This window comes from Microbacterium sp. Nx66 (genome assembly GCF_904066215.1).
Classification (GTDB): Bacteria; Actinomycetota; Actinomycetes; order Actinomycetales; family Microbacteriaceae; genus Microbacterium; species Microbacterium meiriae.
In genome coordinates this window covers 3,089,387-3,144,516 of record NZ_LR880474.1, presented here as the reverse complement: position 1 = coordinate 3,144,516, position 55,130 = coordinate 3,089,387, and the positions used below count along the sequence as shown (strand labels likewise).

Sequence of the window (55,130 nt, the reverse complement as noted above, 5' to 3'; positions counted from 1 at the left end):
CTGGCCGCTGTGGGTGCCTGGCTCGCGGGCACGGGGCTCGCGCAGGTCGTGCCGGACGCTGCGGAGGAGGCGGACCGCCTGCGCCGCGCTCTCCTCTGGGACTGAGCGTCCGCCGAGCACGCGCGAGTGCGCTCGATGCCTCCGTGTCAACCCTCTGATCGATTGATGCCGAAATCGGCATACGGCGTTACGCTGGGTACCTGATCGCGGTGGAGACGCGGGCGATCGGCGTCCCCCGGGACGGACCACAGCCGGAACAACGTGAGGAGACCCCATGAAGGGGAAGATCGGACTCGTCGTCGGACTCGGCGTCGGCTATGTGCTCGGCACCCGCGCAGGACGCGAGCGCTACGAGCAGATCAAGACGCAGTGGCTGAAGGTCTGGAACACCGACCCCGTGCAGGAGCGCGTCGACAAGGTCAAGGGCTTCGTCGGCGACAAGGCCGCCGCGGTCCCGGGCGCCGTCTGGACCGGCGCCGTGAAGATCGTCAAGTCGGTCACCGGCGACGGCACGCCAGGGCAGAAGCTCGATGCGGTCATCGCCTCCGGCAAGGACGCCGCCGAGGAGATCTCGGACGCCGCGGAGGACGCGGTCGACGAGGTCAAGGAGCGCGCCGCCGAAGCCCAGAAGCCGGCTGCCTCGAAGCCGGCCGCGAAGAAGCCCGCCCCGCGGAAGTCCGACGACTGACATGCCCCGCGGATATCGGGATCGTGCCGACGACAGCCTGCTGACGCTGCTCGGCGACCTGCCGGAGCTCGTCACGAATCTGGTCAAGGCCGAGATCGACGCGGCCAAGGCGTGGGTGTCGCGCACGGCGAAGGATGCGGGCGTCGGCTCCGTCTGGTTCCTCGTCGCGCTGTTCTTCCTGTTCTGGGCCGTGCCCGTGATCCTCGTGTTCGCGATCGCGGGGCTGTCGTCGTGGTGGCCGGTATGGCTGTCCGCGCTGGCGGTGTTCGGCATCCTCATCGTCGCCGTGCTGCTGTTCGCGCTGCTCGGCATCCTGAAGTTCCGCAAGGTGCTCCGTCGCCAGAACCCGGCACAGGCCGTGGCCGAGGACATCCGAATCGTGAAGGAGGCCGGCGATGAGCACCCCTGAGTCTCTGCCGCGCACCGCGGTCCCCGCGGGAATCGTCGATCCCGTCGCCTCGGCGCGGGCGGAGTTGAAGGCGGCCCTGGCCGCCATCGAGGTCAAGGGGAACATCCCCCGGCGCGTGGAGAAGGCGTCGGCGCGGGCGGCCGTGAAGGCGCGCGCGTTCGCCGACCGCAACCCCGCCGCAGCGATCGCCGCGACCGTGGGCATCGCCGCCGTCGTCGGCGGGGCGGTGTGGGCCATCGCCCGCGCCATCGCCCGCTGATCGACCCCCGTACCGCCCTCGCGTGGGGGCAGTATTCCCCTGATTAGCGGCTCCTCCGCAAAGGGGGCAGACTGGGATCATGTCCGACCTGCGTGAAGAGAACCCGTCCGGTTACACCCTCTGGGCCGTCTGGCGACGCAATCCCGATGCTCCCGTCACCGAGAACGACGCGACCGAGGTCGAGTCGATCGTCTCGCACATCGAGGACTCGGGCGTCACCGTCCGCGGCTTCTACGACGTCTCCGGGCTCAAGGCCGACGCCGACCTCATGGTGTGGCTGCACGGTGCCACGGCCGAGGAGCTGCAGCGGGCGCTCCGTCGCCTGCGCCGCACCGAGATGCTGCGTTCGCTCCTGCCGGTGTGGAACGCCATGGGTGTCCACCGCGACGCCGAGTTCAACCGCGCGCACGTCCCCGGGTTCCTCCGTGGCATCGAGCCCAAGGACTGGCTCGTCCTCTACCCGTTCGTCCGCACCCCGGAGTGGTACCTCGCGCCGGAGGGGGAGCGCCGCACGATGCTCGCCGACCACGGTCGCAAGGGCGCCGCGTTCACCGGTGTCATCGCGAACACCGTCGCAGCCTTCGCGCTGGGCGACTACGAGTGGCTGCTCCCGATGGAGGCGGATGAACTCACGGATCTCGTCGACATGATGCGCGACCTCCGCTACACCGACGCCCGCATGTTCGTGAAGGAGGAGGTGCCCTTCTACACGGGGCGCCGCCTGCGCTTCGACGAGATCGCGGACGTGCTGCAGTAAGCGCCATGAGCACCCCCATCCGTCTCGGCACCCGTCGCAGCGCGCTCGCGCAGGCGCAGTCGGGCCACGTCGCCGCAGCGCTCGAGAAGGTCACCGGCCGGCGCGTCGAGCTCGTCCCGATCACCAGCGAGGGCGACACCAATCGCGCCTCGTTGTCGGAGATCGGCGGCCTCGGCATCTTCGCCACCCGTCTCCGTGAGGCCCTCCTCGCCGGCGAGTGCGACTTCCTCGTGCACTCCCTCAAGGATCTCCCGACCGCGGTGCCGGAGTCGCTCGTCATCGCCGCGACGCCCCGACGGGAGGATGCCCGCGACGTGGTGCTCACCCGACACGGCATCCCGCTGCATGAGCTGCCGGCCGGGAGCGCGGTGGGCACCGGGTCGCCCCGCCGCATCGCGCAGGTCCACCGTCGTGCGCCCCGCGCTCACGTCGTGGACATCCGCGGCAACGTCGACTCCCGGCTCTCCCGCGTCGCGTCCGGCGAGTTGGACGCCGTGATCCTCGCCGCCGCCGGGCTCTCGCGGCTGGGCACCGATTCGCCCCTGCATCGCGAGGAGCTCGGTCTCGCGGAATGGCCGACGGCGCCGGGCCAGGGGTCGCTGGCAGTCGAGACGCGGGCGGATGCCCCGGAGGAGCTGCGCGCGGCGCTGTCGGCGCTGGACCACCGCGAGACGCGGCTCGCGATCACGGTCGAGCGGGCCATCCTGGAGGGCCTGGACGCCGGTTGTCAAGCCCCCATGGCGGCGCACGCCGTCGTCCAGGGGGCAGAGATCCGCGTCAGGACAGTGGTCTACGCCCCGGACGGGGGTCGCCGGATCGGTCTGGACGTCACGGAAGCCCTGAACGGGGAGTATATTCATCGGAACGGCAGTGGCAATGGTGCGGATGCTGCCGATGGTGCAGACCCGATGCACGCAGCGCGTGAGTTCGGGCTCGCTGTTGCCCGTCGGCTGCTCGATCAAGGGGCGGCCGACCTCGTCCCTCAAGAGCAATCCGAATTGTCATGACCACTTCTGAAAGCAAGCAGGACCGACCGCTGGACGGCTGGCGCATCCTCGTGCCCCGTGGCGGACCCTGGGGCGACAGCGTCGCCGCGAGTCTCCGGAACCTCGGGGCCGTTCCCGTCGTCGCCCCGCTCATCAACTTCGCGCCCACGACGGACCAGGCGACGCTCGACCGGGCGCTGGAGCAGCTCGCGGCCGGTGAGTTCGATTGGCTGACCGTCACGAGCGCGACCACGGTGGACGTGCTGTTCGCCCACCGCGCCGTCGTGCCGAAGACCACGAAGATCGCGGCCGTCGGCGAGACGACGGCCACGGCGCTGCAGGCCGTGGGCTACGAGGTCGCCCTGGTGCCGGAACAGGACAACTCCGCGCAGGGCATGGCGCAGCAGCTCATCGCCCTGGAGCACGAGCCGCGCCGCATCCTGGCGCTGCGCAGCGAGATCGCCAAGCCCGTCCTCAGCCTCCTCCTTTCCGACGCGGGGCACGACGTGCACGGCGTCGTCGCCTATCGCACGGTCGGCGTCCCGGTGACGGAGCGCATCCGCCGCGATGTCGAGAACGGCCGGATCAACGCGATCCTCATCACCAGCGGTTCGGTGGCCGAGCAGGTGCGGGAACAGTTCCCCGAGATCCCGGACGAGACGCTGCTCGCGGCGATCGGTCCCCGCACGGCGAAGGACGCCGAGCGTGCCGGTCTCCCCGTCTCGGTGGTCGCCGACCGGCAGACCATCGATGCGCTGATCGAAGCCGTCTCGCAGTTCACCCTTCCGCACGCGGCAGACGAGTTCGCGCCGTGAGCTTCCCCGACATCCGCCTGCGCCGACTTCGCCAGTCGCGCGCCGTCCGCGACCTCGTGCGCGAGACCTCTCTCGAGCCCCGGCAGCTCGTGCTCCCGCTCTTCGTCCGCGAGGGCCTGAGCGAACCGGTCGCCATCGGGTCGATGCCCGGTGTCGCCCAGCACTCGATCGACTCGCTGCGCGCTGCGGCCGTGGAGGCCGCGGAGGCCGGGGTCGGCGGCGTCATGCTGTTCGGCGTTCCCGCGGTGCGCGACGCCCGGGGCTCCGGCGCGGACGACCCGCAGGGCATCCTGAACGTCGCCACCGAAGCGCTGGCGGCCGAGGTCGGCGACGCCCTCGTCGTGCAGACCGACCTCTGTCTCGACGAGTTCACCGACCACGGTCACTGCGGCGTCCTCGCCGCCGACGGCTCCGTGGACAACGACGCGACCCTGGAGCGGTACGCCTCGATGGCCCTGGCCCAGGCGCGCGCAGGGTCCCAGCTGCTCGGGCTGTCCGGGATGATGGACGGCCAGGTCGCCGTGATCCGTCAGGCGCTCGACGCCGAGGGGTTCACGGACACGCTGATCCTGGCGTATGCCGCGAAGTACGCGAGCGCGTTCTACGGCCCGTTCCGCGAAGCCGTCGACTCGCAGCTCCAGGGCGACCGCCGTACGTACCAGCTCGACCCCGGCAACCGTCGCGAGGGTGTGCGGGAGGCGCTGGTCGACGAGGACGAGGGCGCGGACATCGTCATGGTGAAGCCGGCGATGGCCTTCCTCGACGTGCTCCGCGAGGTCCGCGACGCGGTGACCGTCCCGGTCTGGGCGTACCAGGTGTCGGGCGAGTACGCGATGATCGAGGCCGCCGCCACGAACGGCTGGATCGATCGGCGCGCCGCGGTCCTCGAGTCGCTGCTGTCGATCCGCCGCGCGGGTGCCGATGCCGTGCTCACGTACTGGGCCACCGAAGCGGCCCGTTGGCTGCGCGGCTGAGCCGTCCTGCTGCCTGCCGGCGGCCTCCGGGGGAGACGCGGCGGGTTAGCCTGGAAGGGATGCCGGGAGAGTTCAGTGCATCACGGAGGAGCCTCGATGACCGACCGCAATGACGACCTTTTCTCTGCCGCCCGAGCGGTGATCCCCGGTGGGGTGAACTCTCCGGTGCGCGCCTACGGGTCGGTCGGCGGGACGCCCCGGTTCCTCGCCTCGGCGCGTGGTGCCACCGTGACCGACGCCGCGGGCCGCGAGTACGTCGACCTCGTCGCGTCCTGGGGCCCCGCGCTGCTCGGTCACGCGCATCCGGAGGTCGTCGCCGCGGTACAGGAGGCCGCGACCCGCGGGCTCTCCTTCGGCGCGCCGACCGAGGGGGAGGTCGAGCTCGCCGCGCTCATCGCCGACCGCGTGCGCTTCGGCGAGATCCGTCCCGTGGAGCGCGTCCGTCTCGTCTCGACGGGCACCGAGGCCACCATGACCGCGATCCGTCTCGCCCGCGGCGCGACCGGCCGCGATCTGCTCGTGAAGTTCGCCGGTCACTATCACGGCCACTCCGACGGCCTGCTCGCGGAAGCCGGATCCGGGGTCGCCACGCTGGCGCTTCCCGGTTCGGCCGGCGTGCCCGCGCCGATCGCCGCGCAGACGCTCGTGATCCGCTACAACGACCCGGAGGCGCTCGCCGCCGTCTTCGCCGAGCACGGCCCGCGGATCGCGGCCGTCATCGTCGAGGCCTCGGCGGCGAACATGGGCGTCGTCCCTCCGCTGCCGGGCTTCAACCGCCTCATCGCGGAGACCGCCCACGCGCACGGCGCCCTCATGATCCTCGACGAGGTCCTCACCGGATTCCGGGTGCACCCGGCGGGCTTCTGGGGACTCCAGGCGGAGGCGGGGGAGAACTACCTGCCCGACATCCTCACCTTCGGGAAGGTCGTCGGCGGCGGTATGCCGCTGGCGGCCCTCGGCGGTCGTGCCGAAGTCATGGACCTTCTGGCGCCGCTCGGCCCGGTCTACCAGGCGGGCACGCTCTCCGGGAACCCGCTGTCGGTGGCCGCGGGCCTGGCCACGCTGCGACTCGCGACGCCCGAGGTCTACGCGACCGTCGACGCCGCAGCCGCTCGGGTGTCGTCGGCGCTGGACCGCGCGCTCGGCGAGGCCGGCGTCACCCACGCTCTGGCGTCCGCCGGCAACCTCTTCAGCGCGTCTTTCCGGGCCTCCGCTCCGCGCGACTACGCCGAGGCGCAGGCGCAGGAGTCTTTCCGGTACGCCGCGTTCTTCCACGCGATGCGCGAGCACGGGGTCGCGCTGCCGCCGAGCGTCTTCGAGGCCTGGTTCCTCACCGCCGCGCACGGCGAGGACGAGCTCCAGCGCATCGAGGAAGCCCTGCCGCACGCCGCCCGGGCCGCCCTCACCGCGCGTCCCTGACTTCCGCCGCCGCTCGCTCGCGCGAAGACAGGCGCCCGCGCGGGAACAGGGGCCCCTGGACCCTGCTGCCTGATGTCGCGCGGATGCCTGCGCAGGGAGCGGCGGTCGCGAGGTCGGCGAGATCAGGCGCTCGCGCGGAGTCAGGCTTGCACTCCCGGTAGCGGCCTGTTCCGGCGTGAGCGCCTGTCCTCGCGGGAGGTGGTTGCTGCGGGTGGGCGTGTGGGTGATTCCGACAAGGGATCGTTGCGTTCCTGTGAGCAACTTCCAGCCAACCGGGAGGGCGGCGCTGGCAGACTGGGGGCATGGTGACGTTGTTGCTGGACCAGACGCAACTCGAGGTCGTGCTCTCGCCCATCGAACGTGCCGCCACCTTCCACCGTGAGAACGTCCGCATCGTGCGCGACACGATCACCAAGGTCCAGCTGACCGATGACGCCTGGACCTGGCTCCGCGGCGTCCCGAACCCGGGCACCCACATCCCGGGCGTGCTGGCGGCGGGGAGCTGGAAGGCCGCGGGCAGCCTCGACTTCGTGCTGATCCGTCGCCGTCGCCCCAGCGTGGTCGTCGATCTCGAGGGCGACCCGCAGTACAACCGGCTGATCCTCACCACCCGGCACGGCCTCGCGCTCACGCAGGCTCTCCGCCTGCCCGTGTCAGAGGAGCCCGCGACGGTCGAGGAGATCGTCGCCACGGCCCCGACTCCCGTCTCGAAGGGCAGTCGTCGGCCCGTCATCCGGCCCCGTCCGGCCTGACCTCAGACGCAGAACGCCCTCCCGATCGGGAGGGCGTTCGTGTGTGCGGTTCAGCCGTGGTTCTCGTCGGAGTGCGCGCCGTGGTCGTCGTCCGCCTGCGCGTCGGGCGCCTGCTCCTGACCCGGAGCGTGCGCACCGGGCTCCTCCGAGGACTCGCCATCCGAGGATGGCTGCTCCTCGGACGGGGTGGCCTCGGTGGGGGCGTCGCCCTCCGCGGACGCGAGCGGGTAGTCCCGGGGCTCGTCCTCGTAGTAAGCGCGGGCGGCGGCGGCGAGCATGGAGCTCACGGCCGCGGATCGCGGGTCCTCGTCGTCGGTCGCGGGATCGGATGCCTCTGCCGGCTGCGTCGTGTCGGCCGTCGCGGTCTCGTCGTTCCACCCGGACGCGGCGTCGAGCTCGGAGAAGAACTCCACGCCCGCGGGCTCCGGTTCGTCGGCCGCGGACTCCGCGTCCTCGGTGCCGGTCGTGTCGTCGGCGGCGTCGATGTCAGACGGAGCCTCGGGGCCCTCGATCTCGGCTCCATCTGCGGGGACGGACGCGGCGGGTGTCGTCTCGTCCGACTCCCCTGGGGCGGGAGCGTCCTGTCCCGCCGACTGCTCGGGCGACGTGCGCGCCTCCGCCGTGTCTTCGTCCGCCATCTCGGCGGAGGATGCCGCGAACAGGGCGGCGAAAGAGCGTCGCGGGGACTCGGTCGCGGGCACCGGCGCGGGAGCGCCGAAGAGGATGTCGTCGAACGAACGCGAGGAGTCGGACTCCGCGTCGGACGCGGTGTCGGGCTCCGCGCCCGTCTCCTCCTCGGCATCGCTCAACGTCAGCGCCGCGGTCTCCTCGACCACGGGGATGACCTGGACGGTCTCGTCGCCCGCAGCGGTCTCGACCACGGTCACGAGCTGGGTGGTCTCGTCGTCGACCGGGCCCTCGGCTCCCGCCGTCTCGTCATCGTCGCCGGACCCGGTGGCCGCGGCATCGCCGGGGATCTCCGTGCTGAGGTCATCGGCGAGAGCCGCGGCACCGCCGGCCGCGAGAGCGGAGGCGGCGGCACCGGCGGCCGCATCGCCTGTCGTGACCGTCTCGGTCCCGGTCGAAGCGTCTTCCGACGGTGCGAGCGCCGGAGCGGTGTCGAACCGGCCGCCGCGCATGAGATCGATGAAGACGTCCTCCAGCGTCGGGCCGCGCTGCACGAGCGTGCTCAGAGCGATACCGGCATCCGCAGCCACGGCACCCACTCGGCTCGCGTCGGTGCCGCGCACGGTCAGGCCGGAGCGGAGCACCTCGATGTCGAACCCGGCGGCGACCAGCGCGGTCGTGAGGCCCGGGCGATCGACGGAGTCGACGACCACCGAGCCGCCGGCCGGATCGGCGAGGGTCTCGATGCCGCTCGACAGCACGAGGCGCCCCTTGGAGAGCACGAGGACGTGGTCGGCGACCTGCTCGATCTCGCTGAGCACGTGGGACGAGACCAGCACCGTGCGGCCTTCGTCGGCGAGGCGACGCATCAGCAGACGCATCCAGCGGATGCCCTCGGGGTCGAGACCGTTCGCCGGCTCGTCGAACACGAGCGCTCCGGGGTCGCCGAGCAGCGCGTGGGCGACGCTGAGGCGCTGGCGCATGCCGAGCGAGAACCCGCCGATGCGCGTGTCCGCTTCGCCCTCCAGGCCGACCAGGGAGATCACCTCGTCGACGCGGGCGAGGCGGATGCCGTTGGCCTTCGCGGCGATGGTGAGCTGACGACTCGCGGTGCGGCGCGGCCGGTAGGCCGTCTCCTCCAGGACCGCGCCGATGGTGCGCAGCGGCTGGCGCAGTTCGGCGTATGCGACGCCGCCGATCGTGGCGGTGCCGGACGTGGGGCGCACCTGGCCGAGCAGGATGCGCAGGGTCGTCGTCTTGCCCGCGCCGTTGGGGCCGAGGAAAGCGGTGACCGCGCCGGGCTCGACCCGTGCGGAGAAGTCCGAGACGGCCGTCACCTCGTTGAAGCGCTTCGTCACATTCGTGAACTCGAGCACCTGTCCTTCGGGCATCCGGGACCTCTCGTTGCGATGAACAGTTCCTCCTATCCTGCCGGAAAACCGCCCCGGAACCCGCATTTCGTGCGGAATCCGGCCGCATGCGACGGGGTAGCCTGGCACGCGTGACCGATACCCCCGCCGCGCCCCGTGTCCTCATCCGCACCGAAGGAGCGCTGGGGCGGCTCACGCTCAACCGCCCTGAGGCGATCAATGCGCTCGACGAGGACATGATCGCGGCCATCACGACGGCGCTCGTCGCGTGGCGCGACGATTCCGACGTGCAGATCGTCCTCATCGACGGCGAGGGTGAGCGCGGCATGTGCGCGGGCGGCGACGTGCGCCGCCTGCACAGCCAGATCACGTCCGGTCATCCGGAGCAGTCCGCAGAGTTCTTCCGCCGGGAGTACGCGATGAACGCCATGATCGCGGAGTACCCGAAGCCCGTGGTCGCGCTCGCCGACGGCATCACCATGGGCGGCGGCATCGGTCTCGCGGGGCACGCCGCGATCCGCGTGGTCACCGAGCGCTCGAAGCTCGCCATGCCGGAAACCCGGATCGGCTTCACGCCCGACGTCGGCGGCACGTGGCTGCTGGGGCGGGCGCCGGGACGGCTCGGCGAATACCTCGGTCTCACCGGGGCCACGATGAACGGTGCCGACGCCGTGTACGCGGGCTTCGCCGACCACTTCGTCCCCTCCGACCGCCTCGACGCGCTGCGCGAGGCTCTGGCGTACCGCGCCGATCCGACGAGCCCGAGCGAGATCGTCCTGCTCTTCGACGAGACGCCGGAGCCGTCCGCGCTCCCCGACGCGCGGGAGTGGATCGACGAGGTCTTCGCCGCCTCGACCGTGCCCGAGATCCTGGAGCGGCTGCGTGCGCTCGGCACCGATGAAGCGGCCGCCGTCGCCGACCTGCTCGACGGACTGGCCCCGACCGGCCTCGTCGTGACCCTCGACGCCGTGCGGGAGGCGCGGGGGATGAGTGGGCTTCGTGCCGCGCTCGAAGGCGAGTACCGCCGGGTGCTGTGGTTCGTGAACGAGCACCCCGACCTGGTGGAGGGCATCCGGGCGCAGGTGGTCGACAAGGACCGCAACCCGAAGTGGCAGCCGGCCTCCCTCGCCGAGCTCGGCCCCGACGCCGGGGCGGCCGCGCGGGACTACGTTCCGCAGCCCGCGCTGTTCTGACGATCACGGCCCCGGTCACGACCGGGAAGTCCTTGATCGCCCGCGTGCAGAAATGGGCGGCGAGACGGGGGAGTGGTTCGCTGTGAGCGAAGGTCCTCCCGGAGGGGGATCCGAATGTCGCCGCTTCGTGGCACCCTGTCCTATGGCCGGTCGTCGGTCGGCATCCGTCTGCCGGGAGACCCGCCGCCTCCTCCTTCCTAGAAAGTCCGCCTGTGCTGGGAAAACTCCTCCTCCGATATCTGTCTCGCTACAAGTGGCTCCTCGTCGCCGTGCTGGTCTTCCAGTTCGCCAGCGCGGCCGCGACCCTCTACCTGCCCCGCCTCAACGCCGACATCATCGACAAGGGCGTCGCCCAGGGCGACACCGCGTACATCTGGCGCACCGGCCTGTTCATGCTGGCCGTGTCGCTCGGCCAGATCGTGGCCTCGGTCATCGCGACCTTCTTCGCCGCCCGCGCCGCGATGGGGGCGGGTCGTGACATCCGTGCCGACGTGTTCGGCAAGGTCAGCGGCTTCTCCGAGCGCGAGGTCTCGCAGTTCGGTGCCGGTTCCCTCATCACCCGCAACACGAACGACGTGCAGCAGGTGCAGATGCTGGCGATGATGGGCGCGACGATGCTCGTCACCGCGCCGCTGCTCGCGATCGGCGGCATCATCTTCGCCGTGCAGACCAACGCCGGGCTGAGCTGGCTGATCGCCGTCTCCGTCCCGGTGCTGCTCCTCCTCGCGGCACTCGTCATCGGCCGCATGGTCCCGCTGTTCCGCAGCTACCAGGGCAAGCTCGACAACGTGAACCGCATCATGCGCGAGCAGCTCACCGGCGTGCGCGTGGTGCGGGCCTTCGTCCGCGAGCGCATCGAGGAAGAGCGCTTCCGCGGCGCGAACACCGACATCATGGTCGTCGGCCGCAAGGTCGGCTCGCTGTTCGTGCTGCTGTTCCCGCTCTTCATGCTCATCCTCAACGTGACCGTGGTCGCCGTCATCTGGTTCGGCGGCATCGAGGTCAACAACGGCACCGTGCAGGTGGGCACGCTGTTCGCCTTCATGCAGTACATCGGTCAGATCATGGGCGGCGTCATCATGGCGAGCTTCATGGCCATGATGATCCCGCGCGCCGCCGTCTCGGCCGAGCGCATCGGCGAGGTTCTGAACACCGAGTCGACGATGACCCGTCCGGCGGACGGCGTCACCGTCTTCCCGACGCCGGGTGCCGTCGCCTTCGACGACGTGTCGTTCACCTACCCCGGTGCCGACGCCCCGGTCCTCACCGGCATCAGCTTCGCCGCGGAGCCGGGCGAGACCGTCGCCGTCGTGGGCTCCACCGGGTCGGGCAAGACCACGCTCGTCTCGCTCATCCCGCGCCTGTTCGACGTGTCCGGCGGCTCCGTGCACGTCGGCGGCACGGACGTGCGGAACGCCGACGTCGAAGCGCTGTGGGACAGCATCGGCCTCGTGCCCCAGCGTCCCTTCCTCTTCACCGGCACCGTGGCCTCCAACCTGCGCTACGGCCGCGAGGACGCGACGGACGAGGAGCTCTGGCACGCTCTCGAGATCGCTCAGGGTCGTGACTTCGTCGAGGAGATGCCGGACGGCCTGAACTCCCGCATCGCCCAGGGCGGAACGAACGTGTCCGGCGGTCAGCGACAGCGCCTCGCGATCGCGCGGGCCATCGTGCACCGGCCGCAGGTACTCGTGTTCGACGACTCCTTCTCCGCACTCGACCTCACGACGGACGCCCGTCTGCGGCAGGCATTGTGGCGGGAGCTTCCGCACGTGACGAAGATCGTGGTCGCGCAGCGCGTCTCCACGATCACCGACGCCGACCGCATCGTGGTGCTCGAGGGCGGCACGATGGTCGGAGTCGGCACCCACGAGGAGCTGCTGGAGACCAGCGAGACCTACCGGGAGATCGTCGAGTCGCAGCTGGGGGTGGACGCATGAGCGAGCAGGACCCTTCGACAAGCTCAGGGACCCAGGGGGCGGGCCCTTCGACAGGCTCAGGGACCCAGGGGGCGGGCCCTTCGACAGGCTCAGGGACCCAGGGTGCGGGGTCAGAGACCCAGGGGGCGGGGTCAGGGACCCAGGGGGCAGCGGCGCGGCGCCGCGGGCGAGGGAAGGCCCCGGCTCCCACGACCGAGCGGGAGCTCACCGCCGAGGAGCAGTACGAGGCGGAGCTCGCCGAGCAGGCTCGGCAGCACTCCGGCGACTGGGACAGCGTCGCACCGGGCAAGGCCGACAACTTCGGCAAGAGCTTCGCCCGGATGATCGGGCTGCTCAAGCCCTCTGCCGTCTGGTTCGTCTTCGTGTCGATCCTCGGAGCGATCGGGGTCGTGCTGACCGTCGCCGCGCCGAAGGTGCTCGCCGAGGCGACGAACATCGTCTACCGCGGCTTCATCTCCATCCAGCTCGGCCAGCCGAGCGGCGACTTCCCCGGATTCCCGGCGGGGACGCCGCAGGACGTGGTGGTCGACGCGCTGCGTGATGCCGGACAGACCGACTTCGCGAACCAGGTGGGAGCGCTCGGCGACTTCCGGGTCGGCGACGGCATCGACTTCGACGCCCTGCGCTGGGTGATCGCGGCGGTCCTCGCGATCTACGTCGTGGCCGCGTTCCTCAGCTGGCTGCAGGGGTACGTCATCAACGTCATCATGGTCCGCACCATGTGGCGCCTGCGTGAGGCCGTCGAGGCGAAGATCAACCGGTTGCCGCTGGCGTACTTCGACAAGGTGCAGCGCGGCGAGCTGATCTCCCGCGTGACGAACGACATCGACAACATCACGCAGACCATGCAGCAGTCGCTGTCTGGTGCCCTGACCGCCGTGCTGACGGTGGTCGGCGTGCTCGTGATGATGTTCTCGATCTCGTGGCAGCTCGCACTCGTGGCCCTCGTGGCGCTTCCGCTCATGGGAGTGATCTTCGGCGTCATCGGTCCGCGGTCGCAGAAGGCCTTCGGCACGCAGTGGCGTAAGGTCGGGCGGCTCAACGCCCGGGTCGAGGAGGCCTTCTCCGGCCACGCCCTGGTCAAGGTGTTCGGCCGCGAGCAGGACGCCCTGGACAAGTTCAAGGCCGAGAACGAGGAGCTGTTCCAGGCGAGCTTCAAGGCGCAGTTCCTCTCGGGCATCATCATGCCCGCGATGACCTTCGTCGGCAGCCTCACCTATGTCGGCATCGCGGTGCTCGGCGGCCTCATGGTCGCGAGCGGGCAGCTGCGCCTCGGCGACGTGCAGGCGTTCATCCAGTACTCGCAGCAGTTCACGCAGCCGCTGTCCGAGCTGGGCGGCATGGCTGCGGTCGTGCAGTCCGGCACGGCGTCGGCGGAGCGGGTGTTCGATCTGCTCGACTCCGACGAGCAGGAGGCCGATGCCCCCGACGCCCCCGCGCTCCGCGAGGGCGAGGGCGTGATCGAGTTCGAGAACGTCTCCTTCTCGTACTCGCCCGAGCGTCCCCTCATCACCGATCTGTCCTTCCGGGTGGAACCGGGGCAGACCGTGGCGATCGTCGGCCCCACGGGTGCGGGTAAGACGACGCTCGTGAACCTCATCATGCGGTTCTACGAGCTCAGTGGCGGACGGATCACGCTCGACGGTCAGGACATCTCGACCATCACGCGCGACGAGCTGCGCTCCCGCACCGGCATGGTGCTCCAGGACCCCTGGCTCTTCGCCGGGAGCATCCGCGAGAACATCCGCTACGGCCGTTCGACCGCGACGGACGAGGAGGTGCTGGCCGCGGCGAAGGCGACCTACGTCGACCGCTTCGTGCACGCGCTTCCGGACGGGTACGACACCGTGCTCGACGAGGACGCGTCGAACGTCTCGGCCGGTGAGCGCCAGCTCATCACGATCGCGCGGGCCTTCGTGGCGCAGCCGTCGATCCTCATCCTGGATGAGGCCACCTCGGCGGTCGACACCCGCACCGAGCTGCTGCTGCAGAACGCGATGGCGGCGCTCCGGCACGGACGGACCTCGTTCGTCATCGCGCACCGTCTGTCGACCATCCGCGACGCCGATCTCATCCTCGTGATGGAGCACGGCGACATCGTGGAGAAGGGCACGCATGACGAGCTCATCGCGGCGCAGGGCGCGTACTGGCGGCTGTACCAGTCGCAGTTCGAGCAGGCGGCGACCGACCTCGATGCGGAAGCGGCTCTCACCGGCTCGTCTCCGGTGGTCGTGACCGGCGAGGCGGACGCGGAAGCCAGTGCCGAGGCGCAGGCGGCGGACGCCGTGGCGGGAGCAGCCGTCGGCGCCCAGGTTCCGGCGGCCGAGTCCGCAGCAGCGCAGGCGCTTCTCGACGACGGCGCGGACGGCTCCACGCCCCGCGCCTGACCCGCTTCACGCACGATGCCCCACTCCGGATCCGGAGTGGGGCATCGTCGTCAGGACTCAGTCGTCCCCGGAGATGCCGAAGAGCTCGAGCGGGTGGGTGAGCCGCCACCACGGGCTCGGACCGTCCAGGTCCTCGTCGAGGACGAGCGCGGTCTCCGTGCTGTCGACAGGGCCGGTCGTGGTCAGGGTGCCGACCGTCCCGTCCGCCTCCCGTTCCTCCCCGAGGTCGAACACCGTCGATGCGGTCGCGCTCGCCCCGTTCCACAGCACGACGTCGGCGTCCTCGCCCGCGACCACGTCGACGCGCTCACCCCAGGCGGTGACCACGCGCCCGACCACCGTGCCCGCCGGGACGGCCGGGCCCTGGGCCTGCAACGCCGCCTCCGTCTGGGCGAACAGCGCACGGGTGAGGGCGAGACGCGCCTCGTCGTCCTCCTGGTTCAGCGCCGCGGCGTAGAGCCGGACCGTCGAGTCGCCGACGGCGACGTCCTTGGCGGTCAGCAGATTCCACCCGACGAGGGTGCCCGTCTTGATGCCGACGACACCCGGATCGGCGAGCATCCCGTTCGTGTTCTCGACCTTGCCTGCCCCGGGCAGGTCGACAGACCGGGTTCCCACGATCTCGGCGAACACCGGGTTGCGCATGGCCATCTCGCCCAGGGCCACGAGGGCCTCGGGGGTGGCGACGTTGCGTTCATCGAATCCCGACGGCGTCACCACCGTGATGCCGGAGAGCCCGCGTTCGCCGAGCCAGACCTCGGCCGCGGCCGCGAACTCCCCGTCGGACCCCCAGATCTCCGACGCCAGCCGGTCGATGTAGTTGTTGGCCGAGCCGAGCAGGGTGCCCTGGAGAAGCTGGTACTCGGTCAGCACTCCACCCACGGGGACATCGAGTGCGGACTGATTGGCGATCCGGTAGTCCCAGTAGCGGATGCTGTCGGCGTACGAGAAGGCGAACTCCGGACCCTGCTCCCCGGGGGCCAGCGGCAGACGATCCAGCACCATGAGGCTGCTGACGACCTTCGTGATGCTCGCGATGCTCACCGGAGCGGTGGTGGACGCCGCGGTCGTCATCCCGGCGATCCCGACAGCGCCGTCGCCGACCGCGGGCCAGGCGAGCGCGGCGGTGGGGGCGGCGACCGGGGTGAACTCGACGGCCTGGACGGTCGGGGCGACCTCGTGCAGCGGCCAGAGCAGCGTGGTGCCGGCGTAGGAGGCGACGAGGCCGACGAGCACACCGAGCGGGACGAGCAGTCCGGGGCCGGCGATCGCGGGTCGCAGTTTCGCGTCGCGCAGCAATCCCGCCTCGTCCTCCGTGCCGGCCGAGGCGTCGAACTCGGGCGTCGACGACTCCGCGGCGACGAGCGACGGGTCCACCCAGGTCAGCGCGGTCGCCGGAGCCGAGGCATCGGCCCACGACACCGCTTCCGTGACCGGAGGGTCGAGCGCGGGCTCGGCGGACACGGGTGCGGAGTCTTCGGGCCGCGCGTCGACGTCGACGCCGCCGGACGCCTCTTCAGGGGGATCGGAAGCGGTCACTCGCTTACGGTACCGAATACCGCCCGGAATCCGCCGTGCGCGGCTCGGGACGCGCGGGCGGAACGGGGTAGGATCGACAGCACAACCACGGGAGTCCGGCGAGCCGGGCTGAGAGGGAGCGAATCGCGCTTCGACCGTCGAACCTGATCTGGGTCATGCCAGCGCAGGGAGGAGTTCACATGAGTACGTCCACGTCCGCATCCGCGTCTGCGAAGAGCACGGCCGTTCCGGCGCGCGGCTATCTGCGCTGGCGCGTCGTCGACATCGTCGTCGCCAGCGTCCTCGGCGTCGCCGCCGGTCTGATCTTCCTGGCCTGGAACGTCGGATACCTGGGGCCGAAGGCCCTGCTCGAGCCGTTGCTTCCCGGCCTCCAAGGGCTCCTCGACGGCCCATGGCTCTTCGCGGGCGTGCTCGGCGGGCTCATCATCCGCAAGGCGGGCGCCGCGATCTACGTCGAGCTGCTGGCCGCCGTCGTCTCGGCGCTCATCGGCAACCAGTGGGGCGGCTTCCTCACGCTCGAGGCGGGCCTCGTGCAGGGCCTCGGTGCCGAGCTGATCTTCCTGCTGTTCTTCTACCGCCGCTGGTCGCTGCCCGTCGCGATCCTCGCCGGTGCCGGAGCCGCGCTCGCGGGCGGCATCAACAACCTCGTCCTCTGGTACGCCGGCTCCGGTCCCGCCTTCACCGCGATCTATCTCGTGAGCACCGTGATCTCCGGGGCGGTCATCGCCGGTGCGCTGTCCTGGGTGCTCGCGCGCGGCATCGCGGCGACGGGGGCTCTCGACCGTTTCGGCTCCGGGCGCGAGGCGCGCGTGCGCGTCTGATGTCGTCCGAGCAGGTCGCTCCCGCCGGCGTCGAGGCCCGGGGGTGGGGGTGGCGACACGCGAGTCGCCTCGCCTGGGCGCTGCGCGACGTCTCGTTCCGCATCGAGCCCGGCGAGCGGGTGCTCGTGCTCGGTGCCTCTGGCGCGGGCAAATCCACGCTGCTGCACGGCCTCGCCGGTGTGCTCGGCGGCGAGGAGGAGGGGGAGAGCGAGGGGGAGCTGCTCATCGACGGCGGCCCCGCCGTGGCCACCCGCGGTCGGGCCGGGCTCGTCCTCCAGGATCCCGACTCGCAGGTGATCCTCGCCCGAGCCGGCGACGATGTCGCCTTCGGCTGCGAGAACCTCGGGGTGCCGCGGGCGGAGATCTGGCCTCGTGTCGAGGCGGCCATGGCGGCCGTCGGCCTCGACGTGCCGCTCGACCATCCGACCGCGGCGCTCTCGGGCGGCCAGAAGCAGCGCCTCGCCCTGGCCGGCATGCTCGCGATGCGCCCCGGACTCGTGCTGCTGGACGAGCCGACGGCGAACCTCGACCCGGAGGGCGTGCGCGAGGTGAGGGATGCGGTGGAGCGGATGCTCGCCGCGCGTCCCGCCACCCTCGTGGTGGTGGAGCATCGTCTCGAGGTGTGGCTGCCCCTCCTCACGCGGGTCATCGTGATCGGCGCCGGCGGGGTCGTCGCGGACGGCACTCCCGCGGAGGTGCTCGGCACGGAGGGGGAGCGCCTGGCGGCGGACGGCGTGTGGGTACCCGGCCGCCCGCCGGCCGAGCCCCCCGCACCACGCGCGGCGCCCGGGGACGTGCTGCTCTCGGCGCACGGGCTGGCTGTCGCACGGGTGAAGGGGCGTCCGGTGGCGCACGACATCGACCTGGACGTGCGTGCCGGCGAGGCCCTCGCGATCACCGGGCCGAACGGCGCGGGCAAGTCCACGCTGGGCCTGACCCTCGCGGGGCTCCTCCCTCCCGCAGGGGGAGCTGTGATCGCGGCGCCGTCACTCGCGGAGGGGGCCGATCCATCTCCGATCCGGTGGGCGTCTCGCGAGCTGCTCACGCGGATCGGGATGGTGTTCCAGGAACCGGAGCACCAGCTCCTCGCCAAGACCGTGCGCGACGAGCTCGCGGTCGGTCCCCGCGCCCTGGGCGTCCCCGATGACGAGGTGTCTGCCCGCGTCGACGAGCTGGTCACCCGCCTGCGGCTCGCGCACCTCGGTGCGGCGAATCCGTACACGCTCTCGGGCGGGGAGAAGCGCCGCCTGACGGTCGCGGCCGCGATCGCCACGAGACCCCGGGTGCTGATCCTCGACGAGCCGACCTTCGGCCAGGACGCCCGGACCTGGGCCGAGCTCGTGGCGATGCTCGCCACCCTCCGGGACGAGGGATCGGCGATCGTCACCATCACCCACGATCTCGATGTGGCGCGCGCTCTGCACGCCACCCGGTTCGTCCTGGGGGCACCGGCATGACGGCGCTCGCCCCCGCCCCCACCCGCACCGGCGTCGTCGCCCGCATCAATCCGGTCGCCAAGCTGGGGGTGAGCGCGCTCATCGCCGTGCCGCTGGTCCTCACGCTCGACCCGGTGTCGGCGGCCGTCGCCCTGGCACTCGAAGCGGTGCTGTTCCTCTTCGCGGGCATCGGCTGGCGGGAGTTCTGGGTGCGCACGTGGCCGGTCTGGCTCGCGGCGCCGCTGACCGGTCTCACCATCGCCCTCTACGGCGAGACGAGCGGCACCGTCTACGTCGACTGGTTCGTGCTGCGCATCAGCGAGGGGTCGCTCGCGCTCGCCGTCGCCACGATGCTGCGCGTGCTCGCGATCGCCCTGCCCTCCGTGGTCCTGTTCATCACGGTCGATCCCACGGATCTCGCCGACGGCCTCGGGCAGATCCTGCGGCTTCCGGCCCGATTCGTCCTCGGCGCGCTCGCCGGCCTGCGCATGGTGGGACTGTTCCTCGACGACTGGCGTGCTCTCGAACTCGCCCGTCGCGCGCGCGGCGTGGCCGACCGCGGGCGCATCCGGCGCTTCCTCGGCATGGCCTTCGCCCTGCTCGTGCTGTCGATCCGCCGGGGCGCGAAGCTCGCGACAGCGATGGAGGCGCGGGGCTTCGGCGCCCCCGGCCGTCGCACCTGGGCGCGGGAGTCGCGCTTCGGCGCGCCCGAGTGGATCCTGCTCGCCGTCGGGGCGGCGATCTCCGCGACGGCGATCGCCGCCGCGGTCGCGACCGGAGCCTGGAACTTCATCCTCGGGCCGTCCTGACCCTCACCCCTTTCGGACGAGGGTCCCTGGAGGTCGGTCGGAGGCGGGGCTAGCGTCCGCAGGAGACAGTGCCATCGACACCGACCGAAAGGGACGTCCCATGAGCATCTCCTCCGCCGACGACCAGCCGCTCTTCACGCGGCCGGGCGAGGCCACCGTCGCACCACGACACGTCATCCCCGACACCGAGTCGCTCCCCGCGACGGCGAAGCAGATCGTCGAAGACGAGACGATCCTCGACGGCAACGCACGCCTCAACCTCGCGACCTTCGTCAGCACCTGGATGGACGACGAGGCGAAGCAGGTCTACATGGCCTCCTTCGACAAGAACATGATCGACAAGGACGAGTATCCGCAGACCGCCGCCATCGAGGACAACTGCTGGCACATGCTCGCGAACCTGTGGAAGGCCCCGGATGCGGCGCGCAGCATCGGCACGTCGACGATCGGCTCCTCCGAGGCGTGCATGCTCGGCGGTCTCGCGTTCAAGCGTCGCTGGCAGCAGGCCCGCCGTGCCGCCGGCAAGGACGCCTCCACGCCGAACCTCGTGATGTCGAGCGCGGTGCAGGTGTGCTGGGAGAAGTTCTGCAACTACTTCGACGTCGAGCCGCGCTACGTGCCCATCAGCGAGGAGCACAAGACGCTCGACGGCCACGATCTCGAGAAGTACGTGGACGAGAACACCATCGGGGTCGTCGCCATCATGGGCGTCACCTACACCGGCATGTACGAGCCGGTGGCGGAGATCGCCGCGGCGCTCGACGCGATCCAGGAGAAGACCGGCCTCGACATCCCGATCCACGTGGACGGCGCCTCCGGTGCCATGATCGCTCCGTTCCTCCAGCCGGACCTCGTGTGGGACTTCCGGCTGGAGCGTGTGCACTCGATCAGCACCTCGGGACACAAGTACGGTCTCGTCTACCCCGGCCTCGGCTGGGTGGTCTGGCGCGACGCGCAGTGGCTGCCGGAGGATCTCATCTTCCAGGTGAGCTACCTCGGCGGGGAGATGCCTACCTTCGCCCTGAACTTCTCCCGCCCCGGTGCTCAGGTGCTGCTGCAGTACTACCTGTTCCTCCGCCTCGGGTTCGAGGGCTACCGCGCGGTGCAGCAGGCCTCGCAGGACGTGGCGAAGTTCCTCTCCGCGGGCATCGCGAAGCTCGACGCGTTCGAGTTGTGGAACGACGGCAGCGACATCCCGGTGTTCGCCTGGCGCCTGAAGGACGGGCACACCGACAAGTGGACGCTCTACCACCTGCAGGATCGGCTCCGGATGCGCGGCTGGCTCGTCCCCGCGTACCCGATGCCCGCCGATCTGGAGGACCTCACAGTGCAGCGCATCGTCGTGCGCAACGGGCTCAGCATGGACCTGGCCGCCGAACTGCTCGACGCCATCACCGCCGAGGTGGCCCACCTCGACGCGCTCACGGCCCCCATGCCGTCCGACCACCCCGACTCGGCGTTCCACCACTAGGGGGCCGAGATGTCTGCTCCGCAGTCCGGTCCGACCGGCGCCGCGCCCGCGCCGCGCGTCTCCCGTCCCGCCGTCGCCGTCCTCGGCATCGGCCAGCTCGCCCTGCTCACCCTCGTCGTCGTGGCGAGCCTGCGGTCGCTGCCCGCGATGGCGATCTACGGCCTCGGCAGCATCACGCTGTACCTCATCCCCGCGGTGCTGTTCCTCGTCCCCACCGCCCTCGTCGCCGCGGAGCTGGCGACGGGGTGGAAGGGCGGGGTGTACGTCTGGGTGCGGGAGGCCCTCGGCAACCGCTGGGGATTCACCGCGGTGTGGCTGCAGTGGATCCAGAACGTCGTCTGGTTCCCCACGCAGCTCGCGTTCGTGGCCGGCGCCCTCGCCTTCGTCTTCCTCGACCCCTCGCTGTCCAGCTCCGGCTTCTTCACGGCCGTCATCATCATCGTCTGCTACTGGGGCGCCACGCTCGTCACGCTCCGCGGCGGCGACCTCTTCGCCAAGCTGGGCTCGTGGGGCGGCATCATCGGCACGCTGTTCCCGGCGGTGCTGCTCATCGTGTTCGGGGCGGTGTGGGTCTTCAGCGGGGAGAAGAGCCAGGTGCCGCTCGAGGCCTCGGCGGTGATCCCGCCGTTCACGGGTCTCGCGTCCATCGTGCTGATCGTCTCGAACGTGCTGGCCTACGCCGGCATGGAGGTGAACGCGGTCCACGTGAATCAGATGAAGGATCCCGGCAAGGGCTACCCGCGCTCGGTGTTCCTCGCCGCCGGCCTCATCCTGCTCGTCTTCATCCTGCCCACCATCGCGATCGCGGTCGCGGTGCCGAAGAAGGAGCTCGGGCTGACGAACGGCATCATGCTCGCGTTCGGGGAGTACTTCGACCACTGGGACATGGGATGGGCGACGGCCGTCGTGTCCGCGCTCATCGCCGCCGGTGCTCTCGCCTCGGTCGTGACCTGGGTCGCCGGTCCCTCCAAGGGCGTGCTGGCGGCCGCGGAGACGGGACTGCTCCCGCCGCTGCTGCAGAAGCGGAACAAGGCCGGTGTGCAGTCCGGCATCCTGATGCTCCAGGGAACCATCGTCACGATCCTCGCGGCGATCTTCATCATCGTGCCCAACGTCAGCGCCGCCTTCGTGGCGCTCATCGACATGGCCGCCGCGCTGTACCTCATCATGTACATGCTCATGTTCGCCTCGGCGATGGTGCTGCGGCGGAAGGCGCCGGACGTCCCCCGTGCCTACCGGGTGAAGGCTCTCCCGTTCGTCGCCGGCGTCGGGTTCTTCGCCTGCCTCGCGGCGTTCCTGCTCGCCTTCATCCCGCCCGACGGCTTCACCGCGTTCCCGGCCGCCGCGTACCCGTGGATCGTCGGTGTCGTGATCGTCGTGCTCGGCGCTCCGCCGTTGCTGTTCTACGCGCTGCGGAAACCGTCGTGGGACCGGCGCCCGGCCGACGGGAGCCTCCTCAGCGACGCCCACCCGGAGGCGTGAGCCCGGCTCAGGACTCGTTCCAGAGTCGTCGGTAGTACTCCAGCCTCGGGCGGTCGGGGTCGACGCCGTAGGCCGCGATGAGCGTGTCCTCCCACCCGGGACCGAAGTTCCACAGCGTGCTCATGGCGGCCACGGCGATGTCGGCCCACCGGTCGGCGACCCCGAGCGCGGCGAGGTCGACGTGGGCGACCGGACGGCCGTCGTCGTCGAGCAGGGTGTTGGGAAGGCACGCGTCGCCGTGGCAGACCACGAGCCGATCGACCGGCGGGGGCTCGTGCAGGTCCGTCGGCACCGTCGTCCCGCGGGCGGCGGCGTTCGCGATGCGCTCCGTAGGGCTCCACGTCCACGGGCACTCCGCGACGGGGAGGGCGTCGTGCAGGAGGCGCAGACCGACCCCGACCGCGCGCACGGCGGTCTCCGGAGACGACGCCCAGCGCGGATCCACCGCACTGCTGCCGGGGAGGGCTGTCGTCACGAGCCACTCGTACGCCTCGTCCTGGCCCTGGGAGATCACCTCGGGCACGGTGGTCCAGGTGCGGGCCCAGCGCATCCGCTCGGCCTCGTCACGCATGTTCGCCTCGGGATCGAGGGGACCCCATTTGATGTAGCGGCCGTCATCGGTGCGGAAGGTCAGGCCGCCGAGCGCGTTGCGCCACGCGGGGGTCAGTGCGGCCCCGGCGGCGAGTTCGCGCACCCGGGCGGGGACCTCGACGGACGCTGCGGGGATGCTCACCCGTCCATCCTGCCGGAACGCCGGTGTCGTAGGCTCGGGGGCGACGCGGCAGGCCTGCGGTGACACCAAGAACCGCATAGGCTGGGACTGCGTTCCATGCATGTCGCACGACGACGTTCGAAGGAGAACATCAGATGCAGATCAGCGGACAGGGGGCCCTCGTCACCGGCGGCGCCTCCGGACTCGGACTGGCCACCGCCCGTCGGCTCACGGCCGCGGGCGCGCACGTCACCATCATCGACCTCGCCTCGTCGAAGGGGGAGGAGGTCGCGGCGGAGCTCGGCGGTCTCTTCGTCCCCGCCGACGTGACGAGCGTCGACGAGGTCAAGGCCGCCGTCGCCGCCGCACAGGCCGCCGCACCGCTACGGGTCGTCGTGAACTGCGCCGGCATCGCCCCGCCCGCCAAGGTGCTCGACCGGGACGGCACCCCCGCCGTCCTCGCCGACTTCGAGCGGATCGTCCGGATCAACCTCGTCGGCACGTTCAACGTGATCTCCCAGGCCGCCGCCGTCATCGCCGCGAACGAGCTGCACGACGAGGAGCGGGGCGTGGTCGTGAACACGGCGAGCGTCGCCGCGTTCGACGGGCAGATCGGGCAGCCAGCGTACTCGGCCTCCAAGGGCGGGGTGCACGCGATGACCCTGCCGATCGCCCGCGAGCTCGCCCGCCACGCCATCCGGGTGTGCACCATCGCCCCCGGGATCATGGAGACGCCGATGCTCATGGGGCTGCCGCAGGAGGCGCAGGACTCGCTCGGTCAGCAGGTGCCGTTCCCCGCTCGCCTCGGACGCCCCGACGAGTACGCCGCCCTCGTGCAGCAGATCGTCGAGAACGGCTACCTCAACGGCGAGACCATCCGCCTCGACGGCGCCATCCGCATGGCCCCGCGGTGACCCCTCCCGGTGTTCGAATCGCCTGAATGACCCGATTCGAGCCGGAAATCCAGCCAATCACGCGATTCGAAACGAGAACCATGAGCACACTCGCCGGAAAGACCATCCTCATGTCGGGCGGCAGCCGCGGGATCGGCCTCGCGATCGCCCTGCGCGCGGCCGCGGACGGCGCGAACATCGCGATGCTCGCCAAGACCGACTCCCCGCACCCGAAGCTCGAGGGCACCGTGCACAGCGCTGCCGAGCAGATCCGCGCCGCCGGCGGCCAGGCGCTGCCGATCGTGGGCGACGTGCGGGACGACGACCACATCACCGAGGCCGTCATGAAGACGCAGGGCGAGTTCGGCGGGATCGACATCGTCCTCAACAACGCCAGCGTCATCGACCTCTCCCGGTCGCTCGACCTCTCCGCGAAGAAGTACGACCTGATGCAGGACGTGAACGTCCGCGGCACCTTCATGCTCTCCCGGGCCGCGGTGCCCATCCTCAAGGACGCCGAGAACCCGCACATCCTCTCGCTCTCGCCGCCGCTGAACCCCACCCCGAAGTGGCTCGGCGCCCACACCGGGTACACGCTGGCGAAGTACGGCATGACGATGGTCACGCTCGGACTCGCGGCGGAGTTCGCGGCCGACGGCATCGCCGCCAACACACTGTGGCCGCGCACGACGATCGCGACGGCCGCGGTGCAGAACCTCCTCGGCGGGGACAAGGTGATGGCCGCGAGCCGGACGGCGGACATCTACGCCGACGCCGCCTATGCCGTGCTCACCCAGCCGGCGCGCACGTACACGGGGCAGTCGCTGATCGTGGAGGATGTGCTCGAGGCGAACGGCGTCACCGACTTCTCGGGCTACGCCGCCGTCCCCGGCACTCCGGACAGCGCGCTGTTCCCCGACATCTTCCTCGACTGACGCGCTTCGACAGGCTCGGCGACCCACCGCTGGGTCCCCGAGCCTGTCGAAGGGCTGGGTCCCTGAGCCTGTCGAAGGGGTGGGTCCCTGAGCCCGTCGAAGGGCTAGAGCAGCAGGTACACGGCACCGAGGACCGTCAGCACGATCACGATGCGGTCGAAGAGCCGCTGGTCCAGGCGCCGCGCCACCCGCAGGCCGAGCAGCGCGCCGAGCACCACGAGCGGCGCGAGGATCGCATCGGTGAGCAGCACGGGGCCGGTGAACAGCCCGATCCCGGCGAGGAACGGCACTTTGATCACGTTGATGATCGCGAAGAACCAGGCGGAGGTGCCGAGGAAAACCTGGACGGGCGTGCGGGTGGCGAGGAAGTACATCGACATCACCGGCCCGCCCGCGTTGGCCACCATGGTCGTGAAGCCGCCCAGCGTCCCGTAGACCCCGGCCAGCACCGCACCGCCCCTGGCCGCCGCCTCCTGCTCCGCCCTGGCCTGCCGCCACCGGCGCCACAGGGTCACGGCGATCATGAGCAGCAGGATCACGCCGATGGCGCGGCGAACGACCCCGTCTCCTGTCAGCGCGAGGAACGCGAAGCCGAAGAGGAGTCCTGCCACGACCGCCGGTGCGAGCCGCAGCAGCGTGGGCCAGTGCGCATGCCGTCGATAGGCGAGCAGCGCGAACACGTCGCCCACCATGAGCAGCAGGAGTGTCGCCGCCGTGGAGGTCCGCGCCGGGAGCACGGCGGCGAACAGGGCGATCGCGAGGATGCTGCCGCCCGGAAGAGCGGTCTTCGAGATCCCGATGACGACCGCGGCCACGCCGAGTGCGGCCCAGGCCCAGGGATCGAGCGCTGTCACCGCCGGAGCTCGGCGACGATGGCGTCGTACCCGCGGGCGGCCGCGAGGTCGACCGGCAGCACGCCGTCGCCGTCGCGGATGGTCGCGTCGGCGCCGCCGTCGAGGAGAGTGCGCAGCACCTCGACGTACCGGGCGGAGCCGTCGCCGAGCACGATCGCCTCGTGCAGGGCGGTCCAGCCGAGGTTGTTGATGTGGTCCGGATCGACGCCCGCCTCCAGGAGGATCTCGACCGTCGGCAGCAGGCCGCGTTCGGACGCGGGGATCAGCGCCGTGCCGCCGAAGCGGTTCGTGCTGCGGAGGTCGGCCCCGTGCGCCAGGGTCATCCGCAGGATCTCGTCATGCCCGCGGGCGCCGGCGTAGAGATAGGCGGAGTCCTGGATGTCGTCCTTCGCGTTCACGTCGGCGCCGGCCTCGATCAGGAGCCGTGCCGCGTCGACGCGGTTCGCCTTGGTGGCCGCGACCAGGGGAGTCATGCCGCCGTCGCCGCGGGCCTCGATGTCGGCGCCCGCGTCGAGCGCGCGGCGGACCGCGTCAGCGTCGCCCGCGGCGAGCAGGTCGGATGTGGCGTCGGTCATGGGAGCCTCCGGGGTCGGTGGTGCGGGATGCGACGGCGCGGCCGTGCAGGCCGAGGCGAGCAGCAGCGCGCCCGCGAGCGCGACAGCCGCCGCCACCCGTCGCATCCGCATGCATCCGGTATACCAAATGATCCCGGAGGTGGGCGGTTCAGCCTCGCGTGGCAGCGAGGGCGGCCGCGAACCGCGAGGCCCGCTGCTCGATGTCCGCCCAGTCCGCGTTCGCGATGGCGGTGCCGTTCGCGAGGTCTCCACCGGCTCCCACGGCGACAGCGCCCGCCGCGAACCAGTCGGCGAGGTTGTCGGGCTTCACGCCGCCCGTGGGCATCAGCGGGGCGTCGGGGAACGGTCCGCGCAGCGCCCCGAGGTAGGCGGGGCCGCCGAGCGAGGCGGGGAAGATCTTCACGACGTCGACGCCGAGCTCGAGTGCGCCCATGACCTCGGTCGGCGTCATCGCGCCGGTCATCACGACGCGGTCGGTGTCGAGCATGGCGCGCGTGAGATCGGGAAGGGTTCCCGGGCTGACGAGGAACGCGGCACCCGCGTCGGCGGCCTGGGTCGCCTGCTCCGACGTCGTGACGGTGCCGGCGCCGATGTACGCGGCGTCTCCGTGACGGGCGATGAGTTCGCGGATCACGGCCGGGGCGTCCGGAGTCGAGAAGGTCACCTCGATGCCGGAGACGCCGCCGCGGATGATCGCCTCCGAGGCCTCCAGGGCCAGTTCCGGCGACGGGGCGCGGAGGACGGCGAGGATGCCGGTGGTGCGGGCGCGGGCGAGACGGTCGGACATGCTGCTCCTTGATCGAGGGGACGGGCCCATTCTTCCGCACCGCAACTTGTCATTACAAGTAGCCGGGGAGCGGCGTGGGAAGAGGGGTCGTGCCCAGGCGCCTCCCACCCGCATCCCGGTACCCTGGAGGGATGGCCGAGAACCCCCGCACACCCGAGACGCGCTCCGCGACAGCGCCCGCGTCGTCCCGTTCGGGGGCGATCCGCGAGACCCGTACCCCGCAGGTGCGCCCCGCGACCGAGGGCTGGACCCAGAAGAAGGACGCGGAAGGGCGCCCCCTGCTGCAGTTCGCGAGCCCGAAGCGCGGCAAGCCGCCGGTCCACCTCGCCGACCTCACCCCGGCCGAGCGCATCGAGAAGGTGAAGGAACTCGGGCTCCCCGGCTTCCGTGCCAAGCAGCTCGCCACCCACTACTTCCGGCACTACACGTCCGACCCCGCGGAGATGACCGACCTCCCCGCCGGTATCCGCGACGAGCTGGTCGCCGGCATGCTTCCGCCCCTCATGACCGAGGTGCGACGACTGGAGACCGACCGCGGCGACACCATCAAGTTCCTGTGGCGTCTGCATGACGGTGCTCTCGTCGAGTCCGTCCTCATGCGCTATCCCGGCCGCATCACGCTCTGCGTGTCGAGCCAGGCCGGCTGCGGCATGAACTGCCCGTTCTGCGCCACCGGGCAGGCGGGACTGACCCGCAACATGTCCACCGCGGAGATCATCGAGCAGATCGTCCGGGCGAACCGGGCCATCGCCAACGGTGAGCTGGGCGGCAAGAAGCGCGACGACCACAGCATGGAGCGCGTCTCCAACATCGTCTTCATGGGGATGGGAGAGCCGCTCGCCAACTACAAGCGCGTCATGGACGCGGTGCGCACCATGGTCGCCCCCCAGCCCGACGGTCTCGGCATGAGCGCGCGTGGCATCACGGTGTCCACCGTGGGTCTCGTGCCCGCGATACGGAAGCTCGCCGACGAGAACATCCCCGTCACGTTCGCCCTGTCGCTGCACGCCCCCGACGACCACCTTCGCGACGAGCTCATCCCCGTGAACTCGCGGTGGAAGGTCGACGAGGCGCTCGATGCGGCCTACGACTACTACGCCAAGACCGGTCGTCGGGTGTCCATCGAGTACGCACTCATCAAGGACATGAACGACCATGCGTGGCGGGCCGACCTGCTGGCGGAGAAGCTCAACCAGCGCGGTCGCGGGTGGGTGCACGTGAACCCGATCCCGCTGAACCCGACGCCGGGTTCGATCTGGACGTCGTCGGAGAAGGACGTCACGGACGAGTTCGTGCGGCGGCTGAACGACGCCGGCATCCCGACGACCCTCCGCGACACCCGTGGCAAGGAGATCGACGGCGCCTGCGGTCAGCTCGTGGCGACGACCGAGGACGAGGCTGCTGCCGCTGCCCTGGCCTGACGCGCGCGGTCGCGAGCCGCATCCGCGGCGCCGAGTCGCTCGGCCCGGTCGAGCCATCCGGTGATGGTCGCAGGGCGGGCGTGCTTCACGCCCAGCATCCGCGTTGTGCGGACGGCGCGGATGCCGCAGAAGCGCAGAGTGTTGCGGGCGACCTGGGTGTGCGCGGGCATTCCGGTGAACGGCACGGCGTACCAGGGCGTGTCCGCGAGCAGGAGCAGCCGGCCGTGCCGCGCCGGGAGGAGCCCCTGGGGGAGTCCGCGCTTCGTGTAGCGGTACTCCTGCTGGGGGAGGAGGGTGCGGTCGAAGAACCCTTTGAGCAGTGCGGGCACCGAGCCCCACCACAGCGGGGTGGTGACCACGAGCGCATCGGCTTCGTGGAGCGCGCGCCGCGCGTCGACGAGGTCGGGCTCGAGCGTCATGCGCTCCCGGTAGCCGAATCGCAGGTTCGGGTCGAAGTCGAGGTCGCGCAGCGCGAGCAGGCGCGCATCGCCGTGGCCGTCCGCGTAACGACGGGCGAGGGCGGCGGTGAGCGAGCGGGCGTCGGGGTGGCCGTCGATGACGAGTGCGGACATGCGGTTCCTATCTGGACAGTGTCAACCTGGTTGGACAGTGTCAACATAGGAAACAATGTTGCTTATGTCAAGTTCGAAGGACGGCTACCACCACGGTGATCTGGCGCGTGCGCTCGAGGACGCCGCGATGCGGCTGCTCGAGACGAGACCGGCCGCCGAGATCAGCCTCCGCGAAGTGGCGCGCGCGGCGAACGTCAGCCACAACGCCCCCTATCACCACTTCTCCGATCGCCTCGGGCTGCTCAAGGCCCTGGCCGAGCGGAGCATGGCCGACCTTCTCCGGCAGGTGCGTGTGGCGGCCCAGGGTGCCGCGACGCCGCACGACGCCCTCGTCGCCGGAGGATCGGCCTACATCCGCTTCGCCGTCGAGCATCCCCACGCGTTCGATGCCGTCTACGACCCCACCGTGTGCGTACCGGGGTCTCCTACCGAGACCATGGCCCCGCTGATCGAGGCGCTCGAGGGCGTGCTCGCGGAGGCGGCCGCCGCGGCGGGGCTCGACCGCCCGGCGGACGTCGTGTCGCTGTGGGGGCTGATGCACGGCCTGGGCACCCTCGCCGCGGCCGGCCACTTCACGCTCGACGACGCCCTGTCCGCCTACGCGGCCTCTCTCACCCGCTGACTCTTTCGAGTCGCGCACCTTGCTCCATTCCCGGCCGAGATGGAGCGATCTGCGCGATTCGAAGGGTTCTCGCCCCGGTCTTCCACGGTATGCACAGGCGGAGTTTCGTAGATTGTCGGGATGCCCTATTCCGCCCACCGCCCGGGTCGCTTCGATTCGCAGGGTCGGATCATCATCGACGGCGACCCGAACGCCGAGACGGATGACCTCGACTTCCTGCGCGAGTACGAGCCGACCGGCGACACACCCGCGCAGCCCGACGTCGCGTCCGACGACCCGACGTCCGAGCCGGTGACGGCGCCCGACGCCCCGGTCGACGCGGAGCCCGCCCCCGACCGTCCGGCGCGCCCGCAGCGCGTCCGGAAGTCGCGTCGCCGACGCACCGCCGCCGAACGCCTCCGTGCTCTCGCGATCCTCGGCGGGGCGGAGGGCGAGATCCTCGACAGGGTCCCCGGCGAGACCCCGCGCTTCGTGCAGATGTTCTTCGTGCTCGCCGGGACCGCCTTGGTCAGCGCGATCTCCATGCTCTTCGCCCTGACGACGGGGGTGCGCGCGGCGGTCTGGCTGGCCATCCCGCTCGCGATCGTGTGGGCACTGATCATCTTCAACCTCGACCGCTTCCTCACCTCGACCATGACGTCGACCCGCAACGTCTGGAAGCTCATCGGCCTCGCGATCCCCCGCGTCATCATGGCGGCGATCATCGGGTTCGTCGTCGCGGAGCCGCTCGTGCTGCAGATCTTCCACAACGACATCTCCCGGGAGGTCGCCGCGACCAACATCGTGCAGGCGCAGTCCGACCAGGAGGCGCTCGAGACCGGTCCGGAGAAGAAGGCGCTGGACGCGGCGTCCGAGCGCGTCGCGGCGCTCGAGAACCAGGCGGCGACGGGCATCGTCGCCGGGACCGAGTCGTCATCGGCCACGGAGTCGGCCGCCCAGTCCACGGTCGACGATCTGACGGCCAAGCTCACGGAGCAGCAGGCGGTGATCGACCAGGCGCGGACGCTGTATCAGTGCGAGCTCACCGGCGAGGGCGCGGGCACCGTTCCCGGCTGCACCGGTGTGAACGGCGAGGGTGCGAGCTCGCAGGCCGCGCAGGCCCAGCTCGCCGAGGCCCAGCAGACCTACGATGCACTGGCCGCCCAGCTCCGCACGGCCAACGAGGAGCTCGCCGCTGCCGGAAGCGCCGCCAAGGAGAACACCACGGCGTCGGAGTCGCAGAACCGTCAGCAGGCGCAGGGCGAGCTCCCCGCCGCGCGCGACACGTATGAGCAAGCGCTCGCGGCTTACAACGCCCGGGCGGACTCCGTGGCGCAGGGCAACGCCGGGGCGGTGGGACTGCTGAGCCAGATCAGCGGCCTCAACCGCCTGAGCGAGAAGGAGCCCACGATCCTGTGGGCGCACATCCTCATCGCGGCGCTGTTCTTCATGATCGAGCTGCTGCCGGTGCTGGTGAAGGTGCTCACGAGCTACGGCGACCCGAGCCTCTACGAGAAGGCGCTGGCCATCCGCAAGCAGGTCGCCCTGGACAGGGTGACGGCGGAGGGCTTCCGCGACCGCGCCGACATCGTCACCACCCCCGGGGCTCAGGCCACCTGACTCCTTTCGAATCGCTCACTGTGCTCCATCCCGGCCGGGTTCGGGACAAAGTGGGCGATTCGAACGCGGGAGAGGTCCCCGGACCGGGACGCCAGCGCGAGGGAACGGGTCAGGGCGACCGTGGACGGGGTGGTCTGCCCCGGGGTGCCGGTCACGGCGGCCTCGATGAGAGCGAGCGGTCCGAGGAGGGCGGGGTCGTGGGTGCGGGCGTCGTCGCCGAGCCAGTCGAGGAGTTCGCCCATGGTCCAATCCCGGTCGATTGGACCGAGATCGAGACCGAAGCTGGTCGTGGGAACTGTCATTGGTCCAGAATCAGGTCTCATGGACACCCTCGACAGGGCCAATACGACGCCGGTGGCCCACGGATCGGCTCCCGGCCCTCTCGTCCAGGGCGGGGAGGTCTCCGCGTCCGCGCTCGCCCCACTCCTCGGCCGCTGGGCGCACGGCGACGGCACGCTCTCCACCCGACTCGCCGCGGCGATCGCCGCCCTGATCGGCAGTGGTGAGCTGCGCCCCGCCGACCGTCTGCCTGCCGAACGCGCCCTCGCCGCGGTGGTCGCGGTCTCGCGGGGCACGGTCGTGTCCGCCTATGCGTCCCTCGCGGAGCAGGGTCTCGTGGAGCGCCGACAGGGCAGCGGGACGAGGGTGTCGGGGGCGAGGACGGCGCCCGCGGCCGACCGCCGCCCGGGACGTGGCGAGGCGCTGTTCTCGGCACTCCCCAATGCGATCGACCTGCTCCGCACGGTCCCGCAGATCCCGGACCTCGGGGTGCAGCTCATCCGCGACCACCAGCCGAGGCTCGACCTCGCCCTGCTCCCGGAGACCGACCCCGCGGGTCTCCCGGCCCTCCGCGAACTCATCGCCGACATGTATCGCGCCGAGGGGACGCCGACCACGCCCGAGCAGATCCTCGTGACCCACGGCGCGCAGCAGGCCATCAGCCTCGTCGTCAACGCGCTCGTGGAGCCGGGGGACGTCGTCCTCGCGGAGGAGATCACGTGGCCGGGCGTGACCGACTCCGTGGGGTTGCGCGGCGGGACGGTCCACGGCGTGCCGATGGGGGCGGACGGCCTCGACGTCGATGCGCTGGAGCAGGCGATGGCCCGACTGCGTCCCGTGCTCGTCGCGCTCAACCCGCACCACCAGAACCCGACGGGGACGCGTCTGCCCGGGGCGGCGCGGCATCGCGTGGCCGAACTCGCCGCGCAGTACGGGGTGCCCGTGATCGAGGACCGCGTCGTCGCCGGCATCTCGTTCGACGGGATCGTGCCGCCCACGCTGGCCTCGGAACGGCCGGACGCCCCGGTGCTCGTCGTCGAGTCCGTGTCGAAGTGGGCCTGGGCCGGGCTGCGGATCGGGTGGCTGCGCGCCGACCCCGTCCTGGTCCGACGGCTGCGCGGTGCGCGCCAGCTCGCCGATCAGTCCACGAGCGTGCCCGGCCAGCTCCTCGCCCTCGACCTCATCGCCCACGCGACGGAGCTCCGGCGCGCCAACAGTCGCGTGCACCGGGAACGCCTCCTCCTGCTGCAGGACCTGATGGCCGCGCACGTACCGGACTGGACCTACGACGCTCCGCGGGGCGGACTCTCGCTGTGGGCGGCGCTGCCGCGGGGCTCCGCGTCCGCACTCGCGCGAATCGCTGCGGCGCACGGGGTCTCCATCGCGGGCACCGGGGCCTTCGCGGTCTCGGCCGCCGCCCCGGACGACCACGTGCGTCTGCCGTTCACCGCGCCGGACGACGTGCTCACCGAGGGGGTGCGCCGCTTGGGCGACGCCTGGCGCGAGTACCGGGAGACTCTCAGCAGCCCTGCCTAGGGTGACCGCATGACACCGGTGCCGCGCCCCACCCTCTGGATCTGCGTCGCGGGCGTGCTCGCCGTCACCGCGTACGCCGCGCTCGCCGCCGTGCAGATCCTCGTGCTGAACCCGCTCGCCGCGGCGCCGGGCGGCCTCTCCCTCGACGAGGTCAGGGCCGCGATGTCGAACGCCGGAGAGAGCCTCATGCCGCAGACCGTCCTCGGCATCCTCGGCGCGGGTGTGTGCCTGGGAGTCGGGACGGCGGTCGTCTGCCTCCTCACGCGGGCTCCGGCGGTGGTGGCCGGCATGACCTTCCTCGCGCTGCTCATGGGCGGGGCGCCGGCCTACTTCGTCGCGTCGTTCGGCCCTGGCATGGGGCTCGCCGACACCTTCGGCATCAGCGGCGCCGATGCCTCCCCGTGGGCGCTGCCCCTGTACGCGGTCAGCGCGCTCTCCGCGGTCGGGGTGCTGGTCGGGGCCGCGGTCACGTCCCGCCGCCGCGGGCCTTCGCCCGCCACCGCCTGATGATCGCGGCCGATCCGGCCCGCCGGTCCCCCTGGCGGGACTAGCGTTGGTCCATGGTCAACTATCGCTATCTCGGCAACAGCGGTCTCAAGGTCTCGGAGATCACCTATGGCAACTGGGTCACGCACGCCTCGCAGGTCGAGGACGACGCCGCGGTCAAGACCGTGCACGCCGCCCTGGATGCCGGCATCACCACGTTCGACACCGCGGACACGTACGCCAACACGGCGGCCGAGGTCGTGCTCGGCAAGGCCTTGGAGGGTCAGCGTCGCGAGAGCCTCGAGATCTTCACGAAGGTCTACTTCCCGACCGGTCCCAAGGGTCCGAACGACACCGGCCTGAGCCGCAAGCACATCATGGAGTCGATCAACGGCTCGCTGCAGCGTCTCGGCACCGACTACGTCGACCTGTACCAGGCGCACCGCTTCGACCACGAGACCCCGCTGGAGGAGACGTTCCAGGCCTTCGCCGACATCGTGCGGCAGGGCAAGGCGCTCTACATCGGCGTCTCGGAGTGGACCGCGGAGCAGCTCCGCGACGGGCACGCGCTGGCGAAGCAGCTCGGCATCCAGCTCATCTCGAACCAGCCGCAGTACTCGATGCTGTGGCGGGTCATCGAGGGCAAGGTCGTCCCCGCGTCGGAGGAGCTCGGCATCTCGCAGATCGTCTGGTCGCCGATGGCGCAGGGCGTGCTCAGCGGCAAGTACCTGCCGGGGCAGCCGGTGCCGGAGGGCTCGCGGGCGACCGACCAGAACTCGGGCGCGGGCTTCATCAAGAGCTTCCTGCAGGACGACATCCTCACCGCGGTGCAGCGCCTCAAGCCGATCGCCGAGCAGGCGGGGCTGTCGATGCCGCAGCTCGCGATCGCGTGGGTACTGCAGAACCCGAACGTCGCGGCGGCCCTCGTCGGCGCCTCCCGCCCGGAGCAGCTCGCCGACACGGTCAAGGCCTCCGGCGTGAAGCTCGACGCCGACACGATGACCGCGATCGACGAGGCTCTCGGCGACACGGTCAACCGCGACGCCGAGCACACGTACTCGGTGTCGCCGAAGTCCCGGCTCGTCTAAGCCTTCGAAGAGCGCACATGGTCCCATTCCGTCGCGGAATGGGACCATGTGCGCTCTTCGGGCGGGTTACTCCTTGACGGCCCCGGCCGTGAGGCCCTGGACGATCCAGCGGCTGGCGAGGGCGAACATCACCATCGTCGGGAGGATCGTCAGCACGGCCGCGGCGCTCATGGAGCCCCAGTCGATGTTGAACGTGGAGATGAAGCCGTTCAGCGCCGATGGGACGGTGCGGTTCGCGTCGGTGTTCATCAGCACGACCGACAGGAACAGCTCGTTCCAGCAGTTCACGAAGTTGAAGATGAACGCCGCGATGATGCCAGGCGTCATCACCGGCACGAGCACCCGGAACAGGGCACCCAGGCGCGAGCAGCCGTCGATCATCGCCGCCTCCTCCAGCGCGTCGGGGACGTTCTCGAAGAAGCCCCGCAGCATGACCGTGGAGAACGGGATGCAGATCGCGATGTAGACGAGGATGAGCCCCGGCTTGGTGTCGACGAGTCCCAGGTCGGTCATCATCGAGTACAGCGGTCCCAGGGCGATGAACGCCGGGATCATCTGCGTCAGCAGGAACGCGATGAGCACCGCCCCCTTGCCGCGGAACTCGAACCGCGCCAGCACGTACGCACTGAGCAGGGCGATGAGCGTCGCCACCGCGCCGGCCGACACCGCCACGATGGCCGAGTTCGCCAGGAACGTCCCGAACGAGCTCTTCTCGAACAGGCTCGTGAAGTTGTCGAGCGAGGGCTCGCTCGGCCAGTACTCGATCGGGAAGCGGTTGATCGTGCCCGGCGACTTGAACGCGGTGAGCGTGATCCAGTACAGCGGGAACAGCGTGATGAGCAGCCACAGCCCCAGGCCGACGACACGCACCACGCCGCCCACCGTGACGCGGGGCTTCGGGCGCGGGGCGGCCTTCGGGTCGGGCACCGTGATGCGACGGGTCTCCGTGACCGAGGAGCCGGTCCGGACGGATGAGGTGATGGTCATCGCTGCACTCTCCGCATCGCCATCAGGTAGAACGCGCAGAACACCATGAGGAAGGCCACGACGATGAGCCCGATGGCGCTCGCGATGCCGTAGTTGCCCTGCTGCGTGTAGTTGATCATCCACGTCGTGATGATGTGGGTCTGGTTGGCCGGGCCGCCGTTCGTCATCGCGTAGATGATGTCGGGGAAGTTGAAGATCCAGATCACGCGCAGCAGGATCGTCAGCAGCAGCGTCATCGAGATGTACGGGATGATGATCGAGAACAGCTGCCGCACCTTGCCGGCGCCGTCCAGGCTCGCCGCCTCCAGCATCTCGTCCGGCACCGACTGCAGGGCCGCGAGGATCATGATCGCGAAGAAGGTCACGCCGTACCAGATGTTCGCGACGATCACGGCGAACATCGCGAGCTTCGGATCGGCCAGCCACGGCAGCGGCGCGTCGATCAGCCCCGCCTTCATGAGCAGGTCGTTGACGACGCCGAACTCGGCGTTGAACATCCAGCGGAACAGCATGCCGATCAGGAAGCCGGACACCGCCCACGGGAAGAACACCAGCGCCTGGTAGAGCCCGCGGAAGCGGAATCGCTTGCGCAGGGCGAGAGCGATGAGGAAGCCGATCACGAGCTGCGGCACGAGCGAGCCGACCACCCAGAGCACGGAGTTCCACGCCACGGTCGGGAACGCCGGGTCCCGGAAGACGGCGAGGAAGTTGTCGATGCCGACGAACGGGGTCGACGTGAGGTCCCACAGGTTCCAGTCGTGGAACGCCATGCGGGCGCCCTGCAGCATCGGCCAGTACGTGAACCAGCAGACGAAGACGATCGCCGGCGCGAGGAACGCCAGCAGGGTGAGCGCAGTGCGACCCCGGAACGGCCGACGACGCGATGCCGGGGAGGCCCCGCCGGCGGTGCCGACGGAGCCCCCTTCACGGATGGTGCGGGCCACGGATCAACCCTTCTCCGCGGCGTACTTCTCGGTCCAGAACGCGTCCCACGAGGCGAGGAGGTCCTTCGTGGACATGTTGCCGAGCAGCACGCTCTGCACGTCCTGGTCGGACTTCTGGATCCACTCGGTCCACCAGCTCACCCCACGCGGCTGACGCACGTTGACGTAGGTCTCCGGGTCTTCGGTCATGGTGACGTAGCTCGTCCAGGGGCCGGTCGAGTAGAACTCGTCGTCCGCGGCGGCCGCGATGATCGGGACGAGGCTGTTCGCCTGCGCGAACTCGGTGGCGGGCTCGGCCGACGACAGGAACTCGACGAGCTTGACCGCCGCCTCCTTGTGCTCGCTGTTCTCCGCGACACCCCAACCGGCGACGGCGAGGGGCTGTGCGGCCTTGCCGGACGGGCCGACGAGCAGCGGGGCGGTGTCCCACTGGTCTTCGGTCAGCGAGGAGTCCTGCACCGTCGCGATGACCTCCGGGTCCTGCAGCAGGAACGCGGTGGTGCCGTTGGTGAACCCGGCGACCATCTCGGGGTAGCCCCACGAGACGGCGGACGGCGGCGAGGCCTCTTTGAACAGGTCGAAGTAGTCGTCGACGGCCTCCTGGGCCTCGGGCGCGGCGAAGATCGTGGAGCCGTCCTCCATGAGGAACGCGTCCTCCGTGTCGAGGCCGTCGATCGTGTAGGCCTCGATCGCCGCGACGACGTTGCTGTTGGCGTTCTGGCCGCCGCGGAAGGCGTAGCCGTAGATGTTGTTCGACGGGTCCTGGATGGCGGACGCCTGCTCCAGCAGGTCCTTCCAGCTGTGCGGCGGGCCGTCGAAGCCGGCCTGCTCGACGAGGTCCGTGCGGTAGAAGAGCGACAGGCCGTAGAAGCCGTAGGGGACGAAGTAGCTCTTGCCGTCCTCCGCGACCGATGCCGACTGCGCGTTCTCGGTCAGGGCGTCCCAGCCGTCCCACTTCTTCAGATCGTCGCCCAGGTCGTACAGCCAGCCGTTGTTCGCGAACGGCCCGACGGTGATGTCGCGCACCTCGAGCACGTCGACGCCCTTGCCGGACTGCAGCATCTGCTGGATCTTCTGGTCGGCCTGCTCGGTGGGCGGGGAGACCAGGGTGACGGTGATGTCGGGGTTGTCCTTCTCGAACTCATCGAGCAGTCCGCGGAGGAGCTCGGTGCGTGCCGGGTTCGTCAGGCTCTCGACCATCTGGAGCGTGACGCTGCCGTCGCCGCCGGACGAGCCGGAGCCTCCGGAGCATCCGGTGAGTGCGAGGACGGCGACGGTGCCGACTCCGGCTGCGGTCGTCAAGATCTTGTTCTTCACGATGTGCCTCTCGGTGGGGGTGGGTGGGTGTTCGGGTCAGGGGAGGATGAGGGCGTCCGCGGGGCGGATGCCGGCGCGGCGCAGGATCGCCGGGACGCAGCGCTCGACGAACGCCTCGACGTCGGCGGCCTCGGTGTACAGGTGCGCGGAGAGGCGGAAGTAGCCGACGCCGCGGAAGCTCGTGAACGCGGTCTCCACGCCGACCTCGTCGAGGAGGTCCATGCGCAGCGCGTCGGCCTCCTCGCGGGTGGCGCCGAGGCCGAGCGGCAGCCGGATGAGGCGCATGGACGGCACCGGTGAGGGGAGCGGGGTCAGCGGGTCCTCGTCGCCGAACGGGCGCAGGGCCTCGGCGATGAGCTCGGCCCCCGCGTCGGCGCGCGCTGCCATGGCTTCGCGGGCGGCCGCCCATCCGAACTCGGCCTCGATGAACTCGATCGCGGTGGGGGTGGCGAGGTACGTCGTGGCGTCGATCGTGCCCTGCGTGTCGAAGCGCTCGGGATACGGCTCGCGCGCGGCCCAGGAGTCGATCAGCGGCCAGAGCTCGTCGCGGTCGGGGGCGGTGGTGACCAGGAGGGCGGAGCCGCGCGGGGCGCAGGGCCACTTGTGCAGGTTGCCGAACCACCAGTCGCCGCCGGCGACGGCCGCCGCGTCCGGGATGAGGCCGGGGGCGTGGGCGCCGTCGACCAGGGTGCGCACGCCGCGCTCGGCCGCGAGGTCGGCGATGCGGCGGGTCGGCAGCAGGCGAGCCGTGGGCGAGGTGATCTGGTCGACGACGAGCAGCCGCGTGCGCGGGGTGAGGGCGTCGGCGAACAGCTGCACGATCTCGTCGTCATCGGCGAGCAGGGGCAGGGCGACCGTGCGGACGGCGGCGCCGAACCGGCGGGCGAGGCGCTCGGCTCCCATGGTGATGGCCCCGTAGCCCTGGTCGGTGACGAGGATCTCGTCGCCCCTCTCGAGCTGGAGGGCGTTGTAGATGACGGTGGCCGCGGCGGAGGCGTTGGGCACGAACACGCTGTCCTCCGCGCGGGCGCCGACGAACGGAGCCGTCCGCTGCCTCGCTTCCTGCACGCGCTCCGCGATGCGCGGGAACCACTCCACGGGGCTCAGGTCGGCACGGCGGCGCAGGGCGTCCTGATGGGCGACCACCACCGACGGCACCGCCCCGAAGGACCCGTGGTTGAGGTGGATCACGGTCGGGTCGAGCGGCCAGGCGTCGCGCGCCCGCAGGCCGGAGTTCAGCGTGAGCGGAGCGGGGAACTGCGGAGCGGGCATCGGACCTCATCGGTGAGTGGGGGCGAGTTGTTGCACAACTTTGCCACACGCCTTCGGTTTTGGCTACGAAAGCGCGAAGATGAAACATAGTTGTCATACGAGTTTGCGGCCGTCGGTGTGTCCGACAGACTTCACGAGGGGTGGAGGAGTGGCGGAGAGGATGACGATGAGCGCACTCGACACGGCGCTGCACGGGCTGCGGGCCCTCATCGCCGACGGCGCTCTGCGCCCCGGCGACCGGCTGCCGAGCGAGGGAGAGCTCTGCGAACGGCTCGGCGTCTCACGGGGATCGCTCCGTGAGGCCATCCGGACTCTCGCCGCGCTCGGCGTGCTGGAGACGCGGCACGGCTCCGGGAGCTACGTCAGCGAGCTCCGCGCGGCCGATCTCATCGGCAGTCTCTCGCTCACGGTCGGGCTGCTGCCGATGGCGGGGGTGCTGGAGCTGACGGAGCTCCGACGGGTGCTCGAGCCGCATGCGGCGGCGCTCGCCGCGGCCCGCATCGACGAGGACACGGTGGCCGCACTCGACGAGGTGCTCACGGAGATCGAGTCGACGACGGACTTCGAGGCGCAGTCCCGCCTCGACCACGAGTTCCACATGGCCATCTCCTCGGTCGCGGGCAACGAGGCCCTGACCAGCCTGATCGACGTGCTGCGCTCCCGTTCCCGGGCCTACCGGATATCCGACCCCGAGGACGCCGCGGAGCTCAAGATCCACTCCGATGCCGGTCACCGCGCGATCCTGCGCGGCCTCGCCGCCGCGGATCCGGTGGCAGCCTCCGCCGCCGCGTCCGCCCACGTCGCCTACACCGAGTACTGGGTGCGGCGATACTCCGGCCTCTGACTGCGTTCGAATCGCGCGATCGGTCCCATCCGGCGGCCGGATAGAGCCATTCAGGCGATTCGAACGGGGTCAGCCGAGGGTGATGTCGACCTGGATCTCCGACGCGAGGCGCTCGAGGTCGGCGCGCAGGGCGTCGAGGTCGACCGTCGGCGGGACCTTCGCGATCACCGAGGCCTCGAACAGTCGCCCGCCGGCCATCGCGGCCTCCCGGGTCTCGGTCGTGAGCTCCTCGATGCTCAGGGCGTGCGCGTTCAGCACCGCCGACACCTCCCGCACGATGCCGGGGCGGTCGTTGCCGAGCACCTGCATCACGATCAGCTGCTCCTCGTCCTCCGACGGCCCCGGCGTGCCGGTGAGCACCGACAGCGTGAGCAGCCCCTGGCCTTGGATCGCCCGGAGCGCGGTCTCGAGCTCCCCCGTGCGCTCCGTCGGCACGGACACCTCGATGACACCCGCGAACGTGCCGGCGAGTTCGGCGAGGGAGCTGTTCTCCCAGTTGCCGCCGTGGGCATCGACGACATCGGCGACGGCGGCCACGAGGCCAGGACGATCGGCACCCGCGACGGTGAGGATGAGTGTGGTCATGGGGTCAGCGTAACCCGGGGATCACTCCGCCCAGACCCCGGTCTCCAGGAACCGCTCCAGCCGCGCACGGTGCGGGGCGAGGTCCCACCCCTGCTGCGCCACCCACTCGTCGGAGTAGTACGTGCCGGCGTAGCGCACACCGCTGTCGCAGATGAGGGTCACGACGCTGCCGGTCTCGCCGGCGGCACGCATCCGGGCGATGAGCTGGAACGCGCCGTAGAGGTTCGTGCCGGTGGAGCCGCCCGCCCAGTGCAGGGTGCGCTCGCGGAGGAGGCGGATCGCGGCGATGGAGCCCGCGTCCGGCACCTGGATCATCTCGTCGATCACGGACGGCACGAACGAGGCCTCCACCCGCGGCCGCCCGATGCCTTCGATGCGGCTCGGGCGTCCCGCCGGCGGGTCGACCGTCCCCGCCCAGCCGTCGTAGAAGGCCGAGCCCTCGGGGTCGACGACCGCGATCCGGGTGTCATGGCGGCGGTACTTCACATAGCGGCCGAACGTGGCGCTGGTACCGCCGGTGCCGGCGCCCGTGACGATCCAGCGGGGGATCGGATGCCGCTCCTGGGCGAGCTGGCTGAACACGCTCTCGGCGATGTTGTTGTTGCCGCGCCAGTCGGTCGCGCGCTCCGCGAACGTGAACTGGTCGAGGTAGTGCCCGGTGCAGTCCGCCGCCAGGCGCTGGGCCTCCGACGACATGTCCTCCGGGCGGTCGACGAAGTGGCAGGTTCCGCCGTAGAACTCGATGAGGTCGATCTTCTCCTGCACCGTCGACCGGGGCACGACGGTGATGAACTTCAGCCCCAGCATGCGGGCGAAGTAGGCCTCCGACACCGCGGTCGATCCGCTCGAGGACTCCACGAGGGTCGTGTCCTCACGGATGCGCCCGTTGACGAGCCCGTAGAGGAGGAGGGAGCGCGCGAGGCGGTGCTTGAGCGAGCCGGTCGGGTGCACCGACTCGTCCTTGAGGTAGAGGTCGATGCCCCACTCCGGCGGCAGCGGGAACAGGTGCAGGTGTGTGTCGGCGCTGCGGTTGGCATCGGCTTCCAGCAGGGCGATCGCGGTGCTGGTCCAGTCGCTCATGCCTCGAGCGTACCGGGGCCGCTGTCAGCCCACCGTGCCCGCGGGGGAGGCGCCGCCCGATCCGTCCACGTGCATCAACGAGGCCTGGGACTGCTCCTGCTGGAGCTGGAACTCGAAGCGCGAGCGGTCGCCGCGGTGGTACGCGATGAAGTACTCGATCGGCACCCCGTCCTCACTGCGGCTGATGCTGCGCAGGCGGAGGAGGGCGGAGCCGGCGCTCACACCGAGGTGCTGAGCCTGCTCGTGCGTGGCGACCGTCGCCTCGGCCGAGCGGACGCCGTGCGTGGCGATGATGCCGTGGTCGGCGAGCAGCCGGTACAGCGACGCCTCGGTGAGATCCGCGCCGAGCGTCACCGCCCCCACCGCCTCGGGCATCCACGTGGTCGAGAGCGACCAGGGCTCGCCGTCCACGTGTCGCAGCCGCTCCAGCACGATCACCGGCGATCCGACCGGCACCTCCAGGGCCAGGGCGACCTCCTCGTCCGCGACGGTCTGCTCGTGGCGGAGGACGTCGCTGTGCACATGGCCGCCGCGCCGCTCGACGTCGTCGTACAGCCCGACGAGCGTGTGCACGAGACTCTCGCTCGTGCGCGGGCGGGAGACGAACGTGCCCTTGCCCTTCACGCGCTCGACGAGTCCCTCGTGCTCGAGCTGCGCCAGCGCCTGCCGAACGACCGTGCGGGAGATGCCGTAGCGCTCGCACAGCCGGTGCTCGCCGGGAAGAGGATCGCCCGGCTGCAGACCGTCGCGGGCGATGCCGTCGATGATGAGCTGCCGGAGCTGGTCGTACATGGGCGCCGCGCTGTGGCGGTCGATGGCGTCCTCGATGAGGGACATCAGTACGCCACCCCCGCGTGCAGGATCACGTTCGCGTACGGGGTGAACTCCCCGGAGCGCACGAAGGCGCGGGCGGCGTGCGTGCGCCGCTTGAACTCGACGTGCGGGACCAGCTCGATCTCGAACCCCGCATCGGCGAAGCGCTCGCGCAGGGCGTCGAGCACCTCCGGGCTCTTCTCGGCGACCTCGGCCGACACCGTCGCGCCCTCGACGACGAGCTCCGCGAGCACCGTGTCGAGCACGTCGAGGAAGGCGGGGGCGCCGGGGCGGTAGGCGAGGTCGATGCGCTCGGCGCCCGGCGGGATCGGCAGCCCGGCATCGGTCACGACGATCAGATCGGTGTGCCCGGTCTCGCTGATGACGCGGGAGAGCGCGGGGTTGATCGTGGTCGAGGTCTTGCGCATCGTCTGCTCCTGGTTCAGTTCGCGACGGGGGCCGCGGTGCGCGCGGCGAGGAAGGCCTCGACGTCGGCGCGGTGGGGGAGGCTGGGCGAGGCCCCCTGCTTCGTGACGGTGAGGGCGCCCGCGGCGGTCGCCAGCCGCACCGCATCGGTGAGGGCCGCTCCGCGCGCGAGCGCGGCGCCGAGGTAGCCGGCATAGGCGTCGCCCGCGGCGGTGGTGTCGACGGCCTCCACGGGGAACGGCGGGACGACGGTGGCGCCCTCGGCGGTGACGACGCACGACCCCTGTCCGGCCAGCGTGATGACCGCGGCGCCCACACCCTGCTCCAGGAACCAGTGTCCGGCGCGTTCGGCGGAGGCGGCGTCGGTCACCTGGATGCCGCTGATGAGCGATGCCTCGGTCTCGTTCGGGGTGACGATGTCGATGCTCCGCCAGATCTCCGCTGCCAGCTCCGCCGCCGGTGCCGGATCGAGGATCACGGTCATGCCGTGCTCGCGTCCCCGGGCGGTGATGTGGGCGGTCAGGGCGGACGGGGTCTCGAGCTGGGTGAGCAGCACCGAGGTCGTGGGGGCGAGCGCTGCGAGGGCCTCGTCGATCTGCTCGGTGCTCAGGGCGGCGTTCGCGAGCGGCACCATGACGATGTCGTTCTGCGCGGAGGCGTCGACGCGGATGTGCGCGATGCCGGTGGGGCCCGGGACGGTGCGCAGGTGCGCGAGGTCGACGCCGGCGGCGGTGAGACCGTCCACCACGAGGTCGTGGAACAGGTCGTCGCCGACGCAGCCGACGAAGCTCGTGCGGGCGCCGGAGCGTCCCGCCGCGACGGCCTGGTTCGCGCCCTTGCCGCCGAGCATCAGCGTGAACTCGTCGCCGAGGATGGTCTCGCCGCGGGCCGGGAGCCGCTGGGAGAAGGTCGTGACGTCGGCCGTCACGCTGCCGACGATGACGACGCCGGAGCGGTCGCCGGGGTGTGCGGGTGTCATCTCGCTCCTGATCCTCCTCGACAGCGCGGGACTCCCGGTCTTTGACAAGGTTCGGGAGCTGTCATTACATTAGCCGAAGCCCCACCTGTAACGACAGGTTGCCCGCGAGGAGACCCCGATGACCGCGATCGCGCCCCGCCTGTACGTCGACAGCGCCGACACCGACCGTGTCGCGCGGCTGCTCTCCGCGGGGGTCGTGCACGGTGTCACGACGAACCCCACGATCCTCGAGCGTGGCGGGCGGACGGCTGGGGAGATCCCCGACCTCTACGCCCGCTGGGTCGAGGAGGGCGCCCGGGAGGTGTTCTTCCAGACGTGGGGTGGTGACACCGCCTCCTTCCTCCGGAACGCGGAGGGCATCCGCGCGCTCGGCGACCGCGTCGCGGTGAAGGTGCCCGCGACCGCAGCCGGGTTCGCTGCCGCTTCCGCCCTCGTCCGTGACGGGGCCACGGTCCTCGTCACGGCGGTCTACTCCGTCGCGCAGGCGCTCACGTGCGCTTCGATCGGTGCCCAGTACATCGCGCCCTACCTCGGGCGCATGCGCGACGCGGGCATGGACGGCGACGCCCTCATCGCACGGATGCAGGAGATGTGCGCGGGCAGCGCCTCCAACGTCCTCGCCGCGTCGCTGCGGACGGCCGATGACATCACCGGGCTGCGCGCTGCCGGCGTCCCCTACTTCACCGCCGCGCCCGACGTGCTCGACCAGGTGCTGTTCCACGAGGTCAGCGACAACTCGGCGGCCGAGTTCGACGCCGCGATGGAGCGTCTCGGCGCCTGACGGGTCAGGCCGAGGCAGCCTGCCGCAACCACCGCTCGACACCCGCGATGTGGGCCGTGGCGAGGGAGGTGGCCAGTGCCGAGTCGCGCTGGGCGATGGCGTCGGCGATGGCGCGGTGCTCCGACAGGGTGCGTTCCACGGCGCCGCCCTCCGTGAGCCCCCGCCACACCCGGGCCCGGACCGTCTGGCTGCTCAGGTGCTCGATGAGGCTCGCGAGGTAGGCGTTGCCCGCCATGCCCACGATCTCGCGGTGGAAGCGGATGTCGTGGTCGACGAGCTCCTCGATGCCGACGGAGGCGTCGACGGCCTCCACCTCATCCTGCAGGGCCGCGATCGCCTCGTCCGTGCCCAGGGTGGCCGCGAGCCCGGTGGCCTGCGATTCGAGCATCCGGCGGACGGCGAACATCTCCAGCATCGAGTCGTCGTCGTGCATGTCCACGACGAACGCGATCGCCTCCAGCAGCAGGTGCGGCTCCAGGCTCGTGACATAGGTGCCGTCACCACGACGGACGTCGAGCACGCGGATGACCTCCAGCGCCTTGACCGCTTCGCGCATCGAGTTGCGGGAGAGGCCGAGGCGCTCGGAGAGCTCCTTCTCCGGGGGCAGGCGATCGCCGGGGGCCAGTTCGCCCGACACGATCATCGCCTTGATCTTCTCGATCGCCTCGTCCGTCACTGCCATGGCGCTCATCCTCGCACAACATCCGATGTCTGCGGCAGGATGGGGGCATGCGCATCCTCGACTCGCACCTGCACCTGTGGGACCCGGAGGCCCTCGGGTACACGTGGCTCGAGGGACCGCTCGCGCGGCGCTTCGGTGCCGTCGAACTCGAGCAGGCGCGGGTGGAGCGGGCCACGGACGAGCGGGCCGTGTTCGTGCAGGCCGAGACCGCCGAGGACGACTTCCTCGCGGAGGTGCGGTGGGTGGCAGGGCAGGCGGAACGACTCGGGGTGGTCGGCATCGTCGCCGGCGCTCGGCTCGATCGCGGCACCGACACCACGGTGCACCTGGAGAGCCTCACCGCGGAGCCCCTCGTGGTCGGCGTGCGTCATCTGCTGCAGGGGGAGCCGGACGGCATGATGCTCTCGTCGGCCTTCATCTCCGGGGCCCGCGAGGTCGCGGCGCACGGGTGGACCTTCGACGCGTGCGTGCGTGCCGCGCAGCTCCCCGACGTCGCACGACTGTCCGGCGCGATCCCCGAGCTGCGGATCGTGCTCGATCACCTCGGCAAGCCGGAGGTCGGGACGGCTTCTGCTCCGCGCACGCCCTCTGTGGAGTGGGAGCGCGACCTCGCCGAGCTGGCGCGACACCCCGGGGTGTTCTGCAAGGTGTCCGGACTGCCCGCGGAGGCCGGAGGGGACTGGAGCCTCGCGCAGCTCGAACCCTTCCTCGACATCGCGGCCGACGTCTTCGGTCCCGAGCGCCTGATGTGGGGGAGCGACTGGCCCGTGTCGGCGGTCGGCCCCGCGGTGCCGGACGATCCCCGCGCTTCCGCCGACGGCTCTCCGGTGTATCAGCCGTCCGCCCGCAGCCGCTGCGCCGACGTTGTGGCGGCCTGGGCCACGTCCCGCGGCATCGATCACGACGCCCTCTTCCACGCCACCGCCACCTCCTTCTACTCCCTCTAGCCCCCTCCTCCGCCCCTTCGCGGGGCGGATGCAATATGCCACCTTCGGAGCCCCGTCCAGGCCCGCTTCTGACCCCGGCCGGATGGGTGCCGTACCGCTCACGGTCGTCCCTCCTGGGCGCCTCGTGGCGTGCGGGATGGGAAACGGTCCGCGGCAGCGGGCCCGGGGAGCGATTCTGATCTCGCCGGCGCGGATGCCCGTGTGCGGGATCAGAAGGGGGCCTGCGGGGCGGGGCGGAGGAGCGGTTCTGATCCCGAACGGCGGGGGCGGTCGGGAAGCGTGCCGTGTGCGGGATCAGAAAGGGGCGTGCGGGGCGGGAGGAGGGAGCGGAATTGATCCCGGCTGGGGCGGGACGGGACGAGAACGGCCCGGGGTCTCGCGGGGAGACACCGGGCCGTCGGGAGGATCGAGTCACTCGGGGCGGAGGCGGAGCTGCGCCATCCCCCCGTCGACCTCGATGAAGGTGCCCGTGGTGGAGCCCGCGGCGGGACTCACGAGGTAGGCCACCGCGGCGGCGACCTCGTCGGGGCTCACGAGTCGTCCGTGGGGCTGTCGTGCCTCCAACGCGGCCCGCTCGGCGGCGGGGTCGGCCGCGGAGTCGAGCAGTCGTCCGACCCACGGCGTGTCCGCCGTGCCGGGGTTGACCGCATTGACGCGGATGCCCTCGCGCAGATGATCGGCGGCCATCGCGCGAGTCAGCGCCGACACGGCCCCCTTCGACGCGGAGTACAGCGCCCGCTGCGGGAGCCCGGTGGTCGAGGCGATCGAGGCCGTGTTGCATACGGCGGCGGCGGGGGACTTCCGCAGCCACGGCAGTGCCGCCGACGTCACCCGAGCGATGCCCGTGACGTTGATGGAGAGGACGCGCGCCCACTCGTCGTCGTCGTTCGCGGCGATGTCGCCCTGTGCGCCGACGCCGGCGTTGTTGACGACGATGTCGATGCGGCCGAAGCGCTCGGCGACGGCGGCGACGGCGGCGTCCACGCTCGCGCGGTCGGAGACGTCGGCGGTGAACGCGGCGAACCGCTCGTCGGCGTGCGTGGTGTCACGATCGAGGACCGCGACGGTGACCCCATCCGCATGCAGACGGTCGGCGATCGCCGCGCCGATGCCGGAGGCTCCTCCGGTGACGATGGCCACGAGGCCTTCCGCGTCGGTTCCCTGAGTTCGAAGGGTCACTTCTCTGCCTCCCATGCGATGAAGTCCTGGCGCTGGCGTCCGAGGCTGTCGATCTCGATCTCCACCACGTCGCCCGCCGCCAGGTAGGGGTACGTGCCGGACAGGGCCACGCCCTGCGGGGTGCCGGTGAGGATCAGGTCACCGGGCTCGAGCGTCACGTACTGCGACAGGTGGTGCACGATCTGCTCGACCGTGAAGATCATGTCGCTCGTGTTCGAGTCCTGCCGCGGCTCGCCGTTCACGAAGCTGCGGAGGCCGAGCGCCTGATGGTCCACCTCGTCCGGGGTGACCAGCCAGGGACCCGTGGGATTGAAGCCGAAGGCGATCTTGCCCTTCGACCACTGCCCGCCGGACACCGCCATCTGGAAGTCCCGTTCCGACACGTCGTTCGCGGCGACGAAGCCGGCCACGTGCGCCATCGACTCCTCCGGGGAGTCGAGGTAGGCGGTGCGGGCGCCGATGACGATGCCGAGCTCGACCTCCCAGTCGGTCTTCTCGCTCCCGCGCGGGATCGTCACCGCGTCGTTGGGGCCGACGACCGTGTTGGGCGTCTTGAGGAAGATGATGGGGATGGTCGGCGGCTCCGACCCCGACTCCGCGGCGTGCGCGGCGTAGTTCATCCCGATGCAGATCACCGCGCTCGGGCGGGCGATCGGGGCGCCGATGCGCATCGTCGCGGCGTCCGGCAGCTCGGGGAGCTCCCCGGCGTCGCGGGCGGCGGCGACGCGGGCGACGAAGTCTCCCGCAAGGAAGTCGCCGTTGACATCGGATGTCACCGGGCGGAGGTCGAGGTAGCGGTCACCCTCCAGGAGGACGGGGATCTCCGCCCCCGGGGTGCCGAGCCGCGCGAACTTCATGATTCTCCTGATCGTTCGGGAGGCCGCTGCTCAGCGGCCGGTCTCGTTGACAGTATAGACATCGGATGTTTACACTCCAAGAGATCCGCGCGGAAGAACGACCCGCGCATGGAGAGGAACCCCGTGAGCCGTATCGTCGCCCTCGACACCACCGACATCCGCTTCCCCACGTCGCTGAGCCTCGACGGCTCCGACGCGATGAACCCGGACCCCGACTACTCCGCCGCGTACGTCATCGTCCGCACGGACGCCGCCGACGGCATCGAGGGGCACGCCTTCGTCTTCACGATCGGCCGCGGCAACGACGTGCAGGTCGCGGCCATCGACGCGCTCGCCGGACACCTCGTCGGGCGGGAGATCGAACCGCTGCTCGATGACATGGGCGGCACGTTCCGCGAGATCATCGGCGACTCGCAGCTCCGCTGGCTGGGGCCGGAGAAGGGCGTCATGCACATGGCCATCGGCGCCGTCATCAACGCGCTGTGGGACATCAAGGCCAAGCGCGCGGGCCTGCCGCTCTGGCAGCTCCTCGCCCGGATGACCCCGGAGGAGCTCGTCGACCTCGTCGACTTCCGCTACCTCACCAACGCCCTCACCCGCGAGGAGGCGCTGGAGATCCTGCGCACGGCGGAGCCCGGCCGGGCCGAGCGCGAGCAGCAGCTCCTCGCCACCGGCTACCCCGGCTACACGACCAGCCCCGGCTGGCTCGGCTACTCCGACGAGAAGCTCGAGCGCCTCGCCCGCGAGGCCATGGCCGACGGATTCACGCAGATCAAGCTCAAGGTCGGCGCCGACCTCGACGACGACATCCGCCGCTTCCGGAAGGCCCGGGAGGTGTGCGGCCCGGACTTCCCCATCGCGATCGACGCGAACCAGCGCTGGGAGGTCTCCGAGGCGATCGAGTGGGTGAACGCGCTCGCCGAGTTCCACCCCGCATGGATCGAGGAGCCCACCAGCCCCGACGACATCCTCGGGCACGCGGAGATCGCCCGCGGCGTCGCGCCCATCCGTGTCGCCACCGGTGAGCACGCGCAGAACCGGATGATCTTCAAGCAGCTCCTGCAGGCCGACGCGATCTCGGTCATGCAGATCGACGCCGTCCGCGTCGCGGGAGTGAACGAGAACATCGCCAACCTGCTGCTCGCGGCGAAGTTCGCCGTGCCGGTGTGTCCGCATGCCGGCGGCGTGGGGCTGTGCGAGGCCGTGCAGCACCTGTCGATGTTCGACTTCGTCGCCGTCTCCGGCACTCGCGAAGGCCGCCTGATCGAGTTCGTCGACCACCTGCACGAGCACTTCGTCGTGCCGACCGACATCCAGGGCGGCTCCTACATGGCTCCGACCGCGCCGGGTACGGGCATGGAGATGAAGGCCGACAGCATCGCGGAGTACACCTGGACGGGTGCGCATGTCCACGCCTGAGCGTCTGACCGTCCCGACCCTCGGCTACGGTGCCGCGAACGTCGGCAACCTCTTCCGTGAGCTGTCCGACGACGACGCGTGGGCGGTGCTGGACGCGGCGTGGGAGAGCGGCATCCGCTTCTACGACACCGCTCCGCACTACGGCCTCGGGCTGTCCGAGCGCCGCCTCGGAGCCTTCCTGCAGACCAAGCCCCGCGACGAGTACGTGCTCTCGACCAAGGTCGGCCGTCTGCTGCGCCCGAACCCGGACCACGCCGGCGGCCTCGACACCGCCAACGACTTCCACGTGCCGGACGATCTCCGGCGCGTGTGGGACTTCTCGGCGGACGGCATCCGGACGAGCCTGGAGGAGTCGCGCGAGCGCCTGGGCGTCGAGCGCATCGACCTCCTCTACCTGCACGACCCGGAGCGGCACGACCTCGACCTCGCGCTCGCCGAGGCCCTTCCCGCCCTGGAGCAGTTGCGCGCCGACGGTGAGGTGACCGCGATCGGCATCGGCTCGATGGTGTCGGACGCCCTCGCGGCATCGGTGCGTTCGGCCGACCTCGACCTCGTGATGGTGGCCGGTCGGTACACGCTGCTGGAGCAGCCCGCCGCGGTCGACGTGCTGCCCGCGTGCCGCGAGACCGGGACCGGGATCGTCGCGGCGTCGGTGTTCAACTCCGGCCTGCTCGCCTCGAACGAGCCGCGACGCGATGGCCGCTACGAGTACGGGCAGCTCCCCGACGAGCTGTGGGACCGCCTCGTGCGCATCGCCGCGGTGTGCGCCGATCACGATGTGCCCCTGCCGGCCGCGGCGATCCGGTTCCCGCTGCAGTCTGACGTGGTGCGCTCGGTGGTCGTCGGGGGCAGCCGTCCGGCGCAGCTCCGGCAGAACGCCGAGTACGCTGCCCTGGAGATCCCGTCGGCCCTGTGGGAGAACCTCGCGGCCGAGGGCCTCATCCCCGCCTCCTGACCCCCGTCCACCGAGAGGAGCCGCCGTGCTCGAAGGAATCCACCCGCTGCTGACCGGGGAGCTGCTGCTGCATCTCGACCGGATGGGGCACTCCGATGCCGTGGTCGTCGCCGACGCGCACTTCCCGGCGTGGGGACTGGGCGCACGGGTGGTCGACCTTCCCGGGACCACGACGCCGGAGGTCGTCGCGGCCATCCGCAGCGTGCTGCCGCTCGACGACGCGCCCGGCATCGACCTGATGACCTCGGCCGACGGCGATGTGCTGGATGTGCAACGCGAGCTCATGGCCGCGGCGGGTACGGAGCTCGACACCACGCGCTTCGTCGAGCGCTTCGCGTACTACGAGGTCGCGAAGGAGGCGTACCTGATGGTGCGCACGGGGGAGACGCGGAAGTACGGCAACGCACTGCTCCGGAAGGGCGTGGTCGGCCACCCCTCGGCCTGACTCCGTTCACAACTCAGGAGCTGCGTCGGCGAAAGCGGCTGGACGGGCCGTTTCGACGCGGAGCCGCGCTCTTCTCCTGAGTTGTGAACGCCGGGTTCACCGCCCGACGGTGGACTCCCGCACGATGAGCTCGGCCGGGAACGGCGTCGGCGCCGGCGGGGGAGCGGTCGGATCGGCGAGGAGTTGCAGCAGCGCGGCCCCGGCGGCGCGGCCGATCTCGTAGCCGGGCTGCCGCACGCTCGTCAGCGGCACCACGCCCTGGTGTGCGGCGGCCACGTCGTCGAAGCCGACGAGGGCGATCTCCTCCGGCACCCGGATGCCGTGGCGGAGCAGCTGTGTCAGCACCCCGAGGGCCACCCCGTCGTTCGCGGCGAAGACCGCGTCCGGGCGCTCTTCCGCCGGGAGCTCGACGAGGCCTGCCCCGGCGCGGAGGCCGTCCTCGGTCGCCAGATGCTCGACGTCGAGGACGGAGACGCGGACGTCCGTGCCCGCCACCGCATCGCGCAGGCCGGCGAGGCGGTCGTTCGATTGGCTGACCGTCGGGGCTCCGAGGAAGAGGATGCGGCGTCGGCCGAGGGACAGCAGGTGCTCGCCGGCCAGCCGTCCTCCGCCGCGGTCGTCGAAGGTGACCGCGGCGACGGAGGGCGAATCCCGGATGGGGCCGACGACCACCGAGCGGATCCCGCGGGTCGCGAGTTGCTCCAGCCGCGGCACGACATCGCCGCGCGGATAGATGATGATGCCCTGCACCCGGTGGGCCTCGAACATGTCGATGTTCTGCTCCTCGCGGGCGACGTCGCGGGCGCTGTCGCTGAAGAAGAGCGACCAGCCGCCCTCCCGCGCCACGTCGTCGACGCCGCGGGAGAGGTCGTTGAAGTACGGCAGCCAGGCGTCGAGGAGGATGAGGGCGAGGGCCTTGCTCGATCCCGCGCGGAGCTGGCGAGCCGACTCGTTCGGCACGAAGCCGAGCTCGGCGATCGCGGCGCGCACCCGCTCGCGGCTGGCGGCGCCGAGGACGTGCGGGTGATTGAGGTAGTTCGACACGGTCGATGCCGAGACCCCCGCGAGAGCCGCGACGTCCTTCACGCTCGCGGACATGGGTCTCCTTCGGCGGTGGGGCCGTCGGTGTGCGGCCGGATGAGGCCCAGGCTAGCGGAGGACTTGTAACGTGCCAAGAAAGTTCTTGACACCCCGGTCGACGGAGACGTAGCGTGACTCGCACACCGGACTTGTAACGTGCCAAGTCCGCGCGGCGACGGTGCCGGACACCCGCCGGAGGAGCGCTCATGAACATCGGCTGCCACGGACTCGTCTGGACGGGGACCTTCGACGCGGACGGCATCCGGCTCGCGGTCGAGAAGACGAAGCAGGCGGGCTTCGACCTCATCGAGTTCCCGCTGATGGATCCGTTCTCGTTCGACGTCGCCGCCGCGAAGGCCGCCCTCGCGGAGCATGGACTCGCGGTCAGCGCCTCGCTCGGGCTCTCCGACGAGACCGACATCACCAGCGGTGACCCCGCCGTGGTGGCCGCGGGCGAGGCGCTCCTGCTCCGCGCGGTCGACGTGCTCGCCGAGCTCGGCGGTACGCACTTCTGCGGGGTGATCTACAGCGCGATGAAGAAGTACATGGATCCGGTCACGCCCGAGGGTCTCGCCTCGAGCCGTCGGACCATCGCCCGAGTGGCCGACCACGCCGCCGAGCGGGGAGTCTCCGTCTCGCTCGAGGTCGTCAACCGCTACGAGACCAACGTGCTGAACACCGCGCGGCAGGCGCTGGCGTACCTCGCTGAGGTCGACCGTCCGAACCTCGGCATCCACCTGGACACGTACCACATGAACATCGAGGAGTCGGATATGTTCGCGCCGGTGCTCGATGCGGCCCCGGCCCTGCGGTACGTGCACATCGGCGAGAGCCACCGCGGCTATCTCGGCACCGGGACGGTCGACTTCGACACGTTCTTCAAGGCGCTCGGACGCATCGGCTACGACGGCCCCATCGTGTTCGAGTCGTTCTCCTCGGCCGTGGTCGCGCCTGACCTCAGCCGCATGCTCGGCATCTGGCGCAACCTCTGGACGGACAACGACGAACTCGGGGCGCACGCGAACGCCTACATCCGCGACAAGCTCGTGGCGGTCGACTCCATCCGCCTCCACTGAGACCCGCGGGCGCTTCGAGATCAAGATGTTATTACAGGTCTTCCCCCGCCGCCGATCGTTAGATACATTTAGATACAACTTGCACTGACCCGGGTGCAGGACGCAGAATTGATCCGATGTTTACGGCGGAACGGTCCGCCGAAATCGCGACAGAACCTTCAAGGAAGCAGGTGAGCGCATGAGTGGACCCATCCTGAGGGTCGAGGGGATCAGCAAGGGATTCCCCGGTGTCCAGGCGCTGAAGGACGTGCATCTCGAGGTGCGCGCCGGCGAGGTGCTCGTCCTCGTGGGTGAGAACGGTGCCGGCAAGTCCACCCTGATGAAGATCCTCTCCGGGATCTACACCAAGGACGAGGGCACGATCACGTTCGAGGGGCAGGAGGTCGAGCTCACCAGCCCGCTGCAGGCGCAGGAGCTGGGGATCACGATCATCCACCAGGAGCTCAACCTGATGCCCGACCTCACGGTCGCGCAGAACATCTACGTCGGCCGCGAGCCCACGACGGGCCCGTTCTTGTCGGAGCGGAAGCTCAACCGGCAGACGGCCGAGCTGCTGCAGCGCCTGGACATCCACCTCGACCCCCGCCAGCGCGTGGGAGAGCTGACGGTGGCCGAGCAGCAGATGGTCGAGATCGCCAAGGCGCTGTCCTTCAACGCCAAGGTCCTCATCATGGACGAGCCGACGTCGGCCCTCACCGACAGCGAGGTCGAGACCCTCTTCGTCCTCATCGAGCAGCTCAAGGCGCGGGGCACCGGCATCGTCTACATCTCGCACCGCATGGACGAGTTGCGCCGCCTCGCCGACCGCGTGACCGTGCTCCGCGACGGCACATACATCGGATCACTCGACAAGTCCGAGATCACGATTCCGACGATCATCGAGATGATGGTCGGCCGCGTGATCGACGAGGGCACGCGTCCGCAGGCGCGGGAGCATCTCAACGACCCCATCGTGCTCGACGTGCAGGGGCTCTCCACGCGGAAGCTCCTCAAGGACGTGTCGTTCCAGCTGCACAAGGGCGAGATCCTCGGATTCGCCGGCCTCATGGGCGCCGGACGCACCGAGACCGCACGGGCCGTGATCGGCGCCGACCACCGCGACGGCGGCACGATCACGATCGGCGGGCGCACCGTCCGCATCGCGCAGCCCGCGGACGCGGTCAAGCACGGCGTCGGCTACCTCTCCGAGGATCGCAAGCTGCTCGGCCTCATGCTCGAGCAGGACGTGACCTTCAACACCGTGCTCGCGTCGCTCGGCTCCTACGCCAACGGCATCGGCTGGATGGGCGACAGCAAGGCGAAGAACCGCACCAAGGAATACGTCCAGCAGCTGCGGGTGAAGACCCCCTCGGTCAACCAGGTCGTCAAGCTCCTCTCCGGAGGGAACCAGCAGAAGGTCGTCATCGCCCGGTGGCTGATGCGCGACTGCGACATCCTCATCTTCGACGAGCCGACGCGAGGCATCGACGTCGGTGCGAAGGAGGAGATCTACCGCCTCATGCAGCAGCTCGCCGACGCGGGCAAGTCCATCATCGTCATCTCGTCGGAGCTCCCCGAGATCCTCCGGGTCGCGAACCGCATCGCCGTGTTCGCGAACGGCCGCATCACCGGGACGCTCCGCAACGAGGAAGCCAGCCAGGAGAAGATCATGCAACTCGCAGCCCACGGGGAGGAAGACTGATGAGCACCCCACAGCAGTCCGGATCGTCGACGACGACGATCATCCAGACGGCCGTGAACGAGGACACCGACAAGCGCGACGTCGCCGGGTTCCTCAAGCGGCAGTTCCAGCAGTCGCTCGCGTTCGGCACCCTGATCGTCCTGGTCATCTTCTTCTCGATCGCCAGCCCGAACTTCTTCACCTTCAGCAACATCGCCACGGTGCTGCTGTCCACCGCGGTCATCGGCATCCTCGCCCTCGGCACGACGTTCGTCATCATCACCGGCGGCATCGATCTGTCGATCGGCA

Annotated in this window: 56 protein-coding genes and 1 riboswitch (2 of these 57 running past the window's edge); of the genes, 35 read left to right on the top strand and 21 right to left on the bottom strand. The window is 70.6% G+C overall.

Going from position 1 to position 55,130, the window contains the following annotated elements:
• From MICNX66_RS15195 to MICNX66_RS15150, 10 genes are all read left to right on the top strand, one after another.
• Positions 1-105, top strand: the final stretch of a protein-coding gene (locus MICNX66_RS15195; protein ID WP_187662563.1) for a protoporphyrinogen/coproporphyrinogen oxidase. Its footprint begins 1,401 nt before the window's first position; the window shows 105 of its 1,506 coding nt (coding positions 1,402-1,506); its start codon lies off the left edge, out of view; the stop codon is at positions 103-105.
• Positions 106-274: 169 nt separating this feature from the next.
• Entirely contained in the window at positions 275-688 is a 414-nt protein-coding gene (locus MICNX66_RS15190; RefSeq protein ID WP_060921530.1) for a hypothetical protein, read from the top strand.
• A gap of 1 nt (position 689) precedes the next feature.
• Positions 690-1,097, top strand: coding sequence for a phage holin family protein (locus MICNX66_RS15185; RefSeq protein WP_071329218.1), 408 nt, complete (start codon positions 690-692; stop codon positions 1,095-1,097).
• Positions 1,084-1,356 carry a hypothetical protein gene (locus MICNX66_RS15180; protein ID WP_187662562.1) on the top strand — a complete coding sequence of 91 codons (273 nt, stop codon included), beginning with the start codon at positions 1,084-1,086 and terminating at the stop codon, positions 1,354-1,356. The genes MICNX66_RS15185 and MICNX66_RS15180 overlap by 14 nt, the downstream gene beginning before the upstream one ends.
• Before the next feature lie 76 nt (positions 1,357-1,432).
• A complete protein-coding gene (gene hemQ / locus MICNX66_RS15175) occupies positions 1,433-2,113 on the top strand; it encodes a hydrogen peroxide-dependent heme synthase (RefSeq protein WP_370429007.1) in 681 nt (226 codons plus the stop codon).
• A gap of 5 nt (positions 2,114-2,118) precedes the next feature.
• Entirely contained in the window at positions 2,119-3,120 is a 1,002-nt protein-coding gene (hemC, locus tag MICNX66_RS15170) for a hydroxymethylbilane synthase (protein WP_187662560.1), read from the top strand.
• Positions 3,117-3,914, top strand: coding sequence for a uroporphyrinogen-III synthase (locus MICNX66_RS15165; protein ID WP_187662559.1), 798 nt, complete (start codon positions 3,117-3,119; stop codon positions 3,912-3,914). The genes hemC and MICNX66_RS15165 overlap by 4 nt, the downstream gene beginning before the upstream one ends.
• Complete coding sequence (gene hemB / locus MICNX66_RS15160) at positions 3,911-4,888, top strand: porphobilinogen synthase (RefSeq protein WP_187662558.1); 978 nt, start codon at positions 3,911-3,913, stop codon at positions 4,886-4,888. The genes MICNX66_RS15165 and hemB overlap by 4 nt, the downstream gene beginning before the upstream one ends.
• Positions 4,889-4,984: 96 nt before the next feature.
• A complete protein-coding gene (gene hemL / locus MICNX66_RS15155) occupies positions 4,985-6,307 on the top strand; it encodes a glutamate-1-semialdehyde 2,1-aminomutase (RefSeq protein WP_187662557.1) in 1,323 nt (440 codons plus the stop codon).
• Between the two features lie 302 nt (positions 6,308-6,609).
• Entirely contained in the window at positions 6,610-7,059 is a 450-nt protein-coding gene (locus tag MICNX66_RS15150) for a hypothetical protein (protein WP_136052962.1), read from the top strand.
• Between the two features lie 50 nt (positions 7,060-7,109).
• Here MICNX66_RS15150 and MICNX66_RS16815 read toward each other — a convergent pair whose 3' ends face one another.
• Positions 7,110-9,077, bottom strand: a complete 1,968-nt coding sequence (locus MICNX66_RS16815; RefSeq protein ID WP_197971854.1) for an ATP-binding cassette domain-containing protein — start codon at positions 9,075-9,077, stop codon at positions 7,110-7,112.
• 110 nt (positions 9,078-9,187) lie between these two features.
• Between MICNX66_RS16815 and MICNX66_RS15140 the strand changes: the two genes are divergently transcribed.
• From MICNX66_RS15140 to MICNX66_RS15130, 3 genes are all read left to right on the top strand, one after another.
• A complete protein-coding gene (locus MICNX66_RS15140; RefSeq protein ID WP_232089112.1) occupies positions 9,188-10,249 on the top strand; it encodes an enoyl-CoA hydratase/isomerase family protein in 1,062 nt (353 codons plus the stop codon).
• Positions 10,250-10,461: 212 nt separating this feature from the next.
• Complete coding sequence (locus MICNX66_RS15135; protein WP_187662555.1) at positions 10,462-12,189, top strand: ABC transporter ATP-binding protein; 1,728 nt, start codon at positions 10,462-10,464, stop codon at positions 12,187-12,189.
• A complete protein-coding gene (locus tag MICNX66_RS15130) occupies positions 12,186-14,576 on the top strand; it encodes an ABC transporter ATP-binding protein (RefSeq protein WP_187662554.1) in 2,391 nt (796 codons plus the stop codon). The genes MICNX66_RS15135 and MICNX66_RS15130 overlap by 4 nt, the downstream gene beginning before the upstream one ends.
• A gap of 57 nt (positions 14,577-14,633) precedes the next feature.
• On the opposite strand, the gene MICNX66_RS15125 is transcribed toward MICNX66_RS15130, so the two are convergent.
• Positions 14,634-16,115, bottom strand: coding sequence for a D-alanyl-D-alanine carboxypeptidase family protein (locus MICNX66_RS15125; RefSeq protein ID WP_187662553.1), 1,482 nt, complete (start codon positions 16,113-16,115; stop codon positions 14,634-14,636).
• A 77-nt stretch (positions 16,116-16,192) separates the two neighbouring features.
• Positions 16,193-16,304, top strand: a riboswitch (TPP riboswitch).
• Between MICNX66_RS15125 and MICNX66_RS15120 the strand changes: the two genes are divergently transcribed.
• From MICNX66_RS15120 to MICNX66_RS15100, 5 genes are all read left to right on the top strand, one after another.
• On the top strand, positions 16,295-16,936 hold the full coding sequence (locus MICNX66_RS15120; protein ID WP_187662552.1) for an ECF transporter S component: 642 nt from the start codon (positions 16,295-16,297) through the stop codon (positions 16,934-16,936). It overlaps the preceding riboswitch by 10 nt.
• Positions 16,936-18,393, top strand: a complete 1,458-nt coding sequence (locus MICNX66_RS15115) for an ABC transporter ATP-binding protein (protein ID WP_187662551.1) — start codon at positions 16,936-16,938, stop codon at positions 18,391-18,393. Before MICNX66_RS15120 ends, MICNX66_RS15115 begins: the two co-directional genes overlap by 1 nt.
• Complete coding sequence (locus MICNX66_RS15110; protein WP_187662550.1) at positions 18,390-19,181, top strand: energy-coupling factor transporter transmembrane component T family protein; 792 nt, start codon at positions 18,390-18,392, stop codon at positions 19,179-19,181. The genes MICNX66_RS15115 and MICNX66_RS15110 overlap by 4 nt, the downstream gene beginning before the upstream one ends.
• Positions 19,182-19,281: 100 nt before the next feature.
• The gene (locus MICNX66_RS15105; protein ID WP_187662549.1) at positions 19,282-20,652 is read left to right on the top strand and encodes a glutamate decarboxylase; all 1,371 of its coding nucleotides are present in this window, start codon (positions 19,282-19,284) and stop codon (positions 20,650-20,652) included.
• A gap of 9 nt (positions 20,653-20,661) precedes the next feature.
• On the top strand, positions 20,662-22,134 hold the full coding sequence (locus MICNX66_RS15100; protein ID WP_232089111.1) for an amino acid permease: 1,473 nt from the start codon (positions 20,662-20,664) through the stop codon (positions 22,132-22,134).
• Between the two features lie 7 nt (positions 22,135-22,141).
• Here MICNX66_RS15100 and MICNX66_RS15095 read toward each other — a convergent pair whose 3' ends face one another.
• Entirely contained in the window at positions 22,142-22,867 is a 726-nt protein-coding gene (locus tag MICNX66_RS15095; protein ID WP_187662548.1) for an aminoglycoside 3'-phosphotransferase, read from the bottom strand.
• 134 nt (positions 22,868-23,001) lie between these two features.
• Between MICNX66_RS15095 and MICNX66_RS15090 the strand changes: the two genes are divergently transcribed.
• Positions 23,002-23,760: an SDR family NAD(P)-dependent oxidoreductase gene (locus MICNX66_RS15090; protein WP_187662547.1), complete on the top strand. Its 759-nt coding sequence runs from the start codon at positions 23,002-23,004 to the stop codon at positions 23,758-23,760.
• Positions 23,761-23,840: 80 nt separating this feature from the next.
• Positions 23,841-24,674, top strand: coding sequence for an SDR family oxidoreductase (locus MICNX66_RS15085; RefSeq protein ID WP_025104853.1), 834 nt, complete (start codon positions 23,841-23,843; stop codon positions 24,672-24,674).
• Positions 24,675-24,778: 104 nt separating this feature from the next.
• On the opposite strand, the gene MICNX66_RS15080 is transcribed toward MICNX66_RS15085, so the two are convergent.
• The 3 genes from MICNX66_RS15080 to MICNX66_RS15070 are packed head-to-tail and all read right to left on the bottom strand — an operon-like array spanning position 24,779 to position 26,890.
• Positions 24,779-25,528, bottom strand: a complete 750-nt coding sequence (locus MICNX66_RS15080; protein WP_187662546.1) for a sulfite exporter TauE/SafE family protein — start codon at positions 25,526-25,528, stop codon at positions 24,779-24,781.
• Complete coding sequence (locus tag MICNX66_RS15075) at positions 25,525-26,214, bottom strand: ankyrin repeat domain-containing protein (protein ID WP_187662545.1); 690 nt, start codon at positions 26,212-26,214, stop codon at positions 25,525-25,527. The genes MICNX66_RS15080 and MICNX66_RS15075 overlap by 4 nt, the downstream gene beginning before the upstream one ends.
• 37 nt (positions 26,215-26,251) lie before the next feature.
• The gene (locus tag MICNX66_RS15070; protein ID WP_187662544.1) at positions 26,252-26,890 is read right to left on the bottom strand and encodes a bifunctional 4-hydroxy-2-oxoglutarate aldolase/2-dehydro-3-deoxy-phosphogluconate aldolase; all 639 of its coding nucleotides are present in this window, start codon (positions 26,888-26,890) and stop codon (positions 26,252-26,254) included.
• 131 nt (positions 26,891-27,021) lie between these two features.
• Between MICNX66_RS15070 and rlmN the strand changes: the two genes are divergently transcribed.
• Positions 27,022-28,311, top strand: a complete 1,290-nt coding sequence (gene rlmN, locus MICNX66_RS15065; protein ID WP_232089110.1) for a 23S rRNA (adenine(2503)-C(2))-methyltransferase RlmN — start codon at positions 27,022-27,024, stop codon at positions 28,309-28,311.
• Here rlmN and MICNX66_RS15060 read toward each other — a convergent pair.
• Entirely contained in the window at positions 28,260-28,883 is a 624-nt protein-coding gene (locus tag MICNX66_RS15060) for an NAD(P)H-dependent oxidoreductase (protein ID WP_187662543.1), read from the bottom strand. The genes rlmN and MICNX66_RS15060 overlap by 52 nt on opposite strands.
• A 64-nt stretch (positions 28,884-28,947) precedes the next feature.
• Between MICNX66_RS15060 and MICNX66_RS15055 the strand changes: the two genes are divergently transcribed.
• Together MICNX66_RS15055 and MICNX66_RS15050 are read left to right on the top strand one after the other, a co-directional pair.
• Positions 28,948-29,505 carry a TetR/AcrR family transcriptional regulator gene (locus MICNX66_RS15055; RefSeq protein ID WP_187662542.1) on the top strand — a complete coding sequence of 186 codons (558 nt, stop codon included), beginning with the start codon at positions 28,948-28,950 and terminating at the stop codon, positions 29,503-29,505.
• Positions 29,506-29,625: 120 nt separating this feature from the next.
• A complete protein-coding gene (locus tag MICNX66_RS15050; RefSeq protein WP_187662541.1) occupies positions 29,626-31,104 on the top strand; it encodes a DUF4407 domain-containing protein in 1,479 nt (492 codons plus the stop codon).
• Here the strand turns inward: MICNX66_RS15050 and MICNX66_RS15045 are convergent.
• Entirely contained in the window at positions 31,092-31,406 is a 315-nt protein-coding gene (locus MICNX66_RS15045; RefSeq protein WP_187662540.1) for a hypothetical protein, read from the bottom strand. The genes MICNX66_RS15050 and MICNX66_RS15045 overlap by 13 nt on opposite strands.
• 19 nt (positions 31,407-31,425) lie before the next feature.
• Here MICNX66_RS15045 and yczR point away from each other — a divergent pair, with 19 nt between their 5' ends.
• From yczR to MICNX66_RS15030, 3 genes are read left to right on the top strand one after another with little or no spacing between them, the layout of a single operon-like run.
• A complete protein-coding gene (gene yczR / locus MICNX66_RS15040; protein ID WP_187662539.1) occupies positions 31,426-32,919 on the top strand; it encodes an aminotransferase-like domain-containing protein in 1,494 nt (497 codons plus the stop codon).
• Between the two features lie 9 nt (positions 32,920-32,928).
• Complete coding sequence (locus tag MICNX66_RS15035) at positions 32,929-33,426, top strand: hypothetical protein (RefSeq protein WP_187662538.1); 498 nt, start codon at positions 32,929-32,931, stop codon at positions 33,424-33,426.
• A gap of 53 nt (positions 33,427-33,479) precedes the next feature.
• On the top strand, positions 33,480-34,493 hold the full coding sequence (locus MICNX66_RS15030; protein ID WP_187662537.1) for an aldo/keto reductase family protein: 1,014 nt from the start codon (positions 33,480-33,482) through the stop codon (positions 34,491-34,493).
• A gap of 66 nt (positions 34,494-34,559) precedes the next feature.
• On the opposite strand, the gene MICNX66_RS15025 is transcribed toward MICNX66_RS15030, so the two are convergent.
• The 4 genes from MICNX66_RS15025 to MICNX66_RS15010 are packed head-to-tail and all read right to left on the bottom strand — an operon-like array spanning position 34,560 to position 39,013.
• Positions 34,560-35,480, bottom strand: a complete 921-nt coding sequence (locus MICNX66_RS15025; RefSeq protein WP_197971853.1) for a carbohydrate ABC transporter permease — start codon at positions 35,478-35,480, stop codon at positions 34,560-34,562.
• The gene (locus tag MICNX66_RS15020; RefSeq protein ID WP_187662536.1) at positions 35,477-36,424 is read right to left on the bottom strand and encodes a carbohydrate ABC transporter permease; all 948 of its coding nucleotides are present in this window, start codon (positions 36,422-36,424) and stop codon (positions 35,477-35,479) included. Before MICNX66_RS15020 ends, MICNX66_RS15025 begins: the two co-directional genes overlap by 4 nt.
• Positions 36,425-36,427: 3 nt before the next feature.
• A complete protein-coding gene (locus MICNX66_RS15015) occupies positions 36,428-37,741 on the bottom strand; it encodes an ABC transporter substrate-binding protein (RefSeq protein WP_187662535.1) in 1,314 nt (437 codons plus the stop codon).
• Between the two features lie 36 nt (positions 37,742-37,777).
• Positions 37,778-39,013 (bottom strand): aminotransferase class V-fold PLP-dependent enzyme, encoded by a 1,236-nt coding sequence (locus MICNX66_RS15010; RefSeq protein WP_187662534.1) that lies wholly within the window; start codon positions 39,011-39,013, stop codon positions 37,778-37,780.
• 166 nt (positions 39,014-39,179) lie between these two features.
• On the opposite strand from MICNX66_RS15010, the gene MICNX66_RS15005 reads away from it, so the two are divergent.
• The gene (locus MICNX66_RS15005; RefSeq protein WP_085605550.1) at positions 39,180-39,857 is read left to right on the top strand and encodes a FadR/GntR family transcriptional regulator; all 678 of its coding nucleotides are present in this window, start codon (positions 39,180-39,182) and stop codon (positions 39,855-39,857) included.
• Between the two features lie 69 nt (positions 39,858-39,926).
• On the opposite strand, the gene MICNX66_RS15000 is transcribed toward MICNX66_RS15005, so the two are convergent.
• Genes MICNX66_RS15000 through MICNX66_RS14980 form a run of 5 tightly spaced genes read right to left on the bottom strand, consistent with a single transcriptional unit; the run spans position 39,927 to position 43,740 of the window.
• Positions 39,927-40,442, bottom strand: a complete 516-nt coding sequence (locus tag MICNX66_RS15000) for a glycine cleavage system protein R (RefSeq protein WP_187662533.1) — start codon at positions 40,440-40,442, stop codon at positions 39,927-39,929.
• 21 nt (positions 40,443-40,463) lie between these two features.
• Positions 40,464-41,522 (bottom strand): PLP-dependent cysteine synthase family protein, encoded by a 1,059-nt coding sequence (locus MICNX66_RS14995; protein ID WP_187662532.1) that lies wholly within the window; start codon positions 41,520-41,522, stop codon positions 40,464-40,466.
• Positions 41,523-41,546: 24 nt separating this feature from the next.
• A complete protein-coding gene (locus MICNX66_RS14990) occupies positions 41,547-42,359 on the bottom strand; it encodes a GntR family transcriptional regulator (RefSeq protein WP_187662531.1) in 813 nt (270 codons plus the stop codon).
• On the bottom strand, positions 42,359-42,763 hold the full coding sequence (rbsD, locus tag MICNX66_RS14985; RefSeq protein ID WP_187662530.1) for a D-ribose pyranase: 405 nt from the start codon (positions 42,761-42,763) through the stop codon (positions 42,359-42,361). The genes MICNX66_RS14990 and rbsD overlap by 1 nt, the downstream gene beginning before the upstream one ends.
• Before the next feature lie 14 nt (positions 42,764-42,777).
• A complete protein-coding gene (locus tag MICNX66_RS14980) occupies positions 42,778-43,740 on the bottom strand; it encodes a ribokinase (protein WP_187662529.1) in 963 nt (320 codons plus the stop codon).
• 118 nt (positions 43,741-43,858) lie between these two features.
• On the opposite strand from MICNX66_RS14980, the gene MICNX66_RS14975 reads away from it, so the two are divergent.
• Positions 43,859-44,521: a transaldolase family protein gene (locus tag MICNX66_RS14975; RefSeq protein ID WP_187662528.1), complete on the top strand. Its 663-nt coding sequence runs from the start codon at positions 43,859-43,861 to the stop codon at positions 44,519-44,521.
• 4 nt (positions 44,522-44,525) lie between these two features.
• Here the strand turns inward: MICNX66_RS14975 and MICNX66_RS14970 are convergent, their stop codons facing one another.
• Complete coding sequence (locus MICNX66_RS14970; protein ID WP_187662527.1) at positions 44,526-45,203, bottom strand: FadR/GntR family transcriptional regulator; 678 nt, start codon at positions 45,201-45,203, stop codon at positions 44,526-44,528.
• A gap of 47 nt (positions 45,204-45,250) precedes the next feature.
• Between MICNX66_RS14970 and MICNX66_RS14965 the strand changes: the two genes are divergently transcribed.
• Positions 45,251-46,150, top strand: coding sequence for an amidohydrolase family protein (locus MICNX66_RS14965; protein ID WP_187662526.1), 900 nt, complete (start codon positions 45,251-45,253; stop codon positions 46,148-46,150).
• Between the two features lie 411 nt (positions 46,151-46,561).
• Here the strand turns inward: MICNX66_RS14965 and MICNX66_RS14960 are convergent, their stop codons facing one another.
• Together MICNX66_RS14960 and MICNX66_RS14955 are read right to left on the bottom strand one after the other, a co-directional pair.
• Positions 46,562-47,344, bottom strand: a complete 783-nt coding sequence (locus MICNX66_RS14960; protein ID WP_187662525.1) for an SDR family NAD(P)-dependent oxidoreductase — start codon at positions 47,342-47,344, stop codon at positions 46,562-46,564.
• Positions 47,326-48,186: a fumarylacetoacetate hydrolase family protein gene (locus MICNX66_RS14955; RefSeq protein WP_187662524.1), complete on the bottom strand. Its 861-nt coding sequence runs from the start codon at positions 48,184-48,186 to the stop codon at positions 47,326-47,328. Before MICNX66_RS14955 ends, MICNX66_RS14960 begins: the two co-directional genes overlap by 19 nt.
• Before the next feature lie 123 nt (positions 48,187-48,309).
• On the opposite strand from MICNX66_RS14955, the gene MICNX66_RS14950 reads away from it, so the two are divergent.
• From MICNX66_RS14950 to MICNX66_RS14940, 3 genes are read left to right on the top strand one after another with little or no spacing between them, the layout of a single operon-like run.
• Positions 48,310-49,605, top strand: a complete 1,296-nt coding sequence (locus MICNX66_RS14950) for an L-fuconate dehydratase (protein ID WP_187662523.1) — start codon at positions 48,310-48,312, stop codon at positions 49,603-49,605.
• Positions 49,592-50,560 carry an aldo/keto reductase gene (locus MICNX66_RS14945; RefSeq protein WP_187662522.1) on the top strand — a complete coding sequence of 323 codons (969 nt, stop codon included), beginning with the start codon at positions 49,592-49,594 and terminating at the stop codon, positions 50,558-50,560. Before MICNX66_RS14950 ends, MICNX66_RS14945 begins: the two co-directional genes overlap by 14 nt.
• Positions 50,561-50,585: 25 nt before the next feature.
• On the top strand, positions 50,586-51,005 hold the full coding sequence (locus tag MICNX66_RS14940) for an RbsD/FucU family protein (protein WP_187662521.1): 420 nt from the start codon (positions 50,586-50,588) through the stop codon (positions 51,003-51,005).
• A 96-nt stretch (positions 51,006-51,101) separates the two neighbouring features.
• On the opposite strand, the gene MICNX66_RS14935 is transcribed toward MICNX66_RS14940, so the two are convergent.
• Positions 51,102-52,103, bottom strand: coding sequence for a LacI family DNA-binding transcriptional regulator (locus MICNX66_RS14935; RefSeq protein WP_187662520.1), 1,002 nt, complete (start codon positions 52,101-52,103; stop codon positions 51,102-51,104).
• A gap of 188 nt (positions 52,104-52,291) precedes the next feature.
• Here MICNX66_RS14935 and MICNX66_RS14930 point away from each other — a divergent pair, with 188 nt between their 5' ends.
• The 3 genes from MICNX66_RS14930 to MICNX66_RS14920 all read left to right on the top strand — a co-directional run.
• Positions 52,292-53,161, top strand: a complete 870-nt coding sequence (locus MICNX66_RS14930) for a sugar phosphate isomerase/epimerase family protein (protein WP_187662519.1) — start codon at positions 52,292-52,294, stop codon at positions 53,159-53,161.
• A gap of 178 nt (positions 53,162-53,339) precedes the next feature.
• Positions 53,340-54,842 carry a sugar ABC transporter ATP-binding protein gene (locus tag MICNX66_RS14925; protein ID WP_025105377.1) on the top strand — a complete coding sequence of 501 codons (1,503 nt, stop codon included), beginning with the start codon at positions 53,340-53,342 and terminating at the stop codon, positions 54,840-54,842.
• Positions 54,842-55,130: the 5' portion of an ABC transporter permease gene (locus MICNX66_RS14920; protein ID WP_025105378.1), read on the top strand. The gene runs 746 nt beyond the window's last position; 289 of the gene's 1,035 nt are visible here — the first part of the coding sequence; it begins with the start codon at positions 54,842-54,844; the stop codon falls past the right edge of the window. Before MICNX66_RS14925 ends, MICNX66_RS14920 begins: the two co-directional genes overlap by 1 nt.

Coding starts and splice junctions, on each gene's coding strand:
- MICNX66_RS15190 (WP_060921530.1), top strand. CDS start 275: ATGAAGGGGAAGATCGGACTCGTCGTCGGACTCGGCGTCGGCTATGTG.
- MICNX66_RS14925 (WP_025105377.1), top strand. CDS start 53,340: ATGAGTGGACCCATCCTGAGGGTCGAGGGGATCAGCAAGGGATTCCCC.
- MICNX66_RS15105 (WP_187662549.1), top strand. CDS start 19,282: ATGAGCATCTCCTCCGCCGACGACCAGCCGCTCTTCACGCGGCCGGGC.
- MICNX66_RS15180 (WP_187662562.1), top strand. CDS start 1,084: ATGAGCACCCCTGAGTCTCTGCCGCGCACCGCGGTCCCCGCGGGAATC.
- MICNX66_RS14960 (WP_187662525.1), bottom strand. CDS start 47,344: ATGGGAGGCAGAGAAGTGACCCTTCGAACTCAGGGAACCGACGCGGAA.
- MICNX66_RS15100 (WP_232089111.1), top strand. CDS start 20,662: ATGTCTGCTCCGCAGTCCGGTCCGACCGGCGCCGCGCCCGCGCCGCGC.
- MICNX66_RS15025 (WP_197971853.1), bottom strand. CDS start 35,480: ATGACCATCACCTCATCCGTCCGGACCGGCTCCTCGGTCACGGAGACC.
- MICNX66_RS15115 (WP_187662551.1), top strand. CDS start 16,936: ATGTCGTCCGAGCAGGTCGCTCCCGCCGGCGTCGAGGCCCGGGGGTGG.
- MICNX66_RS15055 (WP_187662542.1), top strand. CDS start 28,948: ATGTCAAGTTCGAAGGACGGCTACCACCACGGTGATCTGGCGCGTGCG.
- MICNX66_RS15000 (WP_187662533.1), bottom strand. CDS start 40,442: ATGACCACACTCATCCTCACCGTCGCGGGTGCCGATCGTCCTGGCCTC.
- hemC (WP_187662560.1), top strand. CDS start 2,119: ATGAGCACCCCCATCCGTCTCGGCACCCGTCGCAGCGCGCTCGCGCAG.
- MICNX66_RS15110 (WP_187662550.1), top strand. CDS start 18,390: ATGACGGCGCTCGCCCCCGCCCCCACCCGCACCGGCGTCGTCGCCCGC.
- MICNX66_RS14975 (WP_187662528.1), top strand. CDS start 43,859: ATGACCGCGATCGCGCCCCGCCTGTACGTCGACAGCGCCGACACCGAC.
- yczR (WP_187662539.1), top strand. CDS start 31,426: ATGGACACCCTCGACAGGGCCAATACGACGCCGGTGGCCCACGGATCG.
- MICNX66_RS15035 (WP_187662538.1), top strand. CDS start 32,929: ATGACACCGGTGCCGCGCCCCACCCTCTGGATCTGCGTCGCGGGCGTG.
- MICNX66_RS15030 (WP_187662537.1), top strand. CDS start 33,480: ATGGTCAACTATCGCTATCTCGGCAACAGCGGTCTCAAGGTCTCGGAG.
- MICNX66_RS15010 (WP_187662534.1), bottom strand. CDS start 39,013: ATGCCCGCTCCGCAGTTCCCCGCTCCGCTCACGCTGAACTCCGGCCTG.
- MICNX66_RS15185 (WP_071329218.1), top strand. CDS start 690: ATGCCCCGCGGATATCGGGATCGTGCCGACGACAGCCTGCTGACGCTG.
- MICNX66_RS14935 (WP_187662520.1), bottom strand. CDS start 52,103: ATGTCCGCGAGCGTGAAGGACGTCGCGGCTCTCGCGGGGGTCTCGGCA.
- MICNX66_RS15070 (WP_187662544.1), bottom strand. CDS start 26,890: ATGTCCGACCGTCTCGCCCGCGCCCGCACCACCGGCATCCTCGCCGTC.
- MICNX66_RS15130 (WP_187662554.1), top strand. CDS start 12,186: ATGAGCGAGCAGGACCCTTCGACAAGCTCAGGGACCCAGGGGGCGGGC.
- rbsD (WP_187662530.1), bottom strand. CDS start 42,763: ATGCGCAAGACCTCGACCACGATCAACCCCGCGCTCTCCCGCGTCATC.
- MICNX66_RS14970 (WP_187662527.1), bottom strand. CDS start 45,203: ATGGCAGTGACGGACGAGGCGATCGAGAAGATCAAGGCGATGATCGTG.
- MICNX66_RS15090 (WP_187662547.1), top strand. CDS start 23,002: ATGCAGATCAGCGGACAGGGGGCCCTCGTCACCGGCGGCGCCTCCGGA.
- MICNX66_RS14995 (WP_187662532.1), bottom strand. CDS start 41,522: ATGAGCGACTGGACCAGCACCGCGATCGCCCTGCTGGAAGCCGATGCC.
- rlmN (WP_232089110.1), top strand. CDS start 27,022: ATGGCCGAGAACCCCCGCACACCCGAGACGCGCTCCGCGACAGCGCCC.
- MICNX66_RS14930 (WP_187662519.1), top strand. CDS start 52,292: ATGAACATCGGCTGCCACGGACTCGTCTGGACGGGGACCTTCGACGCG.
- MICNX66_RS15165 (WP_187662559.1), top strand. CDS start 3,117: ATGACCACTTCTGAAAGCAAGCAGGACCGACCGCTGGACGGCTGGCGC.
- MICNX66_RS15150 (WP_136052962.1), top strand. CDS start 6,610: ATGGTGACGTTGTTGCTGGACCAGACGCAACTCGAGGTCGTGCTCTCG.
- MICNX66_RS14965 (WP_187662526.1), top strand. CDS start 45,251: ATGCGCATCCTCGACTCGCACCTGCACCTGTGGGACCCGGAGGCCCTC.
- MICNX66_RS14990 (WP_187662531.1), bottom strand. CDS start 42,359: ATGTCCCTCATCGAGGACGCCATCGACCGCCACAGCGCGGCGCCCATG.
- MICNX66_RS14945 (WP_187662522.1), top strand. CDS start 49,592: ATGTCCACGCCTGAGCGTCTGACCGTCCCGACCCTCGGCTACGGTGCC.
- MICNX66_RS16815 (WP_197971854.1), bottom strand. CDS start 9,077: ATGCCCGAAGGACAGGTGCTCGAGTTCACGAATGTGACGAAGCGCTTC.
- MICNX66_RS15060 (WP_187662543.1), bottom strand. CDS start 28,883: ATGTCCGCACTCGTCATCGACGGCCACCCCGACGCCCGCTCGCTCACC.
- MICNX66_RS15120 (WP_187662552.1), top strand. CDS start 16,295: ATGAGTACGTCCACGTCCGCATCCGCGTCTGCGAAGAGCACGGCCGTT.
- MICNX66_RS14955 (WP_187662524.1), bottom strand. CDS start 48,186: ATGAAGTTCGCGCGGCTCGGCACCCCGGGGGCGGAGATCCCCGTCCTC.
- hemL (WP_187662557.1), top strand. CDS start 4,985: ATGACCGACCGCAATGACGACCTTTTCTCTGCCGCCCGAGCGGTGATC.
- MICNX66_RS15075 (WP_187662545.1), bottom strand. CDS start 26,214: ATGCGGATGCGACGGGTGGCGGCGGCTGTCGCGCTCGCGGGCGCGCTG.
- MICNX66_RS15045 (WP_187662540.1), bottom strand. CDS start 31,406: ATGACAGTTCCCACGACCAGCTTCGGTCTCGATCTCGGTCCAATCGAC.
- MICNX66_RS15085 (WP_025104853.1), top strand. CDS start 23,841: ATGAGCACACTCGCCGGAAAGACCATCCTCATGTCGGGCGGCAGCCGC.
- MICNX66_RS15005 (WP_085605550.1), top strand. CDS start 39,180: ATGAGCGCACTCGACACGGCGCTGCACGGGCTGCGGGCCCTCATCGCC.
- MICNX66_RS15050 (WP_187662541.1), top strand. CDS start 29,626: ATGCCCTATTCCGCCCACCGCCCGGGTCGCTTCGATTCGCAGGGTCGG.
- MICNX66_RS14980 (WP_187662529.1), bottom strand. CDS start 43,740: ATGACACCCGCACACCCCGGCGACCGCTCCGGCGTCGTCATCGTCGGC.